The 57,671-nt window shown below is 55.1% G+C and carries 52 protein-coding genes (2 of these 52 running past the window's edge); 12 read left to right on the top strand and 40 right to left on the bottom strand.

Annotated features, from left to right (window positions below):
- The 3 genes from nrdA to yfaE all read left to right on the top strand — a co-directional run.
- Window positions 1-2,020, top strand: partial view of a class 1a ribonucleoside-diphosphate reductase subunit alpha gene (gene nrdA, locus QSK07_RS01645; protein ID WP_098052762.1) — the 3' portion only. Its footprint begins 266 nt before the window's first position; only the last 2,020 of its 2,286 coding nucleotides appear in the window; its start codon lies off the left edge, out of view; its stop codon occupies window positions 2,018-2,020.
- A 72-nt stretch (window positions 2,021-2,092) separates the two neighbouring features.
- Window positions 2,093-3,223 (top strand): class Ia ribonucleoside-diphosphate reductase subunit beta, encoded by a 1,131-nt coding sequence (gene nrdB, locus QSK07_RS01640; protein WP_098052761.1) that lies wholly within the window; start codon window positions 2,093-2,095, stop codon window positions 3,221-3,223.
- A gap of 2 nt (window positions 3,224-3,225) precedes the next feature.
- Window positions 3,226-3,486, top strand: a complete 261-nt coding sequence (gene yfaE, locus QSK07_RS01635; protein ID WP_013358564.1) for a class I ribonucleotide reductase maintenance protein YfaE — start codon at window positions 3,226-3,228, stop codon at window positions 3,484-3,486.
- Window positions 3,487-3,754: 268 nt separating this feature from the next.
- Here the strand turns inward: yfaE and QSK07_RS01630 are convergent, their stop codons facing one another.
- Both QSK07_RS01630 and elaB read right to left on the bottom strand, forming a co-directional pair.
- Window positions 3,755-4,951, bottom strand: coding sequence for a nicotinamide mononucleotide deamidase-related protein YfaY (locus tag QSK07_RS01630; protein ID WP_098052759.1), 1,197 nt, complete (start codon window positions 4,949-4,951; stop codon window positions 3,755-3,757).
- A 245-nt stretch (window positions 4,952-5,196) separates the two neighbouring features.
- On the bottom strand, window positions 5,197-5,508 hold the full coding sequence (elaB, locus tag QSK07_RS01625) for a stress response protein ElaB (RefSeq protein WP_010258091.1): 312 nt from the start codon (window positions 5,506-5,508) through the stop codon (window positions 5,197-5,199).
- 336 nt (window positions 5,509-5,844) lie between these two features.
- Between elaB and QSK07_RS01620 the strand changes: the two genes are divergently transcribed.
- A complete protein-coding gene (locus QSK07_RS01620; protein ID WP_098052758.1) occupies window positions 5,845-7,503 on the top strand; it encodes a glucan biosynthesis protein D in 1,659 nt (552 codons plus the stop codon).
- Window positions 7,504-7,535: 32 nt separating this feature from the next.
- On the opposite strand, the gene QSK07_RS01615 is transcribed toward QSK07_RS01620, so the two are convergent.
- The 15 genes from QSK07_RS01615 to lrhA form a co-directional block, all read right to left on the bottom strand.
- Window positions 7,536-7,994, bottom strand: a complete 459-nt coding sequence (locus QSK07_RS01615) for a GNAT family N-acetyltransferase (RefSeq protein WP_098052757.1) — start codon at window positions 7,992-7,994, stop codon at window positions 7,536-7,538.
- Window positions 7,995-8,120: 126 nt separating this feature from the next.
- On the bottom strand, window positions 8,121-9,578 hold the full coding sequence (gene nuoN / locus QSK07_RS01610; RefSeq protein ID WP_275220959.1) for an NADH-quinone oxidoreductase subunit NuoN: 1,458 nt from the start codon (window positions 9,576-9,578) through the stop codon (window positions 8,121-8,123).
- A 6-nt stretch (window positions 9,579-9,584) separates the two neighbouring features.
- Window positions 9,585-11,105: an NADH-quinone oxidoreductase subunit M gene (gene nuoM / locus QSK07_RS01605; RefSeq protein WP_098052755.1), complete on the bottom strand. Its 1,521-nt coding sequence runs from the start codon at window positions 11,103-11,105 to the stop codon at window positions 9,585-9,587.
- Window positions 11,106-11,310: 205 nt separating this feature from the next.
- Entirely contained in the window at window positions 11,311-13,146 is a 1,836-nt protein-coding gene (gene nuoL, locus QSK07_RS01600) for an NADH-quinone oxidoreductase subunit L (RefSeq protein ID WP_285720260.1), read from the bottom strand.
- On the bottom strand, window positions 13,143-13,445 hold the full coding sequence (nuoK, locus tag QSK07_RS01595) for an NADH-quinone oxidoreductase subunit NuoK (RefSeq protein ID WP_003854236.1): 303 nt from the start codon (window positions 13,443-13,445) through the stop codon (window positions 13,143-13,145). Before nuoK ends, nuoL begins: the two co-directional genes overlap by 4 nt.
- Window positions 13,442-13,993, bottom strand: a complete 552-nt coding sequence (nuoJ, locus tag QSK07_RS01590) for an NADH-quinone oxidoreductase subunit J (RefSeq protein WP_285720259.1) — start codon at window positions 13,991-13,993, stop codon at window positions 13,442-13,444. Before nuoJ ends, nuoK begins: the two co-directional genes overlap by 4 nt.
- Window positions 13,994-14,003: 10 nt before the next feature.
- Entirely contained in the window at window positions 14,004-14,546 is a 543-nt protein-coding gene (gene nuoI / locus QSK07_RS01585; protein WP_061063001.1) for an NADH-quinone oxidoreductase subunit NuoI, read from the bottom strand.
- Between the two features lie 11 nt (window positions 14,547-14,557).
- The gene (gene nuoH, locus QSK07_RS01580) at window positions 14,558-15,535 is read right to left on the bottom strand and encodes an NADH-quinone oxidoreductase subunit NuoH (protein ID WP_003854240.1); all 978 of its coding nucleotides are present in this window, start codon (window positions 15,533-15,535) and stop codon (window positions 14,558-14,560) included.
- A complete protein-coding gene (gene nuoG / locus QSK07_RS01575; protein WP_098052753.1) occupies window positions 15,532-18,255 on the bottom strand; it encodes an NADH-quinone oxidoreductase subunit NuoG in 2,724 nt (907 codons plus the stop codon). Before nuoG ends, nuoH begins: the two co-directional genes overlap by 4 nt.
- A 112-nt stretch (window positions 18,256-18,367) precedes the next feature.
- Window positions 18,368-19,708: an NADH-quinone oxidoreductase subunit NuoF gene (nuoF, locus tag QSK07_RS01570; protein WP_175501446.1), complete on the bottom strand. Its 1,341-nt coding sequence runs from the start codon at window positions 19,706-19,708 to the stop codon at window positions 18,368-18,370.
- A 2-nt stretch (window positions 19,709-19,710) separates the two neighbouring features.
- Window positions 19,711-20,226, bottom strand: a complete 516-nt coding sequence (gene nuoE / locus QSK07_RS01565) for an NADH-quinone oxidoreductase subunit NuoE (RefSeq protein WP_010258066.1) — start codon at window positions 20,224-20,226, stop codon at window positions 19,711-19,713.
- Between the two features lie 2 nt (window positions 20,227-20,228).
- Window positions 20,229-22,028 (bottom strand): NADH-quinone oxidoreductase subunit C/D, encoded by a 1,800-nt coding sequence (gene nuoC / locus QSK07_RS01560; RefSeq protein ID WP_098052752.1) that lies wholly within the window; start codon window positions 22,026-22,028, stop codon window positions 20,229-20,231.
- Window positions 22,029-22,141: 113 nt separating this feature from the next.
- The gene (locus QSK07_RS01555; RefSeq protein WP_013358574.1) at window positions 22,142-22,819 is read right to left on the bottom strand and encodes a NuoB/complex I 20 kDa subunit family protein; all 678 of its coding nucleotides are present in this window, start codon (window positions 22,817-22,819) and stop codon (window positions 22,142-22,144) included.
- 15 nt (window positions 22,820-22,834) lie between these two features.
- The gene (locus QSK07_RS01550) at window positions 22,835-23,278 is read right to left on the bottom strand and encodes an NADH-quinone oxidoreductase subunit A (protein ID WP_003854246.1); all 444 of its coding nucleotides are present in this window, start codon (window positions 23,276-23,278) and stop codon (window positions 22,835-22,837) included.
- A gap of 638 nt (window positions 23,279-23,916) precedes the next feature.
- Window positions 23,917-24,840, bottom strand: a complete 924-nt coding sequence (gene lrhA / locus QSK07_RS01545) for a transcriptional regulator LrhA (protein ID WP_285720258.1) — start codon at window positions 24,838-24,840, stop codon at window positions 23,917-23,919.
- 961 nt (window positions 24,841-25,801) lie between these two features.
- On the opposite strand from lrhA, the gene QSK07_RS01540 reads away from it, so the two are divergent.
- Window positions 25,802-27,019 (top strand): pyridoxal phosphate-dependent aminotransferase, encoded by a 1,218-nt coding sequence (locus QSK07_RS01540; protein WP_033733369.1) that lies wholly within the window; start codon window positions 25,802-25,804, stop codon window positions 27,017-27,019.
- A gap of 69 nt (window positions 27,020-27,088) precedes the next feature.
- The gene (yfbR, locus tag QSK07_RS01535; RefSeq protein ID WP_013358577.1) at window positions 27,089-27,688 is read left to right on the top strand and encodes a 5'-deoxynucleotidase; all 600 of its coding nucleotides are present in this window, start codon (window positions 27,089-27,091) and stop codon (window positions 27,686-27,688) included.
- Window positions 27,689-27,717: 29 nt separating this feature from the next.
- Here the strand turns inward: yfbR and QSK07_RS01530 are convergent, their stop codons facing one another.
- The 3 genes from QSK07_RS01530 to yfbV form a co-directional block, all read right to left on the bottom strand.
- The gene (locus QSK07_RS01530; protein WP_502921697.1) at window positions 27,718-28,398 is read right to left on the bottom strand and encodes a sugar phosphatase; all 681 of its coding nucleotides are present in this window, start codon (window positions 28,396-28,398) and stop codon (window positions 27,718-27,720) included.
- Window positions 28,391-28,885 (bottom strand): YfbU family protein, encoded by a 495-nt coding sequence (locus tag QSK07_RS01525; protein ID WP_285720594.1) that lies wholly within the window; start codon window positions 28,883-28,885, stop codon window positions 28,391-28,393. Before QSK07_RS01525 ends, QSK07_RS01530 begins: the two co-directional genes overlap by 8 nt.
- A 145-nt stretch (window positions 28,886-29,030) precedes the next feature.
- A complete protein-coding gene (gene yfbV / locus QSK07_RS01520) occupies window positions 29,031-29,483 on the bottom strand; it encodes a terminus macrodomain insulation protein YfbV (RefSeq protein ID WP_013358580.1) in 453 nt (150 codons plus the stop codon).
- 337 nt (window positions 29,484-29,820) lie between these two features.
- Here yfbV and ackA point away from each other — a divergent pair, with 337 nt between their 5' ends.
- Window positions 29,821-31,023: an acetate kinase gene (gene ackA / locus QSK07_RS01515; RefSeq protein ID WP_098052749.1), complete on the top strand. Its 1,203-nt coding sequence runs from the start codon at window positions 29,821-29,823 to the stop codon at window positions 31,021-31,023.
- Between the two features lie 86 nt (window positions 31,024-31,109).
- Window positions 31,110-33,239 (top strand): phosphate acetyltransferase, encoded by a 2,130-nt coding sequence (pta, locus tag QSK07_RS01510; protein ID WP_033733375.1) that lies wholly within the window; start codon window positions 31,110-31,112, stop codon window positions 33,237-33,239.
- Between the two features lie 109 nt (window positions 33,240-33,348).
- On the opposite strand, the gene yfcD is transcribed toward pta, so the two are convergent.
- Both yfcD and yfcF read right to left on the bottom strand, forming a co-directional pair.
- Window positions 33,349-33,873 carry an NUDIX hydrolase YfcD gene (gene yfcD / locus QSK07_RS01505; protein ID WP_003854255.1) on the bottom strand — a complete coding sequence of 175 codons (525 nt, stop codon included), beginning with the start codon at window positions 33,871-33,873 and terminating at the stop codon, window positions 33,349-33,351.
- Between the two features lie 108 nt (window positions 33,874-33,981).
- Window positions 33,982-34,623 (bottom strand): glutathione transferase, encoded by a 642-nt coding sequence (yfcF, locus tag QSK07_RS01500; protein WP_285720257.1) that lies wholly within the window; start codon window positions 34,621-34,623, stop codon window positions 33,982-33,984.
- A gap of 182 nt (window positions 34,624-34,805) precedes the next feature.
- Between yfcF and QSK07_RS01495 the strand changes: the two genes are divergently transcribed.
- Window positions 34,806-35,702 carry a TIGR01777 family oxidoreductase gene (locus QSK07_RS01495; protein WP_285720256.1) on the top strand — a complete coding sequence of 299 codons (897 nt, stop codon included), beginning with the start codon at window positions 34,806-34,808 and terminating at the stop codon, window positions 35,700-35,702.
- 32 nt (window positions 35,703-35,734) lie between these two features.
- Here QSK07_RS01495 and QSK07_RS01490 read toward each other — a convergent pair whose 3' ends face one another.
- From QSK07_RS01490 to dalD, 3 genes are read right to left on the bottom strand one after another with little or no spacing between them, the layout of a single operon-like run.
- Complete coding sequence (locus QSK07_RS01490; RefSeq protein WP_098052745.1) at window positions 35,735-37,015, bottom strand: MFS transporter; 1,281 nt, start codon at window positions 37,013-37,015, stop codon at window positions 35,735-35,737.
- A 27-nt stretch (window positions 37,016-37,042) separates the two neighbouring features.
- Window positions 37,043-38,512, bottom strand: a complete 1,470-nt coding sequence (xylB, locus tag QSK07_RS01485) for a xylulokinase (RefSeq protein WP_098052744.1) — start codon at window positions 38,510-38,512, stop codon at window positions 37,043-37,045.
- Between the two features lie 2 nt (window positions 38,513-38,514).
- Window positions 38,515-39,903 (bottom strand): D-arabinitol 4-dehydrogenase, encoded by a 1,389-nt coding sequence (gene dalD, locus QSK07_RS01480; protein WP_285720255.1) that lies wholly within the window; start codon window positions 39,901-39,903, stop codon window positions 38,515-38,517.
- Between the two features lie 195 nt (window positions 39,904-40,098).
- Here dalD and QSK07_RS01475 point away from each other — a divergent pair, with 195 nt between their 5' ends.
- Window positions 40,099-41,046: a sugar-binding transcriptional regulator gene (locus QSK07_RS01475; protein WP_098052742.1), complete on the top strand. Its 948-nt coding sequence runs from the start codon at window positions 40,099-40,101 to the stop codon at window positions 41,044-41,046.
- Between the two features lie 125 nt (window positions 41,047-41,171).
- On the opposite strand, the gene hisP is transcribed toward QSK07_RS01475, so the two are convergent.
- The 15 genes from hisP to QSK07_RS01400 all read right to left on the bottom strand — a co-directional run bounded on the left by hisP (window position 41,172) and on the right by QSK07_RS01400 (window position 55,411).
- Window positions 41,172-41,945: a histidine ABC transporter ATP-binding protein HisP gene (gene hisP / locus QSK07_RS01470; RefSeq protein ID WP_285720254.1), complete on the bottom strand. Its 774-nt coding sequence runs from the start codon at window positions 41,943-41,945 to the stop codon at window positions 41,172-41,174.
- 8 nt (window positions 41,946-41,953) lie between these two features.
- Entirely contained in the window at window positions 41,954-42,670 is a 717-nt protein-coding gene (locus QSK07_RS01465) for an ABC transporter permease (RefSeq protein WP_098052740.1), read from the bottom strand.
- On the bottom strand, window positions 42,663-43,352 hold the full coding sequence (locus tag QSK07_RS01460; protein ID WP_033733384.1) for a histidine ABC transporter permease HisQ: 690 nt from the start codon (window positions 43,350-43,352) through the stop codon (window positions 42,663-42,665). Before QSK07_RS01460 ends, QSK07_RS01465 begins: the two co-directional genes overlap by 8 nt.
- Window positions 43,353-43,539: 187 nt before the next feature.
- Window positions 43,540-44,322, bottom strand: a complete 783-nt coding sequence (argT, locus tag QSK07_RS01455; protein ID WP_098052739.1) for a lysine/arginine/ornithine ABC transporter substrate-binding protein ArgT — start codon at window positions 44,320-44,322, stop codon at window positions 43,540-43,542.
- A gap of 259 nt (window positions 44,323-44,581) precedes the next feature.
- A complete protein-coding gene (locus QSK07_RS01450; protein ID WP_013358589.1) occupies window positions 44,582-45,151 on the bottom strand; it encodes a UbiX family flavin prenyltransferase in 570 nt (189 codons plus the stop codon).
- Window positions 45,152-45,264: 113 nt separating this feature from the next.
- On the bottom strand, window positions 45,265-46,782 hold the full coding sequence (gene purF / locus QSK07_RS01445; protein WP_013358590.1) for an amidophosphoribosyltransferase: 1,518 nt from the start codon (window positions 46,780-46,782) through the stop codon (window positions 45,265-45,267).
- A 37-nt stretch (window positions 46,783-46,819) separates the two neighbouring features.
- Window positions 46,820-47,305: a colicin V production protein gene (gene cvpA / locus QSK07_RS01440; protein ID WP_003854265.1), complete on the bottom strand. Its 486-nt coding sequence runs from the start codon at window positions 47,303-47,305 to the stop codon at window positions 46,820-46,822.
- A gap of 264 nt (window positions 47,306-47,569) precedes the next feature.
- Window positions 47,570-48,352, bottom strand: a complete 783-nt coding sequence (dedD, locus tag QSK07_RS01435; protein WP_095706850.1) for a cell division protein DedD — start codon at window positions 48,350-48,352, stop codon at window positions 47,570-47,572.
- Window positions 48,342-49,610, bottom strand: coding sequence for a bifunctional tetrahydrofolate synthase/dihydrofolate synthase (gene folC, locus QSK07_RS01430; RefSeq protein WP_098052738.1), 1,269 nt, complete (start codon window positions 49,608-49,610; stop codon window positions 48,342-48,344). Before folC ends, dedD begins: the two co-directional genes overlap by 11 nt.
- Before the next feature lie 94 nt (window positions 49,611-49,704).
- A complete protein-coding gene (gene accD / locus QSK07_RS01425) occupies window positions 49,705-50,619 on the bottom strand; it encodes an acetyl-CoA carboxylase, carboxyltransferase subunit beta (RefSeq protein ID WP_098052737.1) in 915 nt (304 codons plus the stop codon).
- Between the two features lie 144 nt (window positions 50,620-50,763).
- Window positions 50,764-51,426 carry a DedA family protein gene (locus tag QSK07_RS01420; RefSeq protein ID WP_033783739.1) on the bottom strand — a complete coding sequence of 221 codons (663 nt, stop codon included), beginning with the start codon at window positions 51,424-51,426 and terminating at the stop codon, window positions 50,764-50,766.
- Between the two features lie 29 nt (window positions 51,427-51,455).
- The gene (truA, locus tag QSK07_RS01415) at window positions 51,456-52,259 is read right to left on the bottom strand and encodes a tRNA pseudouridine(38-40) synthase TruA (RefSeq protein WP_098052736.1); all 804 of its coding nucleotides are present in this window, start codon (window positions 52,257-52,259) and stop codon (window positions 51,456-51,458) included.
- A gap of 2 nt (window positions 52,260-52,261) precedes the next feature.
- Window positions 52,262-53,269: an aspartate-semialdehyde dehydrogenase gene (locus tag QSK07_RS01410; RefSeq protein WP_098052735.1), complete on the bottom strand. Its 1,008-nt coding sequence runs from the start codon at window positions 53,267-53,269 to the stop codon at window positions 52,262-52,264.
- 173 nt (window positions 53,270-53,442) lie between these two features.
- On the bottom strand, window positions 53,443-54,576 hold the full coding sequence (pdxB, locus tag QSK07_RS01405) for a 4-phosphoerythronate dehydrogenase PdxB (protein ID WP_285720253.1): 1,134 nt from the start codon (window positions 54,574-54,576) through the stop codon (window positions 53,443-53,445).
- A 55-nt stretch (window positions 54,577-54,631) separates the two neighbouring features.
- On the bottom strand, window positions 54,632-55,411 hold the full coding sequence (locus tag QSK07_RS01400; RefSeq protein WP_098052733.1) for an AraC family transcriptional regulator: 780 nt from the start codon (window positions 55,409-55,411) through the stop codon (window positions 54,632-54,634).
- Between the two features lie 108 nt (window positions 55,412-55,519).
- Between QSK07_RS01400 and QSK07_RS01395 the strand changes: the two genes are divergently transcribed.
- Both QSK07_RS01395 and flk read left to right on the top strand, forming a co-directional pair.
- Window positions 55,520-56,419 carry a DMT family transporter gene (locus QSK07_RS01395; RefSeq protein WP_098052732.1) on the top strand — a complete coding sequence of 300 codons (900 nt, stop codon included), beginning with the start codon at window positions 55,520-55,522 and terminating at the stop codon, window positions 56,417-56,419.
- Between the two features lie 213 nt (window positions 56,420-56,632).
- Window positions 56,633-57,671 carry the 5' portion of a flagella biosynthesis regulator Flk gene (gene flk / locus QSK07_RS01390; RefSeq protein ID WP_275220987.1) on the top strand. It continues 8 nt past the right edge of the window, so the window shows 1,039 of its 1,047 coding nt (coding positions 1-1,039); its start codon is at window positions 56,633-56,635; its stop codon lies off the right edge, out of view.

The following is a 57,671-nucleotide window of genomic DNA, read 5'->3' as shown; positions in this document are numbered from 1 at the left end:
GCGTAAAAAAGCGTATGGTCAGTTTGAGCCGCCGAAGCTTTATGACCAGGTCGTTAAGATGGTCGACATGGGCAAATACGATCGCCACCTGCTGGAAGATTACAGCCAGGAAGAGTTCGCACAGATGGACGAGTTCCTCGACCACTGGCGTGACATGAACTTCTCCTACGCCGCGGTAAAGCAGCTGGAAGGCAAATATCTGGTCCAGAACCGCGTCTCGGGTGAAATCTACGAGAGCGCGCAGTTCCTCTACATTCTGGTCGCTGCCTGCCTGTTCTCTGGCTACCCGCGCGATACGCGTATGGATTACATCAAGCGTTTCTATGATGCGATCTCCACGTTTAAAATCTCGCTGCCGACGCCAATCATGTCGGGCGTGCGTACCCCGACACGTCAGTTCAGCTCCTGTGTGTTGATCGAGTGCGGCGATAGCCTGGACTCCATCAATGCCACCTCCAGCGCGATTGTGAAATATGTCTCTCAGCGTGCCGGTATCGGCATTAACGCCGGTCGTATCCGTGCGCTGGGCAGCCCGATCCGCGGCGGTGAAGCGTTCCACACTGGTTGTATCCCGTTCTATAAACATTTCCAGACCGCAGTGAAGTCCTGTTCTCAGGGTGGCGTACGTGGCGGCGCAGCGACGCTGTTCTACCCGATGTGGCATCTGGAAATCGAAAGCCTGCTGGTGCTGAAAAACAACCGTGGTGTTGAAGGTAACCGCGTGCGTCACATGGACTACGGCGTTCAGCTCAACAAGCTGATGTATCAGCGCCTGCTGAAAGGCGAAGACATCACCCTGTTCAGCCCATCGGACGTGCCTGGCCTGTATGACGCGTTCTTCGCCGATCAGGATGAGTTTGAGCGCCTCTATACCAAATATGAGCAGGACAAGAGCATCCGCCAGCAGCGTGTTAAAGCGGTCGATCTCTTCTCGCTGATGATGCAGGAACGTGCATCAACTGGCCGTATCTATATTCAGAACGTCGATCACTGCAACACCCACAGCCCGTTTGATCCGCGCATCGCGCCGGTTCGCCAGTCTAACCTCTGCCTGGAAATCGCCCTGCCGACCAAACCACTGGAAGATGTTAACGACGAAAACGGTGAGATCGCCCTGTGTACGCTCTCTGCGTTTAACCTCGGTGCCATCGAAAGCCTGGACGATCTGGAAGAGCTGGCTACCCTGGCGGTGCGTGCGCTGGATGCGCTGCTCGACTATCAGGACTACCCGATTCCGGCTGCACAGCGTGGCGCCATGGGTCGTCGTACCCTGGGCATTGGGGTGATTAACTACGCTTACTATCTGGCGAAGCACGGCGTGCGCTACTCTGATGGCAGCGCTAATGGCCTGACCCACAAAACGTTTGAGGCGATTCAGTACTACCTGCTGAAAGCGTCAAACGAGCTGGCAAAAGAGCAAGGTGCCTGCCCGTGGTTTAATGAAACCAGCTATGCGCAGGGCATTCTGCCCATCGACACCTACAAGAAAGACCTGGACGCGATCAGCAACGAACAGCTGCATCTTGACTGGGAAAGCCTGCGTGAAGAGATCAAGACGCACGGCCTGCGCAACTCGACCCTGTCTGCACTGATGCCGTCTGAGACCTCGTCTCAGATCTCCAATGCCACCAACGGCATCGAGCCACCACGCGGCCACATCAGCATCAAAGCGTCTAAAGATGGCATCCTGCGTCAGGTGGTGCCGGAGTATGAGCGTCTGAAAGATCAGTATGAACTGCTGTGGGACATGCCGAACAACGACGGCTACCTGCAACTGGTGGGTCTGATGCAGAAATTCATCGACCAGGCGATTTCGTCCAACACCAACTACGATCCGTCACGCTTTGCCAACGGCAAAGTGCCGATGAAACAGCTGCTGAAAGATCTGCTGACGGCGTACAAGTTCGGCGTGAAAACGCTCTACTATCAAAATACCCGTGACGGTGCGGAAGATGCACAGGATGACCTGGCACCTTCTATCCAGGATGATGGCTGCGAGAGCGGCGCCTGTAAGATCTAATGGTCAGGCGGGAGATTCTCCCGCCTCATTCATTTCACGAGGCCTGGCTTCGTCTACTTTTGGACAACTTTTATGGCTTACTCCACTTTCTCACAGAACAAAAATGATCAGCTGAAAGAGCCGATGTTTTTCGGTCAGTCAGTCAACGTGGCGCGTTTTGACCAGCAGAAATATGACATCTTTGAAAAGCTGATCGAAAAGCAGCTCTCCTTCTTCTGGCGTCCGGAAGAGGTGGATGTCTCGCGTGACCGTATCGACTACCAGGCGCTGCCGGACCACGAAAAGCATATCTTCATCAGCAACCTGAAGTATCAGACGCTGCTGGATTCGATTCAGGGTCGCAGCCCGAACGTCGCCCTGCTGCCGCTGATTTCAATTCCTGAGCTGGAAACCTGGATTGAAACCTGGGCGTTCTCTGAGACGATTCACTCCCGTTCTTACACCCATATCATCCGTAACATCGTGAACGATCCCGCAGTGGTGTTTGACGATATTGTCACCAATGAGCAGATTCTGGCCCGTGCCCAGGATATCTCACGCTATTACGATGACCTGATCGAGATGACTAACTACTGGCATCTGCTGGGCGAAGGCACCCATCAGGTCAACGATAAGCAGGTTGTGGTCAGCCTGCGTGCGCTGAAGAAGCAGCTTTATATCTGTCTGATGAGCGTCAATGCGCTGGAAGCAATCCGTTTCTATGTCAGCTTCGCCTGTTCTTTCGCTTTTGCCGAGCGCGAGCTGATGGAAGGCAACGCCAAAATCATCAAGCTGATTGCCCGTGATGAAGCGCTGCATCTGACGGGCACCCAGCACATGCTGAACCTGCTGCGCAGCGGTGAAGACGATCCGGAAATGAAAGAGATTGCGGCAGAGTGCCGTGAAGAGTGCTTCGAGCTGTTTAAGAAGGCGGCGCTGCAGGAGAAAGAATGGGCTGAATATCTGTTCAGCGGTGGCTCGATGATCGGCCTGAACAAAGACATTCTCTGCCAGTACATTGAGTACATCACCAATATCCGTATGCAGGCAGTTGGCCTTGATCTGCCTTTCCAGACGCGCTCTAACCCGATTCCATGGATCAACTCGTGGCTGGTGTCTGATAACGTGCAGGTTGCGCCGCAGGAAGTGGAAGTGAGCTCTTATCTGGTCGGTCAGATCGACTCTGAAGTGGGCGCTAACGACTTCGACGACTTCCAGCTTTAATCATGAGCCGTGACGTTGTTATTCTGCGCACTTCCGGCACCCGGCTAGAATGCACAGACGAGCACACCAACCTGCTGACGTTGCTGGAAGCCAATAATCTCTGCGTGGAGTTTCAGTGCCGCGAAGGTTACTGCGGCTCCTGCCGGATGCGGCTGCTGAAAGGCGAAGTGCATTATCCACAGCGGCCGCTGGCCTTTGTGCAGCAGGATGAGATCCTGCCCTGCTGCTGCAAAGCTAAAGGCGAGATTGAGCTTGAGTTATAACTGCAGCAGGCGTCTTTCATTCTGCTGACAAATTCAAATCCGGATAAATTTAACCGCAATGAATTAGTGCGAAGCGCAGGGAATACGGTCAGAGGAGGAAAGCGTCCCACGCCATGGATGCCGTGGGTAGAGCAGGTCAGGGATGACGGGTTTTGCGTCTTTCCGATCTGACCGTGTTCCCTTCGCAGGCTGGGTATTACAGCGAGCTGCGGCTACCTTTGTCCACATACAAAACGGGCGCCTGAGGCGCCCGTTTTACTTCACTGAATTACTGCCTGACAGTTTCAACCACATCAATCCAGCCGTGACCGGTACTCACTTCGCTACCATGCAACCAGCGACGCAGCATGTTCATCGCCATCATCGCCACCACCTTCTGACGCGTTTCAAGGTTATAGCGACCGGTGCTGAACTTCACGCGCTGACCAAAACTGCCCTTTGGCGTATGCAGTGCCACTGAAATCTCTTCCTGCTCCAGGCTGCCAACAGAGAGCGCCAGCGCTGCCTGCTGCTGCGCGGCAAAATCGCGGGTACGGCTTACCTGCTGCTCCAGCGTCTCCTGCCGGGCAACCAGAATGTCAGCGCCCCTCAACGGCACGCTGGCGGCCGCCAGTTGCCAGTAAAGTAGCCCGGCGGTGTATTGCTCGCTGACCGCCAGTTGCTCACCGCGCTGCTCCAGCTCGCAAGCCAGCAGGGCCGGCAGACCTTCGGTGCCTTCAAAAATGGTACACTCCGCCAGCAGCAGACGCACCTGCTGCCATACCTGCTCCATCGCCACCCGCTGGCTGGCCGGACCGGTAAGTTTGATCTCAATGATTGGCATCGATGAGCGATACCCCATCACCACGCCTTCCGGCAACAATAGCGGCTCCAGTTCAGCGGCAATATCACTTTCACCGCGACCAAAGGTCGTCAGCCGCAGACAAACCGGCGGCTCGGGCGGCGAGAATTTTGCTTTCAGACGCGGGATGATCTGCTGCTCCACCATCACTTTAAATTCAGACGGCACGCCAGGCGTGAAGAACATCCAGCAGCGATTAAGTTGCAGAGCGAAGCCACAGGCGGTTCCGACCGGATTATCAATCAGTTCCGCATTGGCCGGAATTTCAGCCTGTTTGCGATTGCTGGCCGCCATTATTCGCCCGCGACTGGCAAACCAGGCTTCCATCTGTTCCAGCCAGTCCTGCTGCATCGCCAGTTCAACCCCACAGGCGCGCGCGGCGGCCAGTGCGCTGAGATCGTCACTGGTTGGCCCCAGACCGCCATTCACAATCAGCACATCGGCCTCATGACTGCGCGCCTGCAGCGTAGCAATCAGTAACGCGAGTGAATCACCTGCCGTGGTGCGACTGGTCATGGGCAAACCCTGCTGGAACAGCATATCCGCCAGCCAGGCTGCATTGGTGTCGACGATTTGGCCATGCAGCACCTCATCCCCGGTTGACAGCATCTCTACTCTAATCACGTCGGATCCTCCTTTTCACATGTGCTTCACTGTATGAAGTCCACCCGGGAAACACAATCGGCATTGCCAGCGATTGTGGTTGTTGCGGCTAAGGCAGCACGTTGCGCTTGAAAGTCAGCGGGTTGAGTGGGATTCAATGGCGCAGATGAGTGAATTCAGGGCAGTAAGAAACCAACAAAAACGGCGGGATTTACCCGCCGTTTTTTACTACGGTTGTCTGCTACAACAGTGTGTGCAGGTCGCGATTAGCGACGCGCCAGCAGCAGACCAAGCACCAGACCGGCAGTTGCACCAATACCGACGCCCTGCCACGGTTTTTCATGTACGTAATCGTCAGCACGGTAAGCCGCCTGTTTAGCGCGATAGTAGTAACTATCTGACGCCTGGCTGACACGGGATTTCACATCGTTCAGCGCCTGTTCGGCTTTGCTTTTAAGCTCGATGTACTTCTGATCGGCCGGATCCCCTGATGCCTTAAGCACTTCTTCCAGCGTTTCGGTCAGTAACGCAATATCGTCATCGAGGCCCGTTTCGAATTGATTTGTCTGATTTACCATCGTTTCCTCCGTGTGAATTGCAAAGCAGTTCATTAACTATAGTCATAATCTGGCGCTCTGCTGTTTTCCTGATCCAGGAATCACCTGATTTTTCATCTGCTAAAATTGCTCAGCCCAGGCGGTGCGCCGTTTCACTGCGCAAAGAAGTGTAAGACGCCACGGCAACCGCCGAATTTCGCTTCGCTTCTTTGATTAATCTGATAAATTTTGTCGGGACTGAATTTTCCAGTAACCCTATTGTCGTACCCCTCTGTTGCCTGTGATTATCGGGCCATGAAAAGTGCATTTTGCACGACAGTCACGACACCCTCGAACAGCTAAGGAATGATCTCTGGCATGAATCGAAGAATGTTTATGAAAGCGTCAATGGCCTTCTCCGCCGTCAGCGGCATGACCGGCCTGTCAACGCTGTTTGCGCAATCCGCATGGGCAGAAGATGGCATTGCTGACGGAACCGCCGTACGCTTCGATTTTGACGTACTGAAGAAAAACGCGGCCGCGCTGGCAAAAAAACCCTGGGGCGGTGCACCAGGCGCGCTGCCGGAGACGCTGGCTACACTGACCCCGCAGGCGTACAACGAAATTCAGTATGACGCTAACCATTCGCTGTGGAATAACCTGCCTGACCGTCAGCTGGATGTGCAGTTTTTCCATGTCGGTATGGGCTTTAAGCGTCGCATCCGTATGTTCTCTGTTGACGGCGCAAGCCGCGAGGCGCGCGAAATTCATTTCCGCCCCGAGCTGTTCAACTACAACAACGCCCGCGTGGATACAAAGCAGCTGGAGGGCAAAACTGACCTCGGCTTCGCCGGTTTCCGTGCCTTTAAAAAGCCGGAACTGGCCCGTCGCGACATCGTCTCTTTCCTCGGCGCAAGCTACTTCCGTGCCGTTGACGATACCTTCCAGTACGGCCTCTCGGCGCGTGGCGTGGCGATTAATACTTTCAGCAACGGTCAGGAAGAGTTCCCGGACTTTACCGCCTTCTGGTTTGAAACGCCAAAAGCGGAAGATACCACCTTTACCTGTTACGCCCTGCTGGATGGTGCCAGCCTTACCGGTGCTTATAAGTTCATCATTCATTGCGAAGAGAAACGGGTGGTGATGGAAGTCGAAAACCACCTGTTTGCCCGTAAAGAGATCCGTCAGATCGGCATCTCGCCAATGACCAGCATGTTCAGCTGTGGCACCAACGAACGTCGCATGTGCAACACTTACCATCCGCAGATCCACGACTCCGATCGTCTGGCGATGTGGACCGGTAAAGGCGAATGGATTGCGCGCCCGCTGAATAATCCGCAGCGTCTGCAGTTCAACGCCTATGAGGATGAGAATCCGCGTGGCTTTGGCCTGCTGCAGTTGAATCACGACTTCAAAGATTATCAGGATGTGATTGGCTGGTATGACAAACGTCCGAGCCTGTGGGTTGAGCCGGTCGGCAAGTGGGGCAAAGGCGCGATCAACCTGATGGAAATCCCAACCACGGGTGAAACGCTGGATAATATCGTCTGCTTCTGGCAACCGGCGGAACCGGTCAAAGCAGGCAGTGAGCTGAACTTCTCCTACAAACTTTACTGGAGTGGTCTGCCACCAGTGCGAAGCGGTCTGGCGCGCGTGGATGCCACCCGTACCGGTATCGGTGGCTTCCCGGAAGGCTGGGCGCCTGGCGAACACTTCCCTGAAACCTGGTGCCGTCGCTTCGCTATCGATTTTATTGGTGGTGACCTGCAGGCTGCTGCGCCGAAAGGTATTGAACCGGTGATTACTGTCTCATCGGGCAGCGTGAAGCAGGTTGAAATTCTGTATGTCGATCCGCTGAAGGGATACCGCATCCTGTTTGACTGGTATCCGAACAGCGATTCTACCCAGCCGGTAGAAATGCGTCTGTTCCTGCGCAGCAAAGAGGAGACGCTGAGTGAAACCTGGCTTTATCAGTATTTCCCGCCAGCGCCGGATCAGCGTAAATATGTCGATGACCGTCAGATGACGGTGGGCTGATGGAAAAAGGCGAGGCTCCGGCCTCGCCTTTTTTATGGCGTGTTCTTCAGCATATCGACGTGCGGAATACCATCTTCCAGATAGCTCTCCCCTGTCGCGACGAAACCATAGTGCCCGTAGAAGTTTTCCAGATGCGCCTGAGCGGAGAGAAAAAGATTATGACCCGGCCAGTGTAGCTGACAACGGCTGATCGCCTTCTCCATCAGACGACTGCCCAGCCGTGCACCGCGCACCCGATCGCTCACAATCACCCGTCCGATTTTTACCGGACTGGTCTCATCCTCCGGGGAAAGAAGGCGCGCATAAGCCACCAGTTGTCCATCCGCCAGGCCCAGCAGATGCCGGTTTTCGGCCTGCAAATCTTTGCCATCCACATCCTGATATGCACACTGCTGTTCCACCACGAACACGGCGCTGCGCAACGTCAGTAAGTCGTAGAGTTCCCGGGCGGTGAGTTCGCTATGATGTTTATCCTGCCAGTTAATGTTCATGGTCTCTCCTTACTAAACAAAACACTCTACATCAGTGTGGCGTCGCCAGCACCTGACTCGTCATCTCATCTGACAGGCAAAAAAAATCAGGCCCGGAGGCCTGATTCATCAGTCGCAGTCATCTGCTTACATCAATGGCTGAGCCATCTGCACCAGTCTGATTAACGGCTGCGGGTAAACCCCTAACAGCAGCACCAGAATGGCAGAGATCAGCACCACCACACCCCCGGCGGTAAACGCCCAGTTAGCCGGAGTATCACGGGTATGCAGTTCTGGCGGGCTGAGGTAGAGACTCACCGTCACGCGCAGATAGTAGTAAAGGCCAATCGCACTACCCGCTACCACTGCACCGGTCAGCCACCAGAGGTGCGCACTGACGCCTGACGCGATCACGTAGAATTTACCGATAAAGCCCAGCGTCATAGGGATACCTGCCAGCGACAGCATCATCACCGTCATGACCGCTGACAGGACAGGACGATGCCAGAACAGACCACGATAGGAGTAGAGCGAGTCGGCATCCGGGCCACGATACGGGCTGGACATCAGGCTCACCACACCAAAGGCACCCAGGCTGCTGAACAGATAACCTGCCAGGTAAACACCAGAGGTTTCCAGCGACAGCTGATGATCTTTCACCGCAATCAGCGCGACCAGCAGATAACCAAGATGGGCGATAGAGGAGTAACCCAGCAGACGCTTGATGTTGCTCTGCGAAATCGCCATCAGGTTACCAAACAGAATCGATACAAAGGCGATCATGGCCAGCACCGTACGCACCGCTTCGCTGTCAGTCACCGGCGCATACATGAACAGACGCATGATGACACCGAAGATGGCAATCTTGCTGGCGGTGGCCAGAAAGGTTGAAACCGGCGCAGGCGCACCCTGATAGACATCGGGCGTCCAGAGGTGGAACGGAACCAGTGAGAGCTTAAAGCCCAGACCGATGATCAGCATACCCAGCCCCACCAGCAAGAGTGGCTCGTGGATCATGCTGTCTGTCAGGCTCTGACCCAGCGCAACGAAGCTCAGGTTACCGGAATCGGCGTAGATCAGCGCAATGCCAAACAACAGGAACGATGAGGCTGCCGCGGAGAGAATGGTGTATTTGAGCGCCGCTTCCAGCGAACGTTTCTGACGGAAAGCGTAGCCAATCAGACCAAACAGCGGCAGCGACAGCAGCTCAATACCGATAAACAGCGAGGCCAGATGGTTAGCGCTGGCCAGTACGATGCCACCGAGCGCCGCAATCAACACCAGCAGATAGAACTCATCTTTATTGTCCGGGTAGCCTGCCAGCCACGGATAGGCAAAGGTGCAGGTTGCCAGACTCGCCAGCATGACCAGCGCGGTGTAAAACATCGAATAGCCATCGACGCGCAGCAGCGGCGTGACATCCATCGCCCCGATCTGACCGACAAAGTAGAGCGAGAGCAGCGCCAGGTTCAGGCCAACTACCGTTAGCGTGGCGTTAACGAAGTGGTTGCGTCGCCAGGCAATGGACAGCATCACAACCACCACCGTCAATCCGACGATTAACAGCGGTAGCAACGCAATCAATTGGTGAGGAGTTATTGTCATGGCGAATTACGGCCTTGTAGTTGAAATTGAAGCGGTAAACCACTGCTGAATATTGCTCATGGCAGCGTGCGAAGTATCCAGAATCGGCTGTGGATAGACGCCCAGCAGCACCAGCAGCACCACCAGAACACCGATGGTCATAAACTCGCGCGGTGACATGCCTGGCAGCGGATCTTTCGATTTCGCTTCGCCGTAGTAAGCGCGCTGCATCATCACCAGCGAGTATACGGAGGCGAACACCAGACCAAAAGTTGCGATGATGATAATCATCGGCACCACCTGGAAGCTGCCGGTCAGAATCATAAATTCGCCGACGAAGTTACCGGTGCCCGGCATACCGAGGTTGGCAACCGCAAAGAACAGCGACAGGCCCGGAATCCATTTGATGCGCGACCACAGGCCCCCCATCTGACGCATATCACGGGTATGCAGACGCTCATACAACTGACCACACAGAATGAAAAGTGCGGCAGCGGACAGACCGTGTGCAATCATCTGAATCACCGCACCCTGCAACGCCAGCTGGCTGCCGGTGTAAATGGCAATCAGCACAAAGCCCATGTGCGAAATCGAGGTATAGGCAATCAGACGTTTGATATCGGTCTGCGAGAAGGCCATCCAGGCACCGTAGAAGATACCGATGATGCCTAACCACATAGCGATGGGCGCAAACTCGGCTGATGCGTTCGGGAACAGCGGCAGGCTGAAACGGAGTAAACCGTAAGCTGCGGTTTTCAGCAGGATACCCGCCAGGTCGACAGAACCGGCTGTTGGCGCCTGACTGTGCGCATCCGGCAGCCAGCCGTGTAACGGCACCACCGGCATCTTGACCGCAAAGGCGATAAAGAAGCCCAGCATCAGCAGATATTCAACACCGCTCGACATTGGCGTCTGCAGCAGCTGCTCGTAGTTGAAGGTCCAGACGCCGGTCGCGTTGAAGTGGACAAACACCAGGCCCAGAATCGCAATCAACATCACCAGACCCGAAGCCTGGGTATAGATGAAGAATTTGGTCGCGGCGGAGATACGGGTTTTACCGTCCGATGCTTTATGACCCCAGAGCGCGATGAGGAAGTACATCGGCACCAGCATCATTTCCCAGAAGAAAAAGAACAGGAACAGGTCGATGGAGAGGAACACACCGATTACGCCGCCCAGGATCCACATCAGGTTCAGATGGAAGAAGCCCTGATACTTTGAAATCTCATTCCAGGAACAGAGCACCGCCATCAGACCGAGCAGACCGGTCAGCACCACCATCAGCAGCGAGAGGCCATCGATGGCTAAATGGAAGCTGATGCCGAAGCGTGGGATCCACGGAACGGAGAAACTTGACTGCCACTGCGGAATGCCCGCTGCCTGCGTCAGTGAATAGCCTCCCTGCAACCAGAGTTGCAGTGAAAGCGCCAACGTCAGCCCCATGGTGATCAGCGCGATCCAGCGTGGCACCTTCGCGCCAAGGCGCTCAGTGAGCCAGCAGATCAGACCGCCGACGAAGGGTATGATAATTAGCCAAGGTAATAACACGGCACACTTCCCTTATATTTCCTTTTCTGAGCTATCTTACTTGCCATTTTCAACCCCGGCAGTGCTCGCAATCCTCACATACCTCGGTATGCTCCGGTTGCTGTGCGCTGGCGGTGATGAAACTGACTGCGACGATAACGCTCATTACTCAGGTTATTTTGACATTCTTCATTGGGGTGAGCGAACTCACCCCGCTCATCAATCTTTAAATCACCAGCAGCAGAGCCAGCACCAGCACGGCACCCACGCTCATTGACGCCACATACCAGCGCAGATAGCCATTTTCACTGACCACCAGACCTTTGTTGGCAATGCGTGACAGCAGCGCAGGCAGGTTCATCAGACCATTCAGTGGATCGCGCTTCAGCAGCCACGCAATTCCCAGGTAAGGTTTGACGAACACTTTGTCGTAGAGCCAGTCGAAGCCCCATGCCGCAAACCACCATGTGCCGAAGAAGCGGCCCGGTGCGCTGTTTGCGATACGGGTTACCAGCTCACGTTTGCCCAGCCACAGCGCGGCAGCGATTAGAATGCCGACAATCGCGACCACACCTGAGGTGATTTCCAGTCCTGCTTTGCCCGCCTCACCGAACTCGTTGGCTGGCAGTACACCCGCCAGCGGTGGCGTAATCAGCGCACCAATAAAGGTGGAGAGCAGCAGCAGCACAATCAGCGGCAGATGATGGGTAATGCCTTTACCGGCGTGTGCGTGAATTTTCTCTTCACCGTGGAACACGATGAAGATCATGCGGAAGGTATAGATTGAGGTCAGGAACGCCCCGAGCAGACCCGCTACCATCAGGTTGATGTGGCCATTAGCCAGCGCACCAAACAGAATCTCATCTTTACTGTAGAAGCCCGCCGTGATCAGCGGCAGTGCCGCCAGCGCTGCGCCACCGACCAGGAAGCAGGTATAGACCAGCGGAATGCTCTTACGAAGGCCGCCCATTTTGAAGATGTTCTGCTCGTGATGGCAGGCCAGAATCACTGAACCTGAAGAGAGGAACAGTAACGCTTTAAAGAAGGCGTGCGTCATCAGATGGAAAATCGCCGCATCCCACGCCTGGACTCCCAGCGCCAGGAACATGTAGCCAATCTGGCTCATGGTGGAGTAAGCGAGAACACGTTTGATGTCGGTCTGCACCAGCGCGGCAAATCCCGCCAGCACCAGGGTAATCGCCCCGATGATTCCCACCAGATGCAGCACTTCCGGCGTCAGCAGGAAGAGACCATGACTGCGGGCAATAAGGTAAACACCCGCCGTCACCATGGTCGCGGCGTGAATCAGCGCCGAAACCGGTGTCGGACCGGCCATCGCATCGGCCAGCCAGGTCTGCAACGGTAACTGTGCCGATTTACCGACCGCGCCACCCAGCAACATCAGCGTTGCCCACTGCAGCATAGAGTTGTCTGCGGCGAAGTGCGCCGGAGCCAGTTCCATCATCTCGCGGAAATTCAGCGTGCCCAGCTCGTTGTAGAGAATGAACAGACCGAATGCCAGGAAGACGTCGCCGACGCGGGTGATAATGAACGCTTTCATCGCCGCTTTGCCGTTTTCCGGATTACTGTAGTAGAAACCGATCAGCAGATAAGAGCAGAGCCCTACCCCTTCCCAGCCCAGATACATCAGCATCAGGTTATCGGCCAGCACCAGAACCACCATACTGGCGATAAACAGGTTGGTGTAGGCGAAGAAGCGGGAGTAGCCCTCTTCTCCACGCATGTACCAGGAGGCGAACATATGAATAAAGAAGCCGACGCCGGTTACTACCGACAGCATGGTCAGCGACAGGCCGTCCAGCGTCAGATTCACCTTCATGTCGAAGTTGCCGACATGCATCCATGTCCAGAGTGCCTGGGTGTAAGCTTGCTGACCATTGGCGAAGAAGTCGAAACCGATCATTGCCGTAGTCAGTGCTGCCAGACCCACCGATCCCATACCCACCGTGGCCGAGAGGTTCTCAGACCAGCGACCGCGGGAAAACGCTAACAGCAGAAAGCCGATCAGCGGAAACAAGACAGTTAAATAGAGAAGATTCATCCGCGCATCTCGCTCACAGTATCAATGTTCAGCGTCTGACGACGACGATAGAGCTGAAGCAGCAGTGCCAGACCAATACTGGCTTCCGCTGCCGCCAGGCTGATCGCCAGGATATACATCACCTGTCCATCGGCCTGACCCCAATAGCTCCCGGCAACCACCAGGGCTAATGCGGCGGCGTTGATCATGATTTCAAGGCCGATCAGCATAAACAGCAGATTGCGGCGTATTACCAGTGACGTCAGTCCAAGGACAAACAGCACGGCAGCAAGAATCAATCCATGTTGTAACGGGATCATGCGTTCTCCTTTTTCACCTGAGCGGCGTCAGCATTACGGTTACTCAGGACTTCGCCCTGACGCTCTTCGCGACCGATATGAAACGCCACAACCAGACCGGCCAGCAGCAGCATCGATGCCAGTTCAACCGCCAGCACGTAAGGACCAAACAGGCTGATGCCCACCGCTTTGGCGTCGATGATGATGCCATCAATGCCCTGATCATTCGCTGTCAGGATGGCGTAGATCATTACCACCAGCAGCAGTAACGAAACGATACCCGGTCCAATCCACAGCGACGGACTGAGCCACTCACGCTCCTGCTTCTCAGTCTGTTTGCCCAGGTTCAGCATCATAACCACGAAGACGAACAGCACCATGATGGCCCCGGCGTAGACGATGATCTCCAGCGCACCAGCAAAATAGGCCCCCATCGAGAAGAAGACGCCGGCGATCGATAACAGCGAAACGATCAGGTACAGCAACGCATGTACCGGATTAGTGTGGGTAATGACGCGCAACGTCGTCAGCACCGCCACCAGTCCGCAAAGATAAAACGCAAATTCCATGCCTTGCTCCTTAAGGTAATAAGCCTTTGACGTCGACAGGCTTCGCTTCGTTTTCCGCTTCGCCCTTATCTTTACCGTCAATTGCCATACCTGCCATGCGGTAGAAGTTGTACTCCGGATATTTACCCGGCCCCGAAATCAGCAGATCGTCCTTTTCATACACCAGATCCTGACGCTTAAACTCACCCAGTTCAAAATCGGGGGTCAGCTGAATCGCCGTAGTCGGACAGGCTTCCTCACACATGCCACAGAAGATGCAGCGTGAGAAGTTGATGCGGAAGAACTCCGGGTACCAGCGGCCATCTTTGGTTTCAGCTTTCTGCAGTGAAATACAGCCAACCGGACAGGCAACCGCACACAGGTTACAGGCAACGCAACGCTCCTGACCGTCCGGATCGCGGGTTAACACAATACGGCCACGATAGCGCGGTGGCAGATAAACCGGCTCTTCCGGGTACATCTGCGTTTCACGTTTGGCGAAGGCGTGCAGCCCGATCAGCCAGATACTGCGAACTGTCGTGCCGAAACCTACGACAATATCTTTCAAAGTCATTTGTTAACCCCTTACGGCGCTGTGTAGAGAATCACTGCGGCAGTCGCCAGCAGGTTCAACAGCGTCAACGGCAGACACACTTTCCAGCCGAATGACAGCACCTGGTCGTAGCGTGGACGCGGAAGCGCAGCACGGATCAGGATGAACATCATCATAAAGAACGCCGTTTTCAGGGCGAACCAGATGAACGGCGGCAGGAAAGGCCCGTGCCAGCCACCAAAGAACAGCGTTACGATCAGCGCTGAAACGGTGGTAATCGCCACATATTCGCCGACAAAGAACAGGCCGAACTTCATACCGGCATATTCAATGTGGTAGCCGTCCGCCAGTTCCTGCTCCGCTTCTGGCTGGTCAAACGGATGACGGTGACACACCGCCACGCCCGCAATACAGAAGGTCACGAAACCGAAGAACTGCGGAATGATGTTCCATAGATGTGTCTGGCTGTTGACGATATCGTTCATATTGAACGAGCCCGCCTGCGCTACCACACCCATCAGCGACAGACCCAGGAACACTTCGTAGCTCAGGGTCTGCGCCGAGGCGCGCATCGCACCCAGCAGCGAGTATTTGTTGTTACTCGACCAGCCAGCAAACAGCACCGCGTAAACCGCAAGGCCCGCCATCATCAGGAAGAACAGCAGACCGATATTCAGGTCTGTTACCATCCAGGTGGGCGAAACCGGCACGATAGCAAAAGCCAGCAGCAGTGAAACAAAGGCGATAACCGGCGCAAGGGTAAAGATAAAGCGGTCGGTAAACGGCGGGACCCAGTCCTCTTTGAAGAACATTTTGATCATATCCGCCACCAGCTGCAGCGAGCCGCCCCAGCCTACGCGGTTTGGCCCGTAACGGTTCTGGAACAGGCCGAGCAGACGACGCTCGGCGAAGCTCATGAACGCGCCGCAGGCCACTACCACCAGCAGAATCACGATGGCTTTAACAATGGCCAGCAGAATGTCGATAACGTCCGGTGTTAACCAGCTCATTGCGCCGCCTCCTGCAGAGTGTCGATTTTACCGTTCGCCAGGAATGGCGGAACGCCCGGCATACCCAGCGGCAGACCAATCTGTCCTGCCTGCAGTGACGCCGAGAAACGGACCGGCAGACGCACTGTCTCACCGGCACAGCTGAACTCAACCGCCGCGCCATTGTTGACGCCCAGTTTTGCCGCATCCTCCGGGTTAATCACCAGCGCAGGCTCAGCCATACGCTGCTGGAAGACCGGTGAACGCTGCGACATCTCTTCGCTGCCGAACAACCGATGGAGAGGTGCGACGCGCCACTGTGCATCACTGACAAAGGCTTTTGGCACGATAGTGAACCAGGGTAACTCACCTGCGCTGGCTTCAAACAGGCGCACGCCCGGATCGCCATGACGCAGTTTACCGCCCACTTCCGCCTGGAACTTGTTCCACGCCTGCGGTGAGTTCCAGCCTGGTGCCCAGGCAAACGGAATCTGTGAACGCGGTGCCGATGGCTGGTTGTTCCCTTCCATTGAGAAGGCGAACATCGTGTCCCGGTCCTGCGGCTGACGCGGTTCATGAACGCTGATATTCGCGCGCGCTGCAGTACGTCCACTGGCACGGATTGGAGAACGTGACAGTTTCTGGCCACGAATGCGGAAGCTGGCGTCAGGTGCGGCTTCTTTAATACCCGCGAGCTGTGGCAGACGGGTCACTACCGCATCGATCACGTGATCGAGCTGCGTCCAGTCCACATGACGGCTTTCCAGCGTGCTGTGCAGCGAGTGCAGCCAGCGCCAGCTCTCCAGCATCACAATATTGTTGTCGTAATAGGCAGGATCATAAACCTGGAAGAAGCGCTGAGCGCGGCCTTCATGGTTAATCGAGGTGCCATCGCTTTCAGCGAAGCTGGCGGTTGAAAGCACCAGACCCGCTTTCTCCAGCGTTGCGGTACGCTGATGATCCACCACAATCACGTTGGTGGTCTGAGCCAGTGCCGCATCCACCAGCGCTTTCGGCGCATGGCGATAAAGGTCATTTTCCAGCACCACCAGCGCATCGGCTTCACCGTTGCTCAGCTGCTCCAGCGCCTGCTCCAGCGGATTGCCGCCAATCATGCCCAAACCGATGCTGTTCGCGTGACCTGCCAGCAGGGTAATGCCGACATCTGCACCGCGTGCCTTCAGGGCTTTCGCCACGTTGGCTGCGGCTTCAATCACTGCGCTGCTGCCTGAGTGAGTACCGGAGATAATTAATGGCTTTTTCGCGCCGGCCAGCGCCTGAACGACAACATCCATTTTCCCGCTGAGCTTGCTGTCGAAATCGGTGACCGCAGGTGCAGACTCATCCAGCGCACTGGCGATAGCGAAGCCGAGGCGCGCCTGATCTTCAACCGGCGCACGATAGCTCCATGCCGCGATATCATCCAGACGGGTTTCATCAACGTGGGTAACAAACAGCGGATGTTTCGCGTTCTGACCGATGTTCATGATGGCGGCGATCTGCCAGTCTGCGACTTTCTGCGCAGCGGCCATATCACGCGCTTTGCCTTTCACTGCCTGACGCACAGAGAGCGCCACGCGAGCGCCCACCTGTGTCAGGTCTTCACCCAGTACCAGCACCGCGTCGTAGCTTTCAATTTCACGCAGCGATGGCGTGTAGATACCCCCCTCGCGCAGGACGTTGAGCATCAGTTCAAGACGGGCCTGCTCGTCCGCTGGCATGCCGGTTGAGAAGTTCTCTGCACCCACCAGTTCACGCAGGGCGAAGTTACTTTCAATGCTCGCGCGCGGCGAGCCGATACCGATCACTTTCTTCGCCTGACGCAGCAAATCTGCACCAGCATTAACCGCCTGCTCTGCGTTCAGCGTGACCCAGTCGTTGCCGCGCAGCAGCATCGGCTGACGTGGGCGATCTTTACGGTTCACGTAGCCATAGCCAAAGCGGCCACGGTCACACAGGAAGTAGTGGTTTACGGTGCCGTTATAGCGGTTTTCAATACGGCGTAACTCACCATAACGCTCACCCGGGCTGGTATTACAGCCAACGCTGCACTGCTGGCAGATGCTCGGTGCAAACTGCATATCCCATTTACGGTTATAGCGTTCGGAGTGGGTTTTGTCGGTGAAGACGCCGGTCGGGCAGATTTCAACCAGGTTGCCGGAGAATTCGCTTTCCAGCGTGCCATCTTCCGGGCGACCAAAGTAGACGTTGTCATGCGCGCCATAGACACCCAGATCTTTGCCATCGGCATAATCTTTGTAGTAACGCACGCAGCGGTAACAGGCGATACAGCGGTTCATCTCGTGGGAGATGAACGGGCCAAGATCCTGATTACGGTGGGTACGCTTAGTGAAGCGATAGCGGCGGAAGCTGTGGCCGGTCATGACTGTCATATCCTGCAGGTGACAGTTACCGCCCTCTTCACACACCGGGCAGTCGTGCGGGTGGTTGGTCATCAGCCACTCCACCACGCTTTCGCGGAACTCTTTCGCTTCGCCATCGTCGATGGAGATGAATGTGCCGTCAGAGGCCGGCGTCATGCAGGACATGACAAGACGGCCGCGGGTATCTTCGGCATTCTGGAATTGCTTTACCGCACACTGGCGGCAGGCCCCAACGCTTCCCAGCGCCGGATGCCAGCAAAAGTAAGGAATATCAAGGCCCAGAGAAAGACATGCCTGTAGCAGGTTGTCCGCTCCGTTCACATCATACTCTTTACCGTCTACATGAATTGTAGCCATAGTGACATGCTTCCGTAAGGCTCGTCAGAGACGAGCGTTAATCATATTCTTGCCCCGACGCACGACATTGTCGGGGCGGCGGCACCAGGCCTGTTCCGTATGCTGTGGCGAATTACCAGCGCGCTTTCAGCAGGTTTGGCTGGATCCCGCCAATGGCGCGGGTATTGCCAAACACCTGCGGTGCCATGCCAGCTTCAAACTCTTCACGGAAATATTTAATCGCACTCTGCAGCGGCTCAACCGCACCCGGTGCATGCGCGCAGAAGGTTTTACCCGGGCCAAGCTGACGGCAGAGTTGCAGCAGGGTTTCGATATCGCCTGGCTGACCCTGCTTCTGCTCCAGCGCACGCAGAATTTTCACGCTCCACGGCAGGCCATCGCGACACGGTGTACACCAGCCGCACGATTCTCGGGCAAAGAACTCTTCCAGGTTGCGCACCAGCGAGACCATATTGATTTCGTGATCGACCGCCATCGCCAGCGCGGTGCCCAGACGACTGCCCGCTTTGCCGATGCTGGCAAACTCCATCGGCAGATCCAGGTGCTGGTCGGTCAGGAAGTCGGTACCTGCTCCACCCGGCTGCCAGGCTTTGAACTTCAGTCCGTCACGCATGCCGCCCGCATAATCTTCCAGGATTTCACGCGCGGTGATACCGAATGGCAGCTCCCAGACGCCAGGATTTTTCACGCGTCCGGAGAAGCCCATCATTTTGGTACCGGCATCTTCGCTTTTAGAGATATTTTTGTACCACTCCACGCCGTTGGCCAGAATCGCCGGGACGTTAGAGAGGGTTTCCACGTTGTTCACGCAGGTCGGTTTGCCCCACGCGCCCGCACTTGCCGGGAATGGCGGCTTGGAACGCGGGTTAGCACGACGGCCTTCCAGTGAGTTAATCAGCGCCGTCTCTTCGCCGCAGATATAACGACCCGCGCCGGTGTGGACAATCAGCTCAAAGTCGAAGCCGGTACCCAGAATATTTTTACCGAGATAACCCGCTTCCGTCGCTTCCGCAATCGCGCGGCGCAGATGCACCGCGGCCTCAATGTATTCGCCACGTAAGAAGATATAGCCACGGTAGGCCTTTAGCGCAAAGGCACTGATCAGCATCCCTTCCACCAGCTGGTGAGGCATCTGCTCCATCAGCAGGCGGTCTTTATAAGTGCCTGGCTCCATCTCATCGGCGTTACACAACAGGTAACGGATGTTCATCGACTCATCTTTCGGCATCAGGCTCCACTTCAGACCGGTAGAGAAGCCTGCACCGCCGCGCCCTTTCAGGCCGGAATCTTTCACTGCTGCGACGATTTCATCCTGTGACATGCTTTTCAGCGCTTTTTCCGCACCGGCATAGCCGTTTTTGCTGCGGTATTCATCAAGCCAGACAGGTTGCTTATCATCACGCATTCGCCAGGTCAGCGGATGAGTTTCAGCAGTGCGAATGATCTGTTTAATTGTCATTGATACTGCTCCAGCAAACCCGGGATGCCTTCCGGCGTCAGATGCACATGCGTGTCTTCATCCACCATCATCGTCGGCCCCTTATCGCAGTTGCCCAGACAGCAGGTTGGCAGCAGCGTAAAGCGGCCATCAGCCGTGGTCTGACCCGGTTTGATATTCAGCTGCTGCTCCAGTGCGGACTGGATGCCCTGATAGCCAGTTATGTGACAGACCACGCTGTCACAGTAACGGATCACATGACGACCCACCGGCTGACGGAAGATCTGGCTGTAAAACGTCGCCACACCTTCAACGTCACTTGCCGGGATACCCAGGACTTCGGCAATCGCGTTGATCGCGCCGTCCGGCACCCAGCCGCGCTGTTTCTGCACGATCTTCAGCGCTTCAATCGAGGCTGCACGCGCATCTTCGTAGTGGTGTTTTTCGTGCTCAATAGCGTGATGCTCTTCCGCGCTCAGCACGAAGACCTCGTTAGGGTCGATCGTTTTAATGGCAATGTGTTGATCGTGCATAATTAGCGGTCCACGTCTGACATAACAAAATCGATACTACCCAGATATACGATCAGGTCGGATACCAGGCTGCCACGGATTACGGAAGGAATCTGCTGCAGATGCGGGAAGCTCGGCGTACGCACGCGGGTGCGGTAGCTCATGGTGCTGCCATCGCTGGTCAGGTAGTAGCTGTTGATCCCTTTCGTCGCTTCAATCATCTGGAACGATTCATTGGCTGGCATCACCGGCCCCCAGGAAACCTGCAGGAAGTGGGTAATCAGCGTTTCAATGTGCTGCAGCGTGCGCTCTTTCGGTGGCGGCGTGGTCAGCGGATGATCCGCTTTAAACGGCCCCTCTGGCATGTTGTTGAGACACTGCTCAAGAATGCGCAGCGACTGCCACATCTCTTCCATCTTCAGCTGAACGCGGCTGTAAGCATCGCTGACGCCGTCGCCGACCGGGATTTCGAAATCGAAGTTTTCGTAGCCTGAATAGGGACGCCATTTACGCACGTCAAAGTCGAGGCCGGTCGCACGCAGACCAGCACCGGTGGTACCCCACGCCAGCGCTTCTTCCATGTTGTACGCAGCCACGCCTTTAGAACGACCAATCAGCACGGTGTTACGCAGTGCAGCTTTGTCATATTCCTTCAGACGCTTTGGCATCCAGTCCAGGAAGTCACGCAGCAAACGTTCCCAGCCACGCGGCAGGTCGTGTGCGACGCCACCGATGCGGAACCAGGCCGGGTGCATACGGAAACCGGTAATGGCTTCAACCACGTCATAGATTTTCTGGCGATCGGTAAAGGCAAAGAACACCGGTGTCATGGCACCGACGTCCTGAATAAAGGTGGAAATATAGAGCAGATGGCTGTTGATGCGGAACAGCTCAGAGAGCATTACGCGGATCACGTTAACGCGATCGGGCACCACGATACCGGCCAGTTTTTCCACTGCCAGCACGTACGGCATTTCATTTACGCAGCCGCCGAGGTATTCGATACGGTCAGTGTAAGGAATGTAGCTGTGCCACGACTGACGTTCACCCATCTTTTCGGCACCACGATGGTGATAACCGATGTCAGGCACGCAGTCGACAATCTCTTCACCATCCAGCTGCAGAATGATGCGGAATGCACCGTGCGCCGACGGGTGGTTAGGCCCGAGGTTGAGGAACATGAAGTCTTCATTAGTGGTACTGCGCTTCATGCCCCAGTCTTCGGGCTTAAAGGTCAGCGCCTCCATCTCTAAATCTTCTTTCTGCTTAGTCAGCGTAAAAGGATCGAATTCGGTGGCGCGCGCCGGATAGTCTTTACGCAGCGGATGGCCTTCCCAGGTCGACGGCATCATGATGCGGGTCAGGTGCGGGTGGCCATCAAAGGTAATACCAAACATCTCCCAGGTTTCACGCTCATACCAGTTGGCATTCGGGAAAAGACGGGTAATGGTCGGCAGATGCATGTCGTTTTCAGAAAGTGCCACCTTAAGCATGATGTCGCGGTTGCGCTCAATCGACAGCAGGTGGTAGAAAACGGAAAAATCCGCTGCAGGCAGGCCTGCACGATGGGTACGCAAACGCTCATCCACGCCATGCAGGTCATACAGCATGACGTAAGGCTTGGTTAATTTACGCAGAAACTCGGTGATCTCCAGTATCTGTTCACGCTTAACCCAGACCACCGGAATCCCGGTGCGGGTTGGCTGAACAGTGAAGGCATCCGGCCCAAAACGGTTACGCAACTCGCCGATCACCGGGTCATCAAGGTGATCACGGGTTTGCCATAGAGGCTGAGCGAGATCTTGCGTGGTCAAATCTGTCATACGTTACTCACCATTCCGGCCTGGTCTCAGGCACTCAAATGAAGGCGTCAGGATGGGGCCATGCATTAAATTGTGATGTTCTGCTGCAGGCGCGGTTTTCCATCCATACGGTTCTAAACTTCGTCCGGGCTGCGCAGGTTTGTGACTGCGATGCGCTCTGAGCGTTTTCTTTCACGCTCTGAAGGCATGTTGGCGCGGTAAACGCCCTGGTCGCCGACAACCCACGAAAGCGGACGGCGCTCTTTGCCGATCGACTCCTGCAACAGCAGCAGTGCCTGCATGTAGGCTTCAGGACGTGGCGGGCAGCCTGGAATGTAAACATCGACCGGCAGGAATTTATCAACGCCCTGCACCACCGAATAGATGTCATACATACCGCCCGAGTTGGCGCAGGCACCCATGGAGATCACCCATTTTGGTTCCAGCATCTGATCGTATAAACGCTGAATAACCGGGGCCATTTTAGTAAACGGCGTACCGGCAATAACCATGAAATCTGCCTGACGTGGCGAGGCGCGCATCACTTCAGCACCAAAACGCGCCACATCGTGGACCGCGGTGAACGACGTTGTCATCTCTACGTAACAACAGGATAAGCCGAAGTTATAGGGCCAGAGGGAGTTTTTACGCCCCCAGTTCACCATGTCATGCAGGGCATTTTCGAGTTTGCCCATATAAACGCTGCGATGAACGTGCTGCTCCAGCGGATCGCTGACGATTTCCTGCTTTTGCAGAGGATAACGGTCGTTCTCACCACCGTTCGGGTCTATGCGGGTGAGCGTATAGTCCATCTTATTGCCTCTCTTTTACTGCTTATGAGGATTGGTGTGGCTGACCGTAGTGGTTTTCACCACCACGCGACGGCGAGCTGGCGCCCAGTCCAGTGCGCCAATGCGTACCAGATAGACCAGACCCGCCAGGAGCACCAAAATGAAAATTGCGGCTTCCACAAAGCCGACCCAACCGCTTTCACGGATTGAAGTCGCCCATGCGTATAAAAAGAGGGCTTCGACGTCGAAAATGACGAAAAACATCGCAACCAGATAAAATTTCGCCGACAGGCGGATATGGGTATCACCAACAGATTCGATTCCCGATTCGAATGGCGTGTCTTTGTAGCGGGCGCGCGCTCTGCCGCCAAGCAGCCATCCTCCGGTCAGCATGAAAGCACACAGGCCAAAGGCAATAACGATAAATACGATAAACGCCCAGTGCTGAGCGATGATTTCGGTGGTAGTTGACATACTCATTGCTTACTCATCAAAAGTGGCGCTGGCATCCTGCACGCGTTTCCCGCAGCAAACTGACCACATCGATTCAAGGGAAGGGTAAAAACCTTTTAAATGTTGCTGTTATCAGGTAATAAGCAGCCATTTTATGGGGTTTTTTACTCCTTTCTATAACCTTTTGTCAACTTTGACAAAAGTATCCAAACATTATTTCACACCTGCATCATATTATTAACAAATGATGCCCCGCTTTCCAGCTAAATCGCTTCAGTCTGTAGGGTTAATTTTAGTGTAGCGGGTATTCACATGCATGGATCGTGCATTTAACAAACATATTTTGACAGGTATCATCCTGTTTTCCTTCCCCTTCTCAGGGGTATTTTCTTGATCCAGAACACACTTCTGCCCTTTATGCGCTAAATTTATCCACATGAAACAGCGATTCGGAACAAATGGTTCGTTTTTTCGGTCTTTACGTTTCAGTTCATTACAGGATGAAATTATTCAGGAGGGTAACGTCAGGGAGAAGAGCTGGTGAGGAGAGGCGGGCGAGGCGCAGACATAAAAAAGCCTCTCGTTCTGTTCAGGGAATGAGAGGCCTATTTATAAGCGTTTATTAAGGCAACTACGCCAGTGTTGAGTACAACACGTTAGCGAAATTACTCTTCGTCATCCAGTAACAGCGTACCGTCTGGATTATTGATCAGGTTATACGGGTCATTGGTGGACTGCATGGCGTTGAAGATAGCCAGTGCCAGCTCATTATCGCTGTCAGGATTGCGACACAGCAGATATTGCGTATCTGGCAGAACCGGCAGCCCTTCCGCCGCACCCATCACGCGCAGTTCCGGGCTCATCATCTCTACCGGACGCGCTGTCACGCCCAGTCCCGCTTTCACCGCGGCCCGAACGGCAGCCAGTGTGGAAGCGACGTAAGAGATACGCCACGGGATGCCGGCTTCATTGAGATGATCAATTGCCATATCGCGGTAAGGACTTGGCTCATCCAGCAGCACCAATGGAATGGCTTCACCGCGCTGGAAAATATAATCCGCTGCGCAGTACCACAAAGTAGGTGAAGTACGCAGTACCTGATAGGTAAAGTTACCCGGGCTGGAGGTTGTCACAACCAGGTCCACTTCACCCTGATTGAGCATTTCCATCATAAACGGATTACGTTTAACCCGAACATCGATTGCCAGTTTCGGATAAACCGAGGTTACCCGGTTTAACAGGAAAGGCAGAATAGTGTCAGAGGTGTCATCAGAGGCGCCAATGGTCAGCACGCCCTGAATATTACTGTACATCAGCGATGTGCAGGCTTCGTCGTTGAAACGAAGGATTTTTCTGGCATAGCCTAAAAGCTGGATCCCGTGCTCTGTTAACAGCTTATTACGTCCATGTCTGGCAAACAGCTCTTTACCTACCAATTGTTCCAGACGTTGCATCTGCTGACTGACTGCTGACTGGGTTCTGCAGACCGCTGCAGCGGCCGCTGCAAAGGTATTCAAATCCGCAACGGCAACGAAAGTTCTCAGCAGATCGAGGTCGAGATTAAGTATCGGACGATTTGCATTAGTCATGTTTTTTCTTCACTTATAAGATTTTTACGAACTACTACCCTGGTGTTATTACAAGCTTATCAAAGTGATAAGCAGTAATGGTGCTTAATGACAGTCCTGTGTGAAGACTGACACAAAAAAATCATCTGGAACCGGCACTGCTGACTCAACTGAAAGGGTCACGGTGCTCTCAAGACAGATACAACTTCTGAACCGATGGCGCTGGGGAGCGCAAATGCAGGAAGCTGCGTAGTTGTCTTATTCCCACCAGAAATAATCGGGCGGGATAAAAATCGCACTTTTCAGGCCAGCAAGACGAAGCGGCCATGTGCATTAAATAATAAATTATACTTAATCATTTTTGACTTCAAAATGGAAATGATTTTGTGAAAAGCGCTGTAAATTTTGTGCTAAAGGCATTTCCGGACCCTTATGCCACATTATTGATCACTTTTTAAGCCTTCAGCGTTCCGAAATTTAGTGAAGAAGTGTTAAGTACTGCTCACAATCCTGATGAATGCGAGCCAGAAACGCCTCTTCATTTGGTACTTTTCCGGCGATCACAAGGCCTTAAACAGGCCACTCTTAAGCAGTGTTAAGGCGTAGTGGTTGCACGCGCCGTAAAATTGCCCACAAAGTGAACATTTATAAAATATCCTTTAACTATTTACCTGAGTGTATATTTCAGGTGCAAAGAAAAGCGTCCTTTCCATAACGTTCATATTTCATTTCACAATAACAAAGCCATATGTTGTCTCAGCCCCCCTTTACATAGTTTAAAATATTTCTATATGAATCATTATTGGTCTTATCAACCACATCAAGCCTTAATAAATATTTTTTTCGCTACTCACTGTCTAAAAAGTTGATGAACCCGCCAAAACGGGTCGGCACCCTTCATTTGTGACCGACAGGAGAGTACATTGTGCTGGTTCGATTTCAGTGGCAGCCAAAAAGGATTCTGCCCGTTAAGGCGGTAACAATGACTTTTCAAATAGATAAATCCGGAAAACTCGATAACGTCTGCTATGACATCCGTGGCCCGGTCCTGAAAGAGGCGAAGCGCCTCGAAGAAGAAGGCAATAAAGTTCTTAAGCTGAACATCGGCAATCCGGCGCCGTTCGGTTTCGAAGCACCTGACGAAATTCTGGTCGATGTGATTCGTAATCTTCCCAGTGCTCAGGGCTATTGCGATTCCAAGGGTCTCTATTCCGCCCGTAAAGCGATCATGCAGCATTACCAGGCGCGCGATATGCGTGATGTCACAGTAGAAGATATCTACATTGGCAACGGCGTTTCAGAGCTCATCGTGCAGGCGATGCAGGCGTTACTGAACAGCGGCGACGAAATGCTGGTGCCAGCACCTGACTATCCGTTGTGGACGGCTGCGGTTTCCCTCTCCAGCGGAAAAGCGGTGCACTATTTGTGTGATGAGTCAGCAGGCTGGTTCCCTGACCTGGATGATATCCGCAGCAAGATCACCCCGCGTACCCGCGGTATCGTGATTATCAACCCGAACAACCCGACCGGTGCGGTCTACAGCAAAGAGCTGCTATTAGAGGTGGTTGAGATTGCGCGTCAGCATAACCTGATTATTTTTGCCGATGAGATCTACGACAAGATCCTTTACGACGAGGCACAGCACCACTGCATTGCTGCCCTGGCCCCCGATCTGCTGACCGTGACATTCAATGGCCTTTCTAAAACCTATCGCGTAGCCGGTTTCCGTCAGGGCTGGATGGTACTGAACGGGCCGAAGAAACATGCGAAAGGCTACATTGAAGGGCTGGAGATGCTGGCGTCTATGCGCCTGTGCGCCAACGTACCGGCCCAGCATGCCATCCAGACGGCGCTGGGCGGCTACCAGAGCATCAGCGAATTTATCATGCCTGGTGGTCGTCTTTATGAGCAGCGCCAGCGTGCCTGGGAATTGATCAACGATATTCCCGGCGTCAGCTGTGTGAAGCCGCAGGGCGCGCTCTACATGTTCCCGAAAATTGACGCCAAAAAATTCAATATCTTTGACGATCAAAAAATGGTGCTGGATTTTCTGCTTCAGGAGAAGGTGCTGCTGGTACAGGGTAGCGCGTTCAACTGGCCATGGCCTGATCACCTGCGCATTGTTACGCTGCCTCGTGTGGATGATCTGGAGATGGCGATTAATAAATTTGGTCGCTTCCTGCAAGGCTATCGCCAGTAATCACGCCCGCGTATACTGGCGCTATTTGGGGAGAGCCTGTCTCTCCCCTGCCTGCTAACAGGAATGCTCATGACACAAAGCCACTTCTTTGCTCACCTCTCCCGTCTTAAGCTGATCAACCGCTGGCCATTGATGCGCAATGTGCGCACCGAGAATGTTTCTGAACACAGTCTGCAGGTCGCCATGGTGGCGCACGCGCTTGCCGTCATCAAAAATCTTAAATTCAGTGGCTCGCTTAACGCCGACCGCATCGCCATGCTGGCGCTTTATCATGACGCCAGCGAAGTGCTCACCGGCGATTTACCTACCCCGGTTAAGTATTACAACGCACAGATTGCCCACGAATATAAGAAAATCGAGAAGATTGCCCAGCAGAAATTGATTGAGATGCTGCCTGAAGAATTTCAGGCGATCTATCGCCCGCTCATTGATGAGCATCTGCATAGCGAAGAGGAGCAGGCCGTGGTGAAGCAGGCAGATGCGCTCTGTGCCTATGTAAAATGTCTTGAGGAGCTGTCTGCCGGCAATAACGAATTCCTGCTGGCCAAAGCGCGACTGGAAAAGACGCTGGCACAGCGGCGTTCGCCAGAGATGGACTACTTCGTTGAGGTGTTTATTCCAAGCTTCAGCCTGTCGCTGGATGAAATTTCGCAGGATACGCCACTGTAAGCCCGACGGCCTGGCCGCCGGACCAATGTTTAAAACTGCTGGCTGAAGGTAAAGCTGCCGTCAGACTCACGAGTGATAACCAGAGACGCCAGTGAGTCGAGCTTAAGCGCCACCTCATCCAGCCGTGGTGTTTCCGCCGGGGGATTAATAGCAATCACCGTACAGCCAGCGTTCAGACCGGACAGAATACCGGCAGGTGCATCTTCTGCCACTACGCATGACGTCGCCGCTAACCCCAGCTTCTCTGCACCAAGCAGATAGGGATCAGGCTCAGGTTTGCCTTTGGCGACCTGCTCAGCGGTAATGAAGACGGCGGGCTTCGGTAATCCTGCGGCTTTGTGACGAGCATGAGCAACCGGCACCGAGCCAGAGGTGACTATCGCCCAGGGAATCTGCAACTCATTCAGCCGGTTCAGCAGCGCGTTGGCACCTGGCAGCGCCTGCACACCGTCGGTATCTGCCGCTTCAGCCTGCTCCAGCGCGACAAACTCCGCCTGAATAGCCTCTTCCGACTGGCCTTTCATAAAATGACGCAGAGAGGTAATCGCCTGTTTGCCATGGATGAAATCCAGGATCTCATCAGCGTCGATACCCTGACGGACACCCCACTGGCTCCAGGCTCGTTCAACCGCTGGCAGTGAGTCCACCAGCGTGCCGTCTAAATCAAATAGAAAACCTCTGTAGGTCACGCGCTCCTCCTCATCAGGCATTAATCACTTGCGAAATTTCGTTTGCACTTAAATGGTACTGGCGCGGACAAGTCTGCCACAAAGCTAACATGCGTTGATACTTTTCCCACATCGGGGTCTGCGCATTAAAACCATGCGTGCCGGAATCGAAGTGGGTATAGCGACCTTCTGTATTGACCATAAAACGGACATAGCCCAACAGGCGTGCTTCCGTTGCCGCATCAAAGCCCATAAAGGCGAGACGGCGCTCCTCAATCTGACTTTTCTCTTTAAGATTCGACCAGGAGACATGCAGTGCGTGATGCATCTCCATTGTATCGATCACTGTCCGGCAGATCGCTTCACTCAGTTCGCCAAACTCTTTATCCAGCTCGCGCATCTGCAGTGCATAACCGCGCTCAATAATGGTCTGGTAACGGCGAAAACGTTCAGCATTTTCCGGCTCAAGCATGGCCATGATTTTGTACTGGTTGGAAAGAATCAGACGCTGCGCATGGGTCATTTCCATCATTCACTCCCGGTCAGAGACCGCTCAGTTAATCAACAATGGAGAAATGATTGCACAACGTTAGCGACACGGAAATCGCCGTATCGCCTTTCTTTGATTTAGCCGCAGGTTAGCGGTAACTATTTTACCGCCAGCCCGGGATGGGTCAGAGATCGTCGAGGAAGGTGCGGTCGAGTTGTTTAAAAGCGCGCTTAAGCAGATCGGCCAGCGCCTGATAGGTCGGCTTGCCTTCAACCGGTGCTATCGCCTGCCCTGCTTCCTCCAGCCGGGCACGCACTTCATGAAACCAGTTAAGCAGTGTCGGCGGCAGCGGCGTCACTGAACGCTTGCCCAGCCACCACAGTCCCTGCATCGGCAGGCTACAGGCAAACAGCGCCGTCGCCACGGCCGGACCTAACTGGCCGCCCATCGCGATCTGCCAGGTCAGCGTAAAAATCGCCAGCGGTGGCATAAAGCGAATGGCGAAACGCGTTGCTGATGAAACGCGGTTTTCCGGGAACACCGGGGCCAGGCGCTTATCAGCAGGCCAGGTTTTCATATAGTGTTGGCCGCGCTGAAACATCCGAAACCAACTGGTACTACCAGATTCATTCGCCATGGCTCACCTCAACTAATACCGCAAATATTAAAAAATAGTTATAATCACACAACTTTACGTAACATCCTTCAATTATTTTTGTCTTTAAAGATGACTCCAGCTATTCTGACGCCGTTTTAACACCTTTCCGCATGCGGGATGCGCCGTTGGGAAGAGGCCTGAGTCATGTTCCGACAAGGCAATCTTCAAATTTTCGCGTAAGATTGCTGAAATTTTTTGCGGAAATGCAGATTTCTGTCTACCGCATGATGTTTGTCATTAATTTACCAGCTTTCATGGGCTACGCTGTTAGTCTGATTGCGTTTTATTTAGCCACTCTCAAAAAATAGGTACTTCCATGTCGAGTAAGTTAGTTCTGGTTCTGAACTGTGGCAGCTCTTCCCTGAAGTTTGCCATTCTCAACCCTGCCAGCGGTGAAGAGTTCCTGTCAGGCCTGGCGGAATGTTTCCACCTTCCTGAGGCCCGCATCAAATGGAAGCTGGAAGGCGAAAAACAGGAAGCGCCTTTGGGTGCTGGCGCAGCGCATAGCGAAGCGCTGAACTTTATTGTTAAAACCATTCTGGCACAAAAACCTGAGCTTTCGGCACAAATTGCTGCAATCGGCCATCGTATCGTTCATGGCGGCGAGAAGCTGACTCAGTCAGTCATCATTACTGAAGACGTGGTACAGGGCATCAAAGACGCCTCTTCTTTTGCACCACTGCATAACCCGGCTCATCTGATCGGTATTGATGAAGCGATGAAAAATTTCCCGCACCTGTCAGATAAGAATGTCGCGGTATTTGACACGGCTTTCCATCAGACAATGCCGGAAGAGTCTTACCTCTATGCGCTGCCGTACAAATTATATAAAGAGCATGGCGTTCGTCGCTATGGCGCGCATGGCACCAGCCATTTCTATGTGACTCACGCAGCCGCTAAAATGCTTAACAAGCCGCTTGAGTCACTGAACATTATCACCTGTCACCTTGGTAATGGTGGTTCAGTTTCTGCCATTCGTAACGGCGAGTGCGTTGACACCTCTATGGGTCTGACTCCGCTGGAAGGTCTGGTAATGGGAACCCGCAGTGGCGACATCGATCCGGCCATCATCTTCTTCCTGCACGATACGCTGGGTATGAGCGTTGACGCCATTAATAAATTGCTGACCAAAGAGTCTGGCCTGTTAGGTCTGACCGAAGTCACCAGCGACTGCCGCTACGTAGAAGACAACTACGCCACCAAAGAAGATGCGAAGCGCGCAATGGATGTCTTCTGTCATCGCCTGGCGAAATATATCGGCAGCTACACCGCGCTGATGGATGGCCGTCTTGACGCCGTCGTGTTCACTGGCGGCATCGGCGAAAACGCCGCGATGGTCCGTGAACTTTCACTGAAAAAACTGGCACTGCTGGGCTTCGACGTCGACCACGAGCGCAACCTGGCAGCCCGTTTCGGCAAATCAGGCTACATCAATAAAGAAGGCACCCGTCCGGCGCTGGTGATTCCGACCAACGAAGAGCTGGTCATCGCCCAGGACGCCGCGCGTCTGACTGCGTAAAACACTTCTCTCCGTCAGCTCAGGCTGACGGAGTTGTTTCTGACACCCTGCCATTACTGAGAGGTTCAAACGTGTCACGTACAATTATGCTCATTCCGACCGGTACCAGCGTCGGCCTGACCAGCGTCAGCCTTGGCGTTATCCGCGCCATGGAGCGCAAAGGTGTTCGCCTTAGCGTCTTTAAGCCGATTGCTCAGCCACGTGCTGGCGGCGATACCCCGGATCAAACCACCACCATCATCCGCAAGAACTCTTCAATTCCTGCCGCTGAACCGCTGCAGATGTCACGTGTTGAGTCACTGCTGGGGTCGAACCAGCAGGATGTGCTGATGGAAGAGATCATCTCCCGCTACCATGCCAATACTCAGGATGCGGAAGTGGTGCTGGTTGAAGGTCTGGTGCCAACCCGTAAGCATCAGTTTGCCAACGCGCTGAACTATGAAATCGCCAAAACCCTGAATGCCGAAATCGTCTTCGTGATGGCGCTGGGCAACGACTCCCCTGCACAGCTGAAAGAGCGCATTGAACTGACGCAAAGCAGCTTTGGCGGTCAGAAGAACAAAAACATCACTGGCGTGATCATCAACAAACTCAACGCGCCGGTCGACGATCAGGGACGTACCCGCCCTGACCTGTCAGAAATCTTTGATGACTCCTCAAAAGCCAGCATCGCCAATATTGATCCTAAGCAGCTGTTCTCAGACAGCCCGCTACCGGTGCTGGGCTGCGTGCCGTGGAGCTTTGATCTGATTGCCACCCGCGCGATCGATATGTGCCGCCATCTGGATGCACGCATCATTAACGAAGGTGAGATTCAGACCCGCCGGGTTAAATCCGTTACCTTCTGCGCCCGCAGTATCCCGCACATGCTGGAGCATTTCCGTCCTGGCTCACTGCTGGTGACTTCAGCTGACCGCCCGGATGTGCTGGTCGCCGCCTGTCTGGCCGCGATGAACGGTATTGAGATTGGCGCAATCCTGCTGACCGGTAACTACGAGATTGACGATCGCATTGCCCGTCTCTGCGACCGTGCTTTCCAGACCGGCCTGCCGGTGTTTATGGTGAAAACCAATACCTGGCAGACCTCCCTGAGCCTGCAGAGCTTTAATCTTGAAGTGCCTGCTGATGACACGCAGCGCATCGAGAAAGTACAGGAATATGTCGCCAGCTACATTAATGCAGAGTGGATTGAATCACTGACCGCCACATCTGAGCGCAGCCGTCGCCTGTCACCGCCCGCCTTCCGCTATCAGCTTACCGAGCTGGCGCGTAAAGCGGGCAAACGCGTGGTACTGCCAGAGGGCGATGAGCCGCGTACGGTCAAAGCGGCCGCTATCTGTGCCGAGCGCGGTATCGCTACCTGCGTACTGTTAGGCAACCCGGAGGAGATTCAGCGTGTCGCTGCGGCTCAGGGTGTTGAACTGGGCAAAGGCGTTGAGATTGTTGACCCGGAACAGGTTCGTGAAAACTACGTGCCGCGTCTGGTTGAATTGCGTAAGAGCAAAGGCATGACCGAAGTGGTCGCTCAGGAGCAGCTGGAAGATAACGTGGTACTCGGCACCATGATGCTGGAGAGCGGCGAAGTGGATGGCCTGGTGTCAGGTGCAGTTCACACCACGGCCAACACCATTCGTCCGCCGCTGCAGCTGATCAAAACCGCGCCTAACAGCTCACTGGTTTCCTCAGTGTTCTTTATGCTGCTGCCGGAGCAGGTGCTGGTTTACGGCGACTGCGCAATTAACCCGGATCCGACCGCGGAGCAGCTGGCTGAGATTGCCATCCAGTCAGCCGATTCTGCCAGCGCCTTTGGTATCGATCCACGCGTTGCGATGATCTCCTACTCTACCGGCACGTCAGGTGCGGGCAGCGACGTTGAGAAAGTGCGTGAAGCAACGCGCATTGCGCAGGAGAAACGGCCTGATCTGGTGATCGATGGTCCACTGCAGTATGACGCCGCGATTATGGAAGATGTGGCGAAATCCAAAGCGCCGAATTCTCAGGTTGCCGGTCGCGCTACTGTGTTTATCTTCCCGGATCTCAACACCGGTAACACCACCTACAAAGCGGTACAGCGTTCAGCCGATCTGATCTCCATCGGACCGATGCTGCAGGGTATGCGTAAGCCGGTCAATGACCTGTCGCGCGGTGCGCTGGTGGATGACATCGTCTATACCATCGCCCTGACGGCGATTCAGTCCCAGCAGGCTGAAGGCTAAACGGCTGGTCATAACGAAAAAGGCATGCCCCAGAGCATGCCTTTTTTTCGCCGGTAACAAAGCGGCTCTGTCTGATGCGGATGAATAACCTGAATTAGAACGCCTGTTTTCAGGCCCGGTTATCGCCGTTGCGGCTCATCCATAGAGAGAGCGCTTTCAGCGAATCGTCGGTGAACTCATCACAACGTGCGGTGATCTCATCGGGCGTCATCCAGATAATCTCATCGACTTCCGATTCCTGCATGGCGAATGGACCGTGTGATACACAACTGAACAGGCCGCCCCAGACACGACAGTGCTGATCTTCAAAGTAGAATTTGCCATGTTCAGCAAACGGCACCGCGGCAATCCCTAACTCCTCTTCTGCTTCACGTCGCGCAGATTCCAGCATATCTTCACCGCTCTGCACCACGCCCCCCGCGGTTGCGTCCAGCTTGCCCGGCATAAAATCTTTTATCTCGGTGCGACGCTGTACCAGAATCTTGCCCATACCGTCATGAACCACAATATAGGTGGCGCGGTGACGCAGGCACTGAGCACGCATCTGCGCACGTGTCGCCTGAGCAACGACTTCATTTTCTTCGTTTACGATATCGACCCACTCGATGCCGTCACCCGCAGTTTGATCCACCATCAGTAACCTTTTCCTGTTTGGCGTACAGTTGTGTACGCAGTTTGCCACGTCGTTATTTTTATGTGGCGTAAGGTAATCACTTCCGACAGCCTGAGCAAGCCCTGGCTGTTACCGATTTTTACCACTTTCTGCTAACCACAGTTGTACCGAGGCTCGCTGCCACTGAAACTCAGCATAATGCCGCAGACGGGCGGGCAAAGGATCGCCATGTAATACCAGCCGGTTAAGCATTACTGCCAGATCGGTATCCGCAATGGACCACTCACCAAACAGATTCTGTTGCCCTTCAGGCAGCAGACGATCGACAGCGGTAACCAGTTTATCCACCGCCTGCTGCGCTGACGCAGTCAGTGGCGCAAAACGTTCACCGGCGAACAGCACTTCTGTCGGACGCTCCTGACGGATCCACAGGAAGTCACTGCGCAGCCAGGCCTGAATCTCACGGGCACGGGCGCGCTTTTCCCGGTCGCGTGGATAGAGGCGCTCAAATTCGGGTGCCGGAAAACGCTCTTCGAGATACTCGGTAATCGCCGAGGATTCGCTTAACAGGAAGTCATCAATCTGGAGAGTCGGCACGCGACAGGTCAGCGACAGCTCGCGGTATTCTGCGGCGTATTGCTGATTCTGCGACAGATCGACACGCTTCAGCTGGAATGGGATCCCTTTTTCGGTAAGAGCAACATAGGCAGACATAGCGTAAGGACTGAAAAATGATGAATCTGACCACAGGGTGATGGACGGATAATTCATCGGTTACCTCAATTGGCTGTCAGGGTTGCATCATGTTTACCGATTTTTTTTTGCGAAGGCAACGCTGAGCTGCTCCGATCTCTGCCACCGGAACAAGAAAGCGCGACGCGACTCACTCTGGAATGGCTCGACTCTTCTATGCTGAAAGGTGCAAATAACAAAAACATCAAGGGAGCCGCAACATGCACATTCTAATTACCGGTGGCACGGGAATGATTGGTCGTCACCTGATCCCACGCCTGCAACAGCTGGGGCATCAGATCAGCGTGGTAACACGTGACGTGGTCAGCGCACGTGAAAAACTGGGCGCTAACGTCGCACTCTGGTCAGGCCTGGCGCAACAGTCGAATCTGGATAACATCGATGCGGTGATTAATCTGGCGGGAGAACCCATCGCCGACAAGCGCTGGACGGAGCCGCATAAACAGCAGCTGTGCGAAAGCCGCTGGCAGATCACTGAACAGATCGCCTCACTGATCAACGCCAGCGCCACCCCGCCCTCTGTATTGATCTCAGGTTCGGCAACCGGCTTTTATGGCAATACCGGCGATCTGGTGCTGACTGAAGAGGATCAGGGGCAGGATGAGTTCACGCATCAGCTCTGCGCCCGCTGGGAGCAGCTGGCGCTTGCAGCAGAAAGTGAACGCACCCGCGTCTGCCTGCTGCGGACCGGTGTGGTGCTGGCCTCCGAAGGTGGCGCACTCAGCAAAATGAAGTTGCCCTTTAAGCTCGGCATTGGCGGCCCTATCGGCAGTGGCAAGCAATATATGCCATGGATCCACCTTGATGACATGCTTAACGCCATTATCTGGCTGCTGGATCATGATGATCTGCGTGGTCCGTTCAATATGGTCGCGCCTTACGCCGTGCGCAATGAGCAGTTTGCCGCCACGCTGGGCCAGGTTATGCACCGCCCGGCCTTTATGCGCACGCCAGCCAGCGCCATTAAACTGATGATGGGCGAATCGTCGGTACTGGTGCTGGGAGGACAGCATGTGCTGCCAAAGCGGCTGGAAGCCTCAGGTTTTAGTTTCCGCTGGTACAATTTGCAGGAAACCTTGCAGGATGTCGCAGGATAACCCTGCGGCGGACCGGGCCGCCGCAGGGGTGATTAGCTACGCTGTCCGGCGACCCGCGACTGCATTGCCTTCTCTTCCCGCGTGTGCCCCGGTTGTGGCACGCGGATAATAAAGGTCAGCACGCCAGCGAACACATACAGCGCGGTATAGGCCCATACCACACCGACTATGTCGAAGAACGGCAGCATGACTGAGGCGATAGCCGGTGCCACAAAGTTACTCAGGCCTGCCGAAAGGTTGTAAATCGAGACCGCAGCACCTTTGTGATGCGGCTCCAGCGTCGGAAATACAGCGGTCATCGGTACAAACGCGGCGACAAAGATTCCCAGCATGACCGCAGGGATTAATGCGATCCAGAAGTTATGACCCGCATAAAGCGGGAGATAATAAAAGGTCAGGCTGGAGACGGCCATCCCCAGGCAACCAAACCAGCGCACCTGACGAATCCAGCCCAGCTTCTCACCCGTGAGACCCCAGAAAATATTCGTAAAGATAGTGACAAAGAAGAACACCGCCCAGATTTGCAGCCATTCAGAGAGGGTAAAGCCGAGACGATCGACAAATAACAGTGGCATGATAATCGCGAAGCCAAACAGTGACAGCGTGTTGATGATGCGAATCAGGCAGGCATAAAAGACATGCTGATTAGTGAACAGAATGGTTACGGCACGCGTCATCTCTGTTAACTTGTCCCGCATTGGCAAATTCACACGAGAGCGATCCACCGGAACTTTGCGCAGGCTAAAGTATGCCAGGATCCCTCCACAGGCTACCCAGATGATGGCAAGCCACAGCGTCCCGGTTTCCCCCAGCATCGGGATGGTCAGACTGGGCAAATAGCTGCCAACGACACCAATACCAACAGAATACATTGCCCAGAACCAGCCGGTCGCCGCTGCCAGCTTTTCACGCGGTAAGACCTGCACCAGCATCATCATGAAAGAGTAAATAAAAAGCGGATAAGCCAGCCCGCGAATTCCGTAGAACAGCACCATCAACGGATAGTTGCGCAGGCCAAGTCCCAATGACATAAACAGCGCGTGCATGACGATCCACAGCACAAAGCCAATCATCATCGCGCGCTGCGGTGTGATTAGCTCGGCGACCACGCCCGATGCCCAGGCTGCCAGCGCTGCTGCCAGGCCATAGAAGGTGAACACGACGGCAGACTGCGCGGGTGTAAAGCCCATATCGGTAATATGGCGTGACAGAAACGCCATTTCAAAACCATCACCCGCCATAAAGATGGCGATAGCGAGGAAGCCCCAGAGCATCTTTTTCGGTAATCCAAACCAGTATTCATTTGATTGCATCACATTTACCTTCTGTCTGGTGAGTCGTTATGCAGGCAGCATGCTGCGCACCTGTTGTTGCTGGAGGTAGAGTTCCCGGAACAGACGCAGCCGCGGTTGCAGTACGGCACTACGCGTCTCGTCTGGCTGGTAGCGTGCCTGTACAGCCGGCTTCAGACACACCACATGCTCAAGGCCGCCATCAGCCAGCCACGCTAAACGTGCCGCACCCAGCGCGCCAGATGCGCTGGCCGGATGAGTAACAATGGGCAGTTGCAGCACATCGGCAATCAACTGAGCCCACAGCGTGCTCCGTGCCCCCCCACCGGTCAGGCTGCATTGCTGAATCTGATGTCGGGTTTCGCCGAGCACCTCTAATCCATCAGCCAGCCCAAATGCCACGCCTTCGATCACCGCATACCCCAGCAGGGCGCGCGGTGTTTCATGGCGCAGATTAAAGAAAGAACCGGAGGCGTCAGGATCGTTATGGGGGGTACGCTCACCCGACAGATAAGGCAGGAAAACCGGGGCGCTGCGCCGTTGCTCATCACTGAGCTGTACTATCTCCTCCATCAGCTGGCTTTCACTGACCGACAGCAGATTGCACAGCCAGCGCAGACAACTGGCGGCGCTGAGCATCACACTCATCTGGTGCCAGCGGCCAGGTAGCGCATGGCAAAAAGCATGCACCCCGGATTGGGGATTAGCCTGTAAGTGGTCATTCACGACAAAAATTACCCCGGACGTACCCAATGAGATAAACGCATCACCGGGATTCACCGCCCCCACTCCGACAGCTGATGCGGCATTGTCACCCCCTCCGCCCGCGACAGTTACCGCGGTGGATAAGCCCCACTCGCTCGCCAGTCCGGCCTTCAGACGTCCACTTATTGCACTGCCTTCCACCAGTTCTGGCACCCGGTCGCGCGTCAGTCCGGTGATGGCCAGTAGTTCGTCCGACCAGTCACGCCGCGACACATCGAGCCACAGCGTTCCGGCAGCATCTGAGGGCTCAGTGACAAATTGCCCGGTCAGACGCCAGCGCAGGTAATCTTTCGGCAGCATGACCTTATCGATGCGGCTAAAAATTTCTGGCTCATTTTCCGCAACCCACAACAGTTTCGGCGCAGTGAAGCCGGGCATAATCATATTGCCGCTGATCTCCATCATCCGGGGGTAGCACTTACGTAGCCTTTCACACTGAGGTGCACTGCGCGTATCGTTCCACAAAATGCATGGACGCAGCACCTTCCCTTCGGCATCCAGCAAGACTGCCCCATGCATCTGACCCGATAACCCAATCGCGCGAATCGCCGACCATGCCTGAGGAAACTGATGACGTAATCCCGCCAGAACCTCGCTGCAGGCCTGCCACCAGCGTTCAGGATCCTGTTCAGCCCAGTGAGAATGGGGCCGTTGCACGCTCAGCGTGGCGTGCTGAGACACCACAATCTCACCGTGCATATCAATAATCAGCGCTTTAAGCTCTGAGGTGCCGATATCAATGCCGAGATACATGATTACACCGCCGCCGGTTCAGACTGTTTTAGCCACTGTTGTAACCGCGTAATACTGCGGGTCACCAGCTCATGAAACGCCTGATCAGACGCCAGTTCCGCAAACAATGCGCTGTCACTCAGGAACACGTGCAGCGGATCGGCGCTGGCGAACTGCTTACGGAGTGCATCGGCCTGTAGCGCGCCATCCTGATAGCGATAGGGTAAATCGTCATTGGCCCATCGCTGCATAAACAGGAAGAAAAGAGCCGGAATCACCGCCGTTGCGCTGGGCTGCGCGCCGCGCTGGTAGCACTGCTGCAGAGTGGGCGTCACCATGCCGGGAATTTTGGACAAACCATCGGCCCCAACGCGCTGATTGGTGTCTTTAATGTAAGGGTTGCTAAAACGGGCCAGAACCACGTCACGATAATCCGCTAAATCAAGCGGGCTGGGCGACAGAGACGGAATGACATCCTGGGTCACATAGTCGTGAGCCAGTTGATAAATTGCCGGATGCCGGGTGCTCTCATCAATATAATTCAGACCAATCAGCGTGCCCGCCCAGGCAATCGCAGCATGTGTCGCGTTAAGGATGCGAATTTTCGCTTCTTCCCATGGCAGTACCGATTCCACCAGTTCAACACCGACCTTTTCCAGCGCCGGACGCCCGGCAATAAAATCGTCCTCAATGACCCACTGAATGAAAGATTCGGCCATCACGGCTGCCCCATCCTGCTTGCCGGTCTCCGCCTGCACGCGCTCATTCACCTCCGGCGTAGGACGTGGTGTGATGCGATCGACCATGGTATTCGGTGAGCGGGTCTGGGTGCGCACCCAGTCGGCAAGCGCGGTATCGCCTTTAGCCGTAAGAAACGCTATGAAGGCGGCACGAAAGCGCTCACCATTGTGCCGCAGGTTGTCGCAGTTCAGCAGCGTCACCGGCGCGCCACCTTGTGCAACACGTTCTGTCAGGACGCGGCTGAGTGCGCCATAAAGAGTACGGATATCGCCCTTCAGATCGGCTTTCACATCCGCCTGATTAAGGTCAAGTGTAAAGGTGGGGGTCAGATAGTAGCCCGCTTCGGTTACGGTAAAGCTGATTACACGGGTTTCTGCCCTGGCTCCCTGCTCAATCAGCGCACTGATTTCGCTATCCCAGGGCAAGATTTTGCGCAGCGAAGTGATGGTTTCGTAGTCGCGCTTACCTTCAGGCGTTACGGTTTCCAGTACATATTCTCCCTGTTGTACCGCGAGCTGATTAAGCAGCGGCTCCGCGTCCTGACGGATATTGCCAAGCGCGATGCCCCAGCTATCGTCACCCTGCTCACGTAGTTTGTGCAGATACCACGCCTGATGTGCCCGATGAAAAGATCCCGCGCCAATGTGCATCCACACTGATAGATTGGTCATAATCGCCTCAATTAAACATTTGCCAAAGTAGAGGGCATTTGCCCGATGGCATGTAGCATAGTGCGCACTATGCGAATTCTTCTGCGAGCCAGGTCACAAATAAAACTTTTGCTCTCTTGGTGAGCTTTTGCTCATTTAGTGCTTTTTATCTCCTGCGACGTTAAGATGTCATCTCGAATTTGACGGAACAGCGTGATGAGCAGAGAAGAGAAAAAGCAGGAGCTGGCCGCACGTGCCGCATGGATGTATTACGTTGCAGGCGTGACACAGCAGGAGATTGCACAGGCCTTAGGATTGTCACGGCAGGTGGCGCAGCGTCTGGTATCCAGTGCACGCGAAATGGGCATGGTGAACGTAAAAATCGATCATCCCGTTACACACTGCCTGCAGCTGGCGCTTGAGATACAGGAGAAGTTTGGTCTGGATTTATGCCGCGTCGTTCCATCGGCCAGTCTTAACGATGTGGCGATTCAACAAATGCTGGCGGTAGAAGGCGCGGCGGTGATGACTCAATTTATTAACGAGGAAGCGCCTCAGGTATTCGGTATTGGTTCCGGTAAAACCCTGCGCTCAATGATCGATGCCCTACCCTGGGTTGATCGCCCGCAGCATCATTGCGTTTCAATGATTGGTGCCATCGCACGGGATGATTCCGGAACACGCTATGACGTACCGTTGAAGATGGCCGAAAAGATGCAGGGTAAGTATTTCTTTATCCCTGCGCCCCTGTACGCCGACACCCCACAGGATAAAGCGATGTGGGTGCAGCATAAGGTGTACCAGCGCGTCATCGATCGTGCATTACAGGCGGACGTAGCCTTTGTGGGTATCGGCGAAGTGATGCCAGGCTGTCCGTTGAATGCCGAGGGGTTTATCACTGACGCGCAGGTCAAGGCGCTAAATGGGCGCGGCGTGGTTGGCGAAATGCTCGGTCACTTTTTCAATCAGCAGGGTGAACGGGTCTGGGGCGAAACGGATGAGCTACTGACCAGCGTGCGGCTGGAAAGCCGGACTCAGCGCAAAATCATTGGCTTTGCGGGGAGCGAGCGCAAGTATCCGGCCATCCGTGCCGCATTACAGGGCGGCTGGATATCCGGACTGGTGACCGATGAGGATACGGCGCTCAAGCTACTGCAGAAGTGATATCGAAGCAAAAATGCAGAGATGGGACAGAACACAGCGCCCTCTCAAATCCGGCTCGCACTGATACTGCGCAGGGCACGTTCCACCAGTGCCCTGCGTCCATCGTCTTAACTCACAGGTAACCGTTACTTCAGCGATCCCTTGAGAAACTGCTGTAAACGCGGGCTTTTCGGACTGCCGAACACGTCCGCAGGTGGCCCCTGCTCTTCGATTTTGCCCTGATGCAGGAAAATCACGTGGCTGGAGACATGGCGGGCAAACTCCATCTCATGGGTCACCACCACCATAGTTTTGCCCTCCTCCGCCAGCTTTTGCATGATGCGCAGCACTTCACCGACCAGTTCCGGATCCAGCGCCGAGGTCGGCTCATCAAACAGCAATACCTCCGGCTCCATCGCCAGTGCGCGCGCAATCGACACACGCTGCTGCTGCCCCCCGGAGAGGTGCACCGGATACTTGGCCTGCGCCCGCCCATCAATACCCACTTTATCGAGGTAGCGGATGGCCCGCTCACGCGCTTCTGCTTTGCTCAGTCCCAGCACCTGAATTGGCGCTTCCATGACGTTTTCCAGCACGGTCATGTGGCTCCAGAGATTGAAATGCTGGAACACCATAGTCAGACTGGTGCGCAATGCGCGCAACTGCTCTTTGTCAGCGACTTTCAGCTGACCATCTTTGTCACGGACCAGCGTGATGTGTTGGTTATTAACCACGAGGGTGCCTTCACTCGGTTTTTCGAGGAAGTTGATGCAGCGTAAAAAGGTACTTTTCCCTGAACCGGACGATCCAATGATACTGATCACATCGCCGGCTTTCGCAGTTAACGAGACCCCTTTCAGCACTTCATGTTCACCGTAACGTTTATGCAATTCGGTGACGCTTAATTTATTGTCAGCCATAGTTCTACTCAATGCGATGAAGAGGGTTTCACGTGGGCCAGCCAGCGACGTTCCGCCAGACGGAACAGGCTGATCAACACGTAAGAGATAATCAGGTACAACACTGCCGCCAGACCAAAGGCGGTAAACGGCTGATAAGTTGCTGAGTTAATATCCCGTGCGACTTTCAGCAGATCCGGCACCGTGGCGGTGAAGGCTAGTGCCGTGGAGTGCAGCATCAGAATCACCTCGTTGCTGTAGACCGGCAGAGCCGTACGCAGCGCGGAAGGCAGGATAATGCAGCGATAGAGTTTAAAGGTGGAGAAACCGTAAGCCCGCGCCGCCTCAATCTCACCGTGGGGTACCGAGCGAATCGCACCCGCAAAGATTTCCGTGGTGTACGCGCAGGTATTCAGGGTAAAGGCGAGCAGCGTACAGTTCAGACCGCTGCGGAAAAAGGCGTTCAGCAGTTCGGTGCCTTTGACAATTTCCAGCGTGTACATGCCGGAGTAGAAGACCAGCAGCTGCACATAGAGCGGCGTGCCGCGAAATACGTAGGTAAAGAGCCAGACCGGAAAGCTGATAAACCGGTTTGACGAAACCCGGGCTATCGCCAGCAGAATGGCCAGACAGCCGCCAATGGTGACTGAGAGAATTAACAGCCACAGGGTGATAGCCACACCGGTAAAACGATAACCGTCTGTCCAGAGCAGCGATTTCCAGTATTCCTGAATAATCTCAATCATAACTCGCCCTCTTCACACCGACCGTATAGCGACGGTTCAGCCACCACAGCACACCGTTCGACAGCGTGGTGAACACCAGATAGATCACACCGGCGACAATGGCGAAGTAGAACGGCTGCCAGGTACTTTTCCCCGCCAGCTGCGTCGCCTTCACCACATCTTCCAGTCCCAGCAGCGAAACCAGCGCAGTGGCTTTCAGGATCACCTGCCAGTTATTTCCGATGCCCGGCAGCGCATAGCGCATCATGGCCGGAAACAGAATGCGGCGGAACACCTGCGCGCCGGTAAAGCCAAACGCAGTGGCCGCTTCAATCTGCCCTTTTGGCACCGCCATAAAGGCGCCGCGGAATGTTTCGGTGAAGTAAGCGCCATAAATAAAGCCGAGCGTGATGATACCGGCCACCATTGGATCGATATCAAACTGCGCCATGCCCAGTGCGTCGGTAACCTGGTTGAGGACAATCTGCAGACCGTAGAAGATTAGCAGCATCAGTACGAGGTCTGGCACGCCACGAATCAGCGTGGTGTAGCCTTCAAAGATCATCGCCAGTGGCCGGCTGCGCGACAGTTTCGCGCCTGCGCCAATCAGGCCCAGCAGCACTGCCAGCACGACGGAGGTGAGCGCCAGCTCCAGCGTCACCAGCGTGCCCCGAAGAATTACATCAGAATAGCCATACAGCATTAAGAGGGTCCTGTCGTGGGGTGAAAACGAAACGCTGCCCGCCAGCGAGACGGGCAGTTTAGCTTTACCTCTCCGTTGCAGATGCCATCCGCCATTAGCGGGTCGGCTCCGGTTTCTGCACCAGGCAGAACCGGCTCAGGCCCGACACAACGGCAGCCGGGTCACAGAGGGTAAAGCGACAGGATGGTTAGTCGCCGTACACATTGAAATCGAAGTATTTCTTCGCAATCTTGTCGTAGGTGCCATCTTTACGCATGTCAGCAAAGGCTTTATCGATGGCGGCTTTGAGTTCGCTGTCATCTTTACGCAGTCCCATCCCGGTTCCGACGCCAAAGATCTTGTCATCTTTCACGGATGGACCGGCGAAGGCGTAGTTTTTACCCACTGGCTGCTTCAGGAAACCTTCGCTGGCCTGCACTTCATCCTGGAAGGCCGCATCAATACGACCGGCATTCAGATCCTGATAGACCAGATCCTGGTTAGCATAAGGGGTGACGTTAACCCCTTTTGGCCGCCAGTTCTGGTTGGCATAGGTTTCCTGCGTAGTGCCCTGCAGCAGACCGATGTTTTTGCCTTTCAGCGACTCAATGGTCGGCTCAATTTTCGATCCCTTCGGTGCCACTAAGCGCGCGTTAGCGGCGTAGAGTTTTTCGGAGAAGGCGATCTCTTCCTGACGTTTTGCTGTGATGGAAAGTGAGGAGATGATGGCATCAATTTTCTTCGCTTTCAGGGAAGGGATCAGCGCATCAAAGTCGCTTTCAACGTATGTACATTGGGTATGAATGCGTTTACAGATTTCGTTAGCGAGATCGATATCGAAGCCCACTAATTTGCCTTGCGCGTCTTTCGACTCAAACGGTGGGTAAGTTGGATCTGTGCCGATACGGATTGAACCCGGCACTGCCGCGAAGACGCTGGCAGCACTGGTTAAGCCCAGCATCAGGGAAAGAGCCAGAACACGCTTTTTCATAGATTACCCTCAAGTGAAGTGCTTTTTGTTATGTGGTTCGTGATGTGTTTGCGCAAAGTAATTTGCATGTTTCATGCCAGTTCTGCAAGTTATCCACGCCGTTAACGTGATGACAGACAGGCGAAAACGCTGTGTTTGTGAGGGGAATATAGCAGTGAAGTAAAAGAGAAAAAGCGACGTTGTTAACTTTTGGTGCGTCAAATGCACGAAGAGTGATCCGAGGCGCGCTTATGCACTAAATAAGTGCGCCGACGGGACGTTATGCACCCTGCCAGCGCATAAAGAGATCTTCCGGTAATTCGATATCGAACTGGTCAATTACCCGGTTAACAGTCTGGTCAATGAGCTGATCGATGGTTTCGGGCCGATGATAAAACGCCGGCACGGGCGGCATGATAATGGCACCCAGTTCAGCCGCGGTGGTCATCATCCGCAGGTGGCCGACATGCAGCGGGGTTTCGCGTACGCACAACACCAGCTTACGCTGCTCTTTTAATACCACATCAGCCGCACGGGTCAGCAATGAGTCACTATAGCTGTGCACAATACCTGAAAGCGTTTTCATCGAGCAGGGTAAAATCGCCATGCCCAGCGTTTTAAACGATCCCGAGGAGATATTTGCTGCAATATCGCGCACGTCATGCACCACATCGGCGAGCGCCTGCACGTCACGCAGCGAATAATCGCTCTCCAGCCCCAGAGTCTGACGTGCTGCCTGACTCATGACCAGATGCGTTTCTACCTCTTCCACCTGCTGCAATACCTGCAGCATGCGCACGCCATAGATCACCCCGCTTGCGCCAGAGATGCCAATGATGAGTCGTTTCATATTTCAACCTTATATCAGCCAATGCGCCATCATACGCGGCCAGCGGGTTTCTGAAAACAAACAGGGCGGGATTGCTCCCGCCCTGCTTTATGCTGCCCGACTATGGATGGGTATCAGCCTTCGTTGTGCAGCTCAAGGTTTTCGACTTCGTTCTGGCGCTGAAGCGCTTTGGCATCATCATTACGCAGCGACTCCAGATACTCCAGATACTGCTGGTCGACATCTTTCGTCACGTAAATGCCGTTGAATACCGAACACTCAAATTGTGCAATGTCCGGATTCTCTTCACGCACCGCTTCGATCAGATCGTCCAGGTCCTGGAAAATCAGTGCATCGGCTTTAATCAGCTGGCGAATCTCTTCCACTTCGCGGCCGTGCGCAATCAGTTCCGTGGCGCTCGGCATATCGATGCCATAGACGTTCGGGAAACGAATTTCCGGTGCTGCTGAGGCCAGGTAAACGCGTTTTGCACCCGCTTCACGCGCCATCTCAATAATCTGCTCTGAAGTCGTGCCGCGCACGATAGAGTCATCCACCAGCAGCACATTCTTATCACGGAATTCAGCGCGGTTCGCGTTGAGCTTGCGGCGTACCGCGCTGCGACGTAACTGCTGTCCCGGCATGATAAAGGTACGACCAACGTAGCGGTTTTTTACGAAACCCTGACGATAAGGCTTATCGAGAATACGCGCAATTTCCAGCGCGATATCGGTAGAGGTTTCCGGAATCGGAATCACGACATCGATATCGAGATCTTCCCACTCACGGGCAATTTTCTCGCCCAACTTGGTGCCCATGCGGACACGGGCGCTGTAGACGGAGATTTTGTCCAGGAAGGAGTCCGGACGCGCAAAATAGACATACTCGAACAGGCACGGATTGCTTTTCGGGTTTTCAGCACACTGGCGGGTCGAAAGCTGGCCGGCTTCAGTGACATAAACCGCTTCACCCGGTGCAACGTCACGGATGAACTCAAAGCCCAGCGTATCCAGCGCGACGCTCTCAGAAGCGACCATATACTCGGTGCGGCCATCGGCGATAACGCGCTTGCCCAGCACCAGCGGACGGATGCCGTTAGGGTCGCGGAAGGCAACCATGCCGTGGCCGATAATCATCGCTACGACGGCGTAGGCACCGCGAACCTGCTGATGTACTGCAGCCACCGCAGCAAAAATGTTGTCAGCTTCCAGCGGATCGTTTTGAAAACGATCTAACTCCTGCGCAAAGATATTCAGCAGGATTTCAGAATCTGAGGTGGTATTAACGTGACGGCGACCCTTTTCAAACAGGTGCTTTCGCAGCACATGGGCGTTGGTCAGGTTACCGTTGTGCGCCAGGGTGATGCCATACGGGGAGTTTACATAGAATGGCTGTGCTTCAGAGGCACTGGAGCTGCCCGCGGTGGGATAACGCGCGTGACCGATCCCCATATTGCCCTGCAATCGCTGCATGTGGCGTGCTTCGAAAACGTCGCTGACCAGGCCGTTTGCCTTTCGCAGGCGAAAACATTTCAGCGCATCGATAGTACAAATGCCTGCGGCATCCTGCCCGCGGTGCTGGAGCACCGTTAACGCGTCATAGATCGACTGGTTGACCGGCATGAAACCGGTGATACCGACAATACCGCACATGTTGTCATTTCCTCATTTAGCCGCACACCCGGTCACATCACCGGGGTAAAAAACTCGACGTGCTTTTCAGGTAATCAAAGAACCACCTGATGATATAACTGAACTCGGGAATGAGTTGAGACTGTTGCCAGTCCGGACTTTTGGAAAAGCCAGTGAATGTATCAAGGAAGAACAGCAAAGCGGCTACGATCAGCACACCACGCAACGCCCCGAAACAGACGCCCAACACCCGGTCGGTTCCCGACAGGCCGGTTTTTTCCACCAGCGTGCCGATAACGTAGTTCACAATGGCGCCCACAATCAGAGTCGCCACAAACAGCACACCGATGGCGATACCGTTACGAACCAGTTCGTCGTCAAAACCTGTAAACCAGACTGCAAGGTAGGCGTAGTAATGACTGGCGACGAAAAACGCGCATCCCCAGGTAACGAGAGATAAGGCTTCCCGGACAAACCCACGAACCAGGCTGACCAGAGCCGAAAAACCAACTACCGCAATAATGACGTAATCAATCCAGATCATGAACTCTTCCAGCGCCAGTGCAATTGCACCCCTGCATCCAGTTCGGGGCGCATTCTAACAGAAAAAGAAAACGTTTGCGTAGCGGTTTTCTTTGTCTGCATCCATAAAAAAGGCGATGAAAAAAACCGCAATCGCCCGTGTGATTCTCAGCCAGACAGGCCGTTGAAAATTGTCACTATTTTATGCAGCGGTGCGCGTTAAGCGCACTGCCTGCCCGGCAAAAGACGCTGCCTGTTACTGCTATCGGCAGCGCCAATGGCCGGTTTAGCGGGCGCTGTACGGCTTAACAACACCGCCCAGTCCTGAGATGCTTTTCAGTTCACCCACCGCGCCTTGCATTTTAGCTTTCGAGGCATCAGGGCCAACGTAGATACGGGTAATCTGGCCCTGAACCGGCGTTGACGGCACGGTAAAGGCGCGATAGCCCGACAGCCGCAACTGCGCGACAATCTCATTCACTTTGCTGGCGTTTTTCAGCGCACCTAACTGCACCACATAAGCCTGACCCGCCGGAGCCGTGGTTTCTGCCGCTTTTGGCGCTTCTTCCTGCTTCGGCTGCTCAACCGCTTTAGGTTGCTCAACCGGCTTCGGTTTGGGCTGCTCGACGACTTTTGGCTTCTGCTGTTCAACCGGCTTCTGCTTAGGCTGCTCGGTGGCCTTTGGTTTCTGCTGCTCTGCCACTTTCGGCTTCGTCACCGTCTGCGCAGGCACAGACTGATGAACCGGCGGCGGCGAGACCACGACCGGATCGCTCTCTTCATCCGGCTGCGTCCGTCCCTGCTCCGCCGTGGCGCTGGTTTTACCATTTCCATTGCTGCTATTGACGGCACTGCCTGCGCCTTCCGGCGGCTGAGCGGGCAGCGACTGGGTGACCGGCGGCACCATTTCGCTGTCCTGCTGATCGTCAGGTTTCGGCACCAGCGGAATGGCGGCGAACTCCTCTTTGTAATGCTTTTTCTGACCATCCAGCAGCCCTGGCAGCACAATCACGCCAACGGCGACCAGAATAACGGTGCCGACTAAACGGTTCTGAAACTTACTTGCCACGTCCTTTCTCCGCTTCAATCGATTCCATGACCTGTGCCACCGTGTGGAATGAACCACAGACCAGCACAGTGTCCTGCGGCACAGCCCGCTCGCGCGCCTGCTGCCAGGCCTTTTCAACCGATCCAAAGGCCTCGCCCTGCGGCAGCGCGTCCAGCAGTTGCTCTGCACTGGCACCGCGCGGACCGTCAAGCGGTGCACAGTACCAGGCATCAACCATTGGAGCCAATGCCGCGAGCGTTCCGGCGATATCTTTATCGTGCAGCATGCCCACGACGGCATGCACGTTGCCGCGTTTCGGCAGCGTCGCCAGTCGCGACGCCAGATAGCCTGCCGCATGCGGGTTATGAGCGACATCCAGAATCACGCGCGGTGATTCACTTATCGTCTGAAACCGCCCTGGCAGCATCGCCAGCGGCAGGCTGGCACGAATCTGCATCTCACTGACATCAAGCCCAGAGACCCGCAGCGCCACCAGCGCGGTCGCCGCGTTAGGCAGCGGTACCTGAGGCAGCGGCAGATCGTTCAGCTCGCCCTGCGCATCACGCAGCGACCAGCTTTCGGCCTGGGCATGCCAGGACCAGTCGCGGTTGCGCTGTAACAGCTGAGCGCCTTTTTCCTGCGCGACCACAGCGATGCTGTGTGGCATATCAGGTTCGCCAACTACCGCCGGTTTCCCTGCCCGAAACACACCCGCTTTCTCTCGCCCGATGCTTTCGCGATCCGGACCCAGCCAGTCGGTGTGATCCAGCGCGATGCTGGTGACGACGGCGACATCTGCATCCACGATGTTGGTGGCATCCAGTCGTCCGCCGAGGCCGACTTCGAGGATCACGACATCCAGTTGTGCCTGGCGGAACAGATTCAGCGCGGAAAGCGTGCCGAATTCAAAGTAGGTCAGCGAAATATCAGCCCGTCCGGCTTCAATCTCCGCAAAGCTGGCGCAGTGCTGCGCTTCACTCAGCTCCTTGCCCTGAACACGGACGCGTTCGGTATAGCGCACCAGATGCGGCGAGCTGTAGACGCCTACGCGGTAGCCTGCAGCAATCAGTAGCGTTTCCAGGGTGCGACAGGTGGTGCCTTTGCCATTGGTACCGGCCACGGTAAAGACAAACGGAGCGGGTTTCAGCAGGTCGAGGCGTTGTGCAACCTGACAAATACGGTCCAGACCCAGTTCGATGGCCTGAGTATGCAGGTGCTCAAGATAATAAAGCCACGTGGCCAAAGGCGACGTGGCTTGAGGAAGGTGAAGATTGTCCATATGTCCCGTTTTGCTTATTTATACCTGGCAGACTGGTGCTGCGGTATACGGTGCATTGGTAAGAGGCGCGACAGGCGCGCCTCTCTATCTCCTGTCAGGCCTCGTTGCTTTCCGATTCAGTCGTCGCGGGAGCGGACGGTTCACCGTCATGCAGCGGTGCCGGCAGGTTCATCATTTTGGCCAGCAGGCTTGCCAGTTTATAGCGCATTTCCGGGCGGCGGATGATCATATCAATCGCGCCCTTCTCAATCAGGAACTCACTGCGCTGGAAGCCCGGCGGCAGTTTTTCACGCACGGTCTGCTCGATGACACGTGGGCCGGCAAAGCCAATCAGCGCTTTAGGCTCCGCAACATTGAGGTCACCCAGCATGGCGAAACTGGCCGAAACCCCCCCCATGGTCGGGTCAGTCAGCACAGAAATATACGGAAGACCACGCTCCTGCATTTTTGCCAGTGCCGCACTGGTTTTCGCCATCTGCATCAGCGACTGTAGCGCTTCCTGCATACGGGCACCGCCACTGGCGGAGAAGCAGATCAGCGGACAGTTATCTTCCAGCGCCTGCTCAACTGCACGTACAAAGCGTGCACCAACGACAGAGCCCATTGAACCGCCCATAAAGGCAAATTCAAACGCTGCCGCAACTACCGGCATACTGTGCAGCTGACCTTTCATCACGACCAGCGCATCTTTCTCGCCGGTATCTTTCTGTGCGGCGACCAGACGATCTTTATACTTCTTGGAGTCGCGGAACTTCAGAAGATCTTTGGGTTCAAGTTCACTGCCAAGCTCAACCATCGTGCCCTGATCGAGGACACTGTTGAGACGCTCACGCGCGTGCATACGCATGTGATGGTCACACTTCGGGCAGACCTCAAGGTTACGCTCCAGCTCGGCGCGGTAAAGAACCTGGCCACAACTGTCACACTTGGTCCAGACCCCTTCCGGGATACTGGCTTTGCGCACAGGCGTTCCGGTGCTTTTATTAAGAATGCGTTCAATCCAGCTCATTGATGACCTTTCTGTTTAAAACTGACCTGGTCCAGTCGTCTTGATACTGCTGAAAACCGCTTCAGCAGACGGTAAATGTCGCTCATTAAACCACAACCTGTTCAGACTGTGGATAAAAATCTGGTCTTACCCCTGAGCGAAGTCTTACGGCAGCTTCTGCTGCTTAGCCTGACGGCGATGACGCCAGACTTCAATCACACCTGGCAGAATCGAGACCAGGATAATGCCCACAATCAACAGCTTCAGGTTTTCCTGCACCACCGGCAGATCGCCGAACAGGTAACCGGCATAGGAGAACAGCAGCACCCATAACAGCGCACCGGTCACGTTGAACAGTGCGAAATGGCGATAGGACATATGGCCCATACCGGCAACAAACGGCGCGAACGTACGGACGATCGGCACAAAGCGCGCCAGGATAATGGTTTTTCCGCCGTGACGGGCATAAAACGCATGGGTTTTATCCAGATGGCTGCGACGGAAAATTTTTGAGTTCGGGTTACTGAACAACCGTTCGCCAAACAGGCGACCAATGGTGTAGTTCACTGCATCGCCCAGCACCGCGGCTACCACTAACAGTGCCACCATCACATGCACATTGAGATCGTTACCCGGCAGTGCAGCCAGTGCACCCGCCACAAATAGCAGCGAATCGCCTGGCAGGAATGGCGTCACAACCAGCCCGGTTTCGCAGAACAGAATCAGGAACAAAATAGCGTAAATCCAGATACCGTACTGTGCAACCAGCTCGGCCAGATGCACATCGATGTGCAGAATAAAATCGACCAGAAAATGGAGAAACTCCATAGCGCGCCCTTTTAAGTCCTGAAAGTGAATTAATCCGTGAGGAACAACGGTCCCATCAACGGCTGTGGTAACGCAAAGTGGGATGGGTAATCCACCGCCACCAGATACAACCCCTCTGCCCGGGCTGTGGCTGCGGCTAACGTCCGATCCTTCGCCGCCAGCAGCGTTGTCATCCATGACTCCGGCTTATTGCCGCAGCCTATCTCCATCAGGCTGCCCACGATATTGCGCACCATGTGATGCACAAAAGCGTTGGCTTTGATATCCACAATCACGTAGGGACCCTGACGCGTTACGCTGAGGTGAATCACGTTGCGCCAGGGTGTACGTGACTGGCACTGCACCGCGCGGAATGAGGTGAAATCATTCTCGCCTAACAGACATTGCCCGGCGCGCTGCATCTTCTCTGCATCCAGTGGATGATAAAAGTGTGTCACGCCCTGTGCCAGCACTGCCGGACGCAGACGCTGATTGTAGATCAGGTAGCGATAGCGTCGGGCCGTGGCGCTGAAGCGGGCATGGAATTCATCCGGCACCGCTTTCACCCAGCGCACTGCAATATCTGGCGGCAGATTGGCATTCACGCCCAGCGTCCAGGCGCCATCAGGTCGCTGCGACGTGGTCTCGAAATGAACCACCTGCCCCGTGCCGTGCACGCCCGCATCGGTGCGGCCAGCACAAAAAATGCTGACCGGATGATCGGCGACTTTCGACAGCGCGCGCTCTACCTTCTCCTGTACGCTGCGGACTTCATTCTGGCGCTGCCAGCCGTAGTAACGACTGCCGTCATACTCGATGCCGAGCGCCAGTTTTTGCGTCTGACCATCGGACATGCTTACAGATACTCCTGAACCAGTTTCTCAGCGGTTTTCACCGCCATCAGCGCGCCGCCAAAACGAATGTTGTCCGCCACTGACCAGAACTGCAGCAGCTCCGGAATACCGTAGTCGTTACGCACAGAACCGATGCTCAGTTCGCCGTTGCCAGACGCATCCGTCACCGGCGTCGGCACGTCATCCTCTTCGCTCAGACGAATATCGGACGCCAGCGCCAGCTCGGCCCGCGCTTCTTCCGCAGAGAGCGGGCGCAGGTTTTCGATATGTACAATCTGCGCATTACCGTAGAACACCGGAGCCTGTACGCTGCTGACCGCAATCGGTAAGCCTTCGTCCTGCAATACCTTACGCACCTGATCAATCAGACGACGTTCGCTTTCCACGCTGCCTTCTGCATCGGCCTGCTGGGGCATCAGGTTAAACGCCAGCTGACGACCAAAATGGTGTTCATCGGCCGGGATACCATTCAGCAGACGGGCACTTTCTCCGGCCAGCGCATCCACCGCCACTTTGCCGTAGCTGGAGACCGAGATCAGGTTAGTGACCTGTAAACGACTCAGACCGGCCGCATCGACCAGCGGTTTTATCGCGGTCAGCAGCTGGCTCACCAGGTTGTCCGCCACGCTGATGATGTTGCGATTACGATAATCGGCCAGTACCTGCGGGTTCACATCCGGCACCACCAGCGGCACATCAGGTTCCAGCGCAAACAGCTCGCTGCTGTCGATCACCAGACAACCCGCGTTGGCCGCTTCATCGGCAAAACGTGCCGAGGCATCACGGCCTGCCACGAAAAAGGCCAGCTGCGCCTGTGACCAGTCGAACGTCTCTGCGTTGTCGACCCGCACCGAGCGGCCCTCGTAACGCTTGATTTCGCCCGCGCTGTTTTCGCTGGCCAGCAAATACAATTCACCAACCGGGAACTGGCGTTCCGCCAGCAGTTCCAGTACAGCGTTCCCTACTGCGCCTGTTGCGCCCAGTAGCGCAATATTCCAGCCGTCAGACATGTTGGTTTACTCCAGACAATGACATAAAAACAGAAGGCGGTGATATTCACCGCCCAGGGATTCAGATTTATCCCCCCCGAAACCTGCCGCCACACTGGCAGGCATGGATTATGCGCGTTTTCTGGTCACCGACTGATTCAGTGCAGAAAACGGTCCCATGCCTGCAGCGCCCGTTACTTCGGGAAGTAGATTGCGTTAAAGCCCAGCTGGTTCAGCATCTCAGCCGTTGAGGCGTCATCACAGTTGACCTGCAGCGAAAACCACTCGCGGCGCTCCAGATACTGCTTGCGCAGGCGATCAAACTCGCCGGGTTTCGCCGCCACTTTACGTAGCGGGGCATCATCGCGGCGCACATCATACACCAGATGCACCAGGCGTTTCAGTGTTGGCTGATCCAGGGGACCATTCAGGGTGATTTCACTGAATTCCGGCTCCGGCAGTAAGGTACTAAGCGGCACCTGCTGCGGCTGACCGATAAAGTCGCACCAGGCTTCAAAGACCTGCGTGGTGCCACGTGCTTTGCCTTCCAGCGTGTAGCCCGCAATGTGCGGCGTGGCGATGTCGACCTTATCCAGCAGCGCCAGCGAGAGATCCGGCTCCGGCTCCCAGACGTCCAGCACCACGCTGAGGTCATGGCGCATGTTCATCACCTCCAGCAGCGCGCCGTTGTCCACGACCGGGCCGCGACAGGCGTTGATCAGAATGGTGTTGGGCTTCAGCGCCATCAGCAGCGCTACATCCGCCAGATGCCAGCTTTTGTAGGGGCCATCTTTAAACAGCGGCGTGTGGAAGGTCAGAATGTCTGCCTGCTCTGTCACCGCCTCCAGTGACAGAAAATCGCCTTCGTCACCGCGATCGGCGCGTGGCGGATCGCACAGCAGGGTTTTAATGCCCCAGGCTTCCAGCCGCTTCTGCAGCCGCCCGCCAACGTTACCGACACCGACAATGCCGACTGTGCGGTCACGCAGCTCAAAACCATCGCGCTCCGCCAGCAGCAGCAGCGCAGAGAAAACATATTCCACCACCGCGATGGCGTTACAGCCGGGGGCAGCAGAGAACGTAATGCCCGCCTGCTGCAGCCAGTTCTCATCGATATGATCGGTGCCCGCCGTCGCGCTGCCGACAAATTTCACCGGCTTTCCAGCCAGCAGCGATTCATTCACCTGGGTGACAGAGCGCACCATCAGGCCATCGGCATCGGCCAGTTCAGCCACCGGCAGCGGACGCCCTGGCACCGCGACCACGTCGCCGGTGCGGCTGAATAACTCACGGGCATAAGGCATATTTTCATCGACCAGAATTTTCACCACGGCTTTCCTGTGTGTTACATGTGAGGCAATTATTCTGGCACAAAGCGACGCGTTAACCTAACCGCGCACGGTAGCGATCGGGCGTGGTGCCTGCCTGTTGCTGGAACATTACAATCAGCGCCGAGGCGGAACTGTAACCCAGCTCATGGGCGATACTCTGCACACTTTCTCCCTGCTCCAGCAGCACGATGGCACGCAGAAACCGCAGGCGCTGCCGCCACTCACCAAATGTCATATGCAGATGCTGCTGGCAGCGCCGCGCCAGCGTCCGTTCGGTCGTAAAGACCCGCGCTGCCCAGCCCGCCAGCGTGGTGTTATCGCCAGGGTGCGCTTCCAGCGCATGTAACACCGGTGCCAGAAATTTATCATCTGAAGTCGGCAGATAACTCTCCTGCACCTGCGCCAGCTTCAGACGATCGCGCAGCACCTCGCACAGCCGCCACTGCGCATCCGTAGCGGGTTGCTCAATTTGCTGCTCAGCGAAATCGTCCATGATGGCATGTGCAATGGGATCCACCAGCATCAGACAGGCGCGCCGGGGTAAATCGGCGCAGAGCGATGCCGCCAGATTAAAAGTGCGGAACTGCGCCTGACGATGGTTATAGCTACTGTGCAGCTGACCTGGCGGGATCCAGACCGGAATGTCGGCCGGCGTCAGCAAGCGCTCGCCCTCGACCTGCATCTCCAGAACGTGGCTTTTCACCATGATCAGCTGGCCCCAGGCATGTGAATGTGGCAGATATTCGGTGCGGGCATTGGCCTGTTCATCGCGCATAAAGTAGCGTAACTGCGGCGCATTCACCGGCGGCTGGTAGGTCACTTTCAGGCTCATTCTGTCCGCTCATTCGCTCATTTTGTCCGATATTAACTATCTGGATAAATCCGGACAAGCGTACACTGCGCCTCATTAATAACGTGTAATGATGTATGGAGAGTCAGCATGTTTTTCCTTTACCCACTCTTTGCGGTGATGATCTGGTCGATCAACTCAATTGTCAGCAAACTGTCGGCCAGTGCGATCGATCCGGCAGCGATCTCATTCTATCGCTGGTTGCTGGCGCTGCTGGTGCTGACCGCCTTTGTGCTGCCTGGCGTGTGGCGCACGCGTCAGACAATCAAACCGCACCTCTGGCGGCTGGCGATCCTTGGGCTGCTCGGCATGGTGCTCTATCAAAGCCTCGCCTATTATGCTGCACACAGCGTCAGCGCGCTCTTTATGGGCATTATCGGCGCGCTGATCCCGCTACTCACCGTACTGCTGAGTGTGGTTATCCTGCGAATTGCGCCAACGCTCGGTATCCTGCTCGGCAGTATCATCTCTTTTTGCGGGCTGGTGTGGCTGGTCAGTGAGGGTGACGTGATGCAACTGCTGAATCACGGCATGGGCAACGGTGAACTGATGATGCTGGCCGCTTCCACTTCCTATGCGCTGTATGGCGTCCTGACTAAACGCTGGGCGCTGCCACTGCCAATCTGGCAGAGTCTCTATGTGCAGATCGTATTCGGCGTACTGCTGTTGCTGCCCGGCTTTTTACTGGCACCAGACGTGTCGCTTAACTGGCAAAACCTGCCACTGGTGGCGTTTGCCGGGCTGTTCGCCTCCATCATCGCGCCCTTCTTATGGATCCACGGCGTGCAGCGCCTGGGGGCCAGCACCACCAGCATCTTTATGAATCTGACGCCGTTGTTTACCGCACTGATCGCCGTACTGTTTCTGCATGAGCAACTGCACAGTTACCACTGGATTGGCGGGGGTCTGACGCTGGGCGGTGTGATACTGGCGCAGCGGCTGCGTACACCTTTAACCCGGCATAAACCGGTAACTCAGCCACCATCCTGAATCGCACCCGCTGCGGATTACGGAGGATGGCTGCGGTGAGTAAAGATGCAGCTGAAAGTAGTGGTAAATAAAGGCGGCTGAGGTTCACAACTGAAGCGTAAATCTCGCGCCGAAACGCGAGTCCCCCGTGGGATTTCACGAGGGCTTTTGCTATCATGGCCTATTCGTTTTCCGGCGCACCCCACGCTGTTCTGTTTTCCCAAGGAATCCGCCATGCAACCTCTCAGCGGCCCCGGTGCGCCGGTCGATCGTTCATCTGTCAATCCGCAAACCGGCTTGCACCGTCACGGTTCTGTGGCGGGCGAACAACCTCTCTCCCCTGCCCAGCGCACGACGTTAGAGCGCCTGATCGTGCGTATCTTATCGCTCAGCAATCTTAAAGCGCCTGAACTCTGGGCGGGCGTCCGTCATGAAGTGGGTGTAAAGAGTGAAGCCGAGTTACAGTCGCGTCATTTTCCGGCTGCAGAACAGTATCTGAATAGTCGCCTGACGCAGGCGCAAAACGGCCATGGCACCCGCCAGCTGATGACTCAGCTCACTGAGTTGCTGCCGAAAGGTAATAACCGCCAGGCCGTCAGCGATTTTATCCGTCAGCAGTTTGGTCAGACCGTCCTGAGCGCGCTAAGCCATGATCAGCTGCGCCAGGTGCTGACCATGCTGCAGAATGGACAGATGACGATTCCCCAGCCGCAGCAGATCCGCGTCAGCGATCGCACGCTGCTGCCTGCCGAGCACCATACCCTGAATCAGCAGGTGGTGCGCCTGGCCGCTGCAACCGGCGAATCCACCGGTAAGCTGTGGTCGGCGGCGCTGAAACTGGTGAATCTGACCAGCGGCGACCCGATCCCTTCACGCCACTTCCCGCTGCTGACACAGTATCTGCAGGTGCGCCAGACGCTGAGTCAGCACAGTGCACCGACGCTGCAATTGCTGGAAGCGTCCCTGAAGCAGCCGCTCGATCAGCAGGAACGGCAGCAACTGGAGGATTACAGCCAGCAGCGTTTTCAGGCGACGCCGCAGATGGTTCTGACCACGGCACAGACGCAGGATCTGCTGAACTTCCTGTTCAGCCGTCGCGCTGACCGGGCAGAAAAACTTTTCGAGCAGCCGCTGGCACCCAGCGATATTAAACCTCAGCCGATCTGGTCACCCTTTGTTGCATCGCTGCCGCCCGCGATACAACCGCTGGCGCAGCGTCCCCTGCTGGGATTCTTTGTCGCACTGGTGGTCATCACCCTTTTACTCTGGCTGG

The organism is Pantoea sp. QMID4 (assembly GCF_030270445.1).
Lineage (GTDB): Bacteria > Pseudomonadota > Gammaproteobacteria > Enterobacterales > Enterobacteriaceae > Pantoea > Pantoea vagans.
The sequence above is the reverse complement of the archived record's forward strand: the minus strand, read 5'-3'. Positions and strand labels throughout refer to the sequence as shown.

Coding starts and splice junctions, on each gene's coding strand:
- dalD (WP_285720255.1), bottom strand. CDS start 39,903: ATGACCAATCTATCAGTGTGGATGCACATTGGCGCGGGATCTTTTCAT.
- nuoH (WP_003854240.1), bottom strand. CDS start 15,535: ATGAGCTGGTTAACACCGGACGTTATCGACATTCTGCTGGCCATTGTT.
- hisP (WP_285720254.1), bottom strand. CDS start 41,945: ATGGCTGACAATAAATTAAGCGTCACCGAATTGCATAAACGTTACGGT.
- elaB (WP_010258091.1), bottom strand. CDS start 5,508: ATGGTAAATCAGACAAATCAATTCGAAACGGGCCTCGATGACGATATT.
- folC (WP_098052738.1), bottom strand. CDS start 49,610: ATGGACAATCTTCACCTTCCTCAAGCCACGTCGCCTTTGGCCACGTGG.
- QSK07_RS01620 (WP_098052758.1), top strand. CDS start 5,845: ATGAATCGAAGAATGTTTATGAAAGCGTCAATGGCCTTCTCCGCCGTC.
- QSK07_RS01495 (WP_285720256.1), top strand. CDS start 34,806: ATGCACATTCTAATTACCGGTGGCACGGGAATGATTGGTCGTCACCTG.
- nuoC (WP_098052752.1), bottom strand. CDS start 22,028: ATGACAGATTTGACCACGCAAGATCTCGCTCAGCCTCTATGGCAAACC.
- truA (WP_098052736.1), bottom strand. CDS start 52,259: ATGTCCGATGGTCAGACGCAAAAACTGGCGCTCGGCATCGAGTATGAC.
- QSK07_RS01555 (WP_013358574.1), bottom strand. CDS start 22,819: ATGGACTATACGCTCACCCGCATAGACCCGAACGGTGGTGAGAACGAC.
- QSK07_RS01420 (WP_033783739.1), bottom strand. CDS start 51,426: ATGGAGTTTCTCCATTTTCTGGTCGATTTTATTCTGCACATCGATGTG.
- QSK07_RS01615 (WP_098052757.1), bottom strand. CDS start 7,994: ATGAACATTAACTGGCAGGATAAACATCATAGCGAACTCACCGCCCGG.
- QSK07_RS01550 (WP_003854246.1), bottom strand. CDS start 23,278: ATGAGTATGTCAACTACCACCGAAATCATCGCTCAGCACTGGGCGTTT.
- QSK07_RS01395 (WP_098052732.1), top strand. CDS start 55,520: ATGTTTTTCCTTTACCCACTCTTTGCGGTGATGATCTGGTCGATCAAC.
- QSK07_RS01525 (WP_285720594.1), bottom strand. CDS start 28,885: ATGGAAATGACCCATGCGCAGCGTCTGATTCTTTCCAACCAGTACAAA.
- QSK07_RS01450 (WP_013358589.1), bottom strand. CDS start 45,151: ATGAAACGACTCATCATTGGCATCTCTGGCGCAAGCGGGGTGATCTAT.
- cvpA (WP_003854265.1), bottom strand. CDS start 47,305: ATGATCTGGATTGATTACGTCATTATTGCGGTAGTTGGTTTTTCGGCT.
- lrhA (WP_285720258.1), bottom strand. CDS start 24,840: ATGACTAATGCAAATCGTCCGATACTTAATCTCGACCTCGATCTGCTG.
- yfaE (WP_013358564.1), top strand. CDS start 3,226: ATGAGCCGTGACGTTGTTATTCTGCGCACTTCCGGCACCCGGCTAGAA.
- QSK07_RS01460 (WP_033733384.1), bottom strand. CDS start 43,352: ATGCTGTATGGCTATTCTGATGTAATTCTTCGGGGCACGCTGGTGACG.
- QSK07_RS01490 (WP_098052745.1), bottom strand. CDS start 37,015: ATGCAATCAAATGAATACTGGTTTGGATTACCGAAAAAGATGCTCTGG.
- QSK07_RS01475 (WP_098052742.1), top strand. CDS start 40,099: ATGAGCAGAGAAGAGAAAAAGCAGGAGCTGGCCGCACGTGCCGCATGG.
- argT (WP_098052739.1), bottom strand. CDS start 44,322: ATGAAAAAGCGTGTTCTGGCTCTTTCCCTGATGCTGGGCTTAACCAGT.
- accD (WP_098052737.1), bottom strand. CDS start 50,619: ATGAGCTGGATTGAACGCATTCTTAATAAAAGCACCGGAACGCCTGTG.
- QSK07_RS01465 (WP_098052740.1), bottom strand. CDS start 42,670: ATGATTGAGATTATTCAGGAATACTGGAAATCGCTGCTCTGGACAGAC.
- purF (WP_013358590.1), bottom strand. CDS start 46,782: ATGTGCGGTATTGTCGGTATCACCGGTTTCATGCCGGTCAACCAGTCG.
- nuoN (WP_275220959.1), bottom strand. CDS start 9,578: ATGACAATAACTCCTCACCAATTGATTGCGTTGCTACCGCTGTTAATC.
- yfcF (WP_285720257.1), bottom strand. CDS start 34,623: ATGAATTATCCGTCCATCACCCTGTGGTCAGATTCATCATTTTTCAGT.
- nrdB (WP_098052761.1), top strand. CDS start 2,093: ATGGCTTACTCCACTTTCTCACAGAACAAAAATGATCAGCTGAAAGAG.
- pta (WP_033733375.1), top strand. CDS start 31,110: ATGCTCATTCCGACCGGTACCAGCGTCGGCCTGACCAGCGTCAGCCTT.
- yfbR (WP_013358577.1), top strand. CDS start 27,089: ATGACACAAAGCCACTTCTTTGCTCACCTCTCCCGTCTTAAGCTGATC.
- yfbV (WP_013358580.1), bottom strand. CDS start 29,483: ATGGCGAATGAATCTGGTAGTACCAGTTGGTTTCGGATGTTTCAGCGC.
- QSK07_RS01540 (WP_033733369.1), top strand. CDS start 25,802: ATGACTTTTCAAATAGATAAATCCGGAAAACTCGATAACGTCTGCTAT.
- nuoE (WP_010258066.1), bottom strand. CDS start 20,226: ATGCACGATCAACACATTGCCATTAAAACGATCGACCCTAACGAGGTC.
- ackA (WP_098052749.1), top strand. CDS start 29,821: ATGTCGAGTAAGTTAGTTCTGGTTCTGAACTGTGGCAGCTCTTCCCTG.
- nuoL (WP_285720260.1), bottom strand. CDS start 13,146: ATGAATCTTCTCTATTTAACTGTCTTGTTTCCGCTGATCGGCTTTCTG.
- nuoG (WP_098052753.1), bottom strand. CDS start 18,255: ATGGCTACAATTCATGTAGACGGTAAAGAGTATGATGTGAACGGAGCG.
- nuoK (WP_003854236.1), bottom strand. CDS start 13,445: ATGATCCCGTTACAACATGGATTGATTCTTGCTGCCGTGCTGTTTGTC.
- QSK07_RS01530 (WP_502921697.1), bottom strand. CDS start 28,398: ATGCCTGATGAGGAGGAGCGCGTGACCTACAGAGGTTTTCTATTTGAT.
- xylB (WP_098052744.1), bottom strand. CDS start 38,512: ATGTATCTCGGCATTGATATCGGCACCTCAGAGCTTAAAGCGCTGATT.
- QSK07_RS01410 (WP_098052735.1), bottom strand. CDS start 53,269: ATGTCTGACGGCTGGAATATTGCGCTACTGGGCGCAACAGGCGCAGTA.
- QSK07_RS01400 (WP_098052733.1), bottom strand. CDS start 55,411: ATGAGCCTGAAAGTGACCTACCAGCCGCCGGTGAATGCGCCGCAGTTA.
- yfcD (WP_003854255.1), bottom strand. CDS start 33,873: ATGGTGGATCAAACTGCGGGTGACGGCATCGAGTGGGTCGATATCGTA.
- nuoI (WP_061063001.1), bottom strand. CDS start 14,546: ATGACTTTGAAAGATATTGTCGTAGGTTTCGGCACGACAGTTCGCAGT.
- nuoJ (WP_285720259.1), bottom strand. CDS start 13,993: ATGGAATTTGCGTTTTATCTTTGCGGACTGGTGGCGGTGCTGACGACG.